Raw genomic sequence first — 49,568 nt, 5'->3', positions numbered from 1 at the left:
TGGGTCGGCGTCACATGGGGACGAAGCGCATTTTAAAGCTTCGTCCCTTGAGGTTTCCCAAGTCACGTCCCGTTTTGTTCTTGGCCTTCAGGTGCTCGAACGCCTGATCGGCCACCCGCCGGTCGATCGCCACGTACGTGATGAACTCGAACACGTTGATCTTGCCCACCTGGCCTTTGTTCAGTCCCCCCTCCCCCGTAAGGGCACCCAGCACATCGCCGGGACGCAGTTTGTCCTTCTTGCCGCCCAGAATGCAGAGCGTGACCATGGGCGCGGCGACGGCCTCGGTGTCGTCCAGGGCGAGTTCGCTGAGCGCATGCCACTGGACAGGTGCACCCTGATAGTCCTCGATCAGGCGCACCCACTTCTTCTCGTTTGGCGCGCAGAGCGTCAGGGCCAGGCCCGATTCACCCGCACGTCCAGTACGGCCCACGCGGTGGATATGCACTTCCGTGTCCCGGGTTACGTCAGCGTTGATGACAGCGTCAAGATGGGCAATATCAAGGCCACGCGCGGCCACGTCGGTCGCTACCAGGACCGAGCAGCTGCGGTTGGCGAACAGCACCAGGATTTCATCGCGTTCACGTTGCTGCAAATCGCCGTGCAGGGCCAGGGCGGAAAAGCCCTGAGCGCGCAGCTCTTCGGTCAGCTCACGGCAATGCACCTTGGTGTTGCAAAAGACCAGGGCAGACACCGGTTTGAACTGCTTGAGCAGGCGACCGACTGCGGCGTCGCGACCGTCGTACTCCACCTCGTAGAAGCGCTGTTCGATCTGGTCGCCCGTGTGCTGCGCCTCTACGGTGACTTCCGCCGGATCGTGCAGGAAGTTCGCCGTGGCCTGACGGATGTCATTGGGATACGTGGCGGAAAACAGCAAAGTCTGACGCTGTGGCGGACAGGCACGGACGATGCCCACGATCTCGTCGTAGAACCCCAGATCAGTCATCCGGTCGGCTTCGTCGAGAACCAGCGTCCGCACGTGGTCCAGCTTGAGGGTGCCCCGGTTCAGGTGGTCGCGGATACGGCCGGGCGTGCCGACGACAATATGGGCACCGTGCTCGAGCGACGCCGCCTGCGGGCGGAGCGGCACGCCGCCCGTTAACGTGAGTACTTTGATGTTGCTTTCTCGGCGTGCCAGGCGACGCAGCTCATGGGCGACCTGATCGGCCAGTTCACGTGTTGGGCACAGCACCAGCCCCTGCACTCCGAATCCCCCCGGATCAAGCGTGTGGAGAAGGCCAATGCCAAAGACCGCCGTCTTGCCGCTGCCGGTCTTGGCCTGCGCAATCAAGTCACGGCCCTTAAGCACATACGGCAGGCTCTTTTCCTGAATGGCTGTCATCTCGAGATAGCCCAACGTGGTGAGATTTGCCAGCATACCCGCCCCCAAGGGCAGGTTGGTAAACGGCAAGGGGCTCACAACGCCCAGGCCTTAGGCCATGCACGGTCAGGGAACCTGGCGAAAATCATGCGTTTAGTATTGGCCGAGTTCGAACAGGATGCTTCACCCGTTTTTAACTGAAGGGGAAAGGCCAGGCTCGGTGGAGTCGAACTGCACACCGACGCTGGTCTCCGCGGCTTCTCCGCTCCTGAGTTTCACGCACCTCCGCCAACGCCAATAGGTGGATGGGCCTCTCGGTTCCGCGTTCGTCGCTGAAGAACTGGCCTGCACCATGACTTGCGGCCACCAGGTCCGCAGGTCACCATGGAAGTGGAGCGTCCTTCAATTCACGTTTCCACAATGCCTGAATGTTCTGAACCACTTCCTCCGGAAGGGTCTTGCGGGATGCGGCCATATTTTCCCTGAGCTGCTGCTCGTCTTTGGCACCAGCAATGACTGTGGAAATGTGCCGTTGCGACAGAATGAACTGCAGGGCAGCGTGAAGGAGCGAGTGGCCTTCTGGCACCAAGGCCGTAAGCTGCTCAACGAGTGCAGCCCGGCGGGCGATCACATCTGGCGTCCACCGCCCCCGAATACCTTCAAAACGGCTGTGTGCTCCGTATTTTCCAGAAAGCCAGCCTGAGTCCAGAGGAACTTTTACGACGAGGCCAACACCTTTTGCCCCGGCTTCTTCGAAGGCGCCCGCTGGCTCCTGGTGAAAGGCATTGAACAGCACTTCCAGCACGGTACTGTTTGTCGTGCGCAGCACCATCTCGATTTCGGCGCGAGAATCGATGGACACGCCATACGCCCGGATTCGCCCTTCGCTTTTGAGCTGCTCGAGTTCCTCGTAGAGCGGCGTCACATTGCCATCAAGGAGGGCTGCCGGAGGGTTGTGAAGAAGGTACACATCCAGGTAATCGGTCTGAAGGCGTTCCAGGCTTTGTTGTAAGGCGCTTTGGAGGGCGCCCACGTCGAAGTTGGTCCGTCCGTCAGCAGTGTGCCCGAACTTGGAGCAGAGGACGACTTCCGAACGTACTGGTTTCAGCACCGCCCCCAGCGTTTCCTCGCTTCGCCCGGCGCTGTAACCCGGCGCTGTGTCAAAGAAGGTGCAGCCTTCTTCCAGCGCCGCCCGAACGATCGCCTGGGCGTCCCTGCCCTCGGGAACGCCCCAACTCGGGTTGGCCAGCTGCCAGGCACCCAGCCCCAGCTCACTCACGTGAAGTCCAGTAGTTCCTAGAGGTCGCTGCTTCATGTCACACTCCTGTCACGGCTCAAGTCTAGCTTTCTTGCAGAGCGACAAGCATGACGGTTTTGAACTGGGATGGACTGACTGCGGGATCGCTTGGTCGGGAGGTGCGGTGGCTTCGGGCGGTCAGAAACAGGTCCGAGAGAGGGCCTCCTCAAGCGAGGTGGTCCCACTTGGCAGTGCCGTGCAGTGCATCGTGGAAAGTACAACTTGCGCTTATCGGCGTACGCAAACAGACTCAGCGTACCGCCGTCTAGACCTCCGGGGCCGGGCCCTCGCGGCCTTTCGCCATCCTGCCAAAGTTAGAGCATTTGTCTGAATGGAGCTGGGAAGGGCACCCCTCTCGGCTCCACTCTCCCCAGTGGGCATTCAAGTTCGCTCGCGCTGCTCGGTCAAAAAGAAGTCTGCACTCTGACAAATGTTCTGGTTCACTTTTGAGACCTTCAGGCTTGACTGGACACTGAGGGCGATTCTGATTAGTGTAGATTATGGTTCAGGTTAAGACTCCAGAAACTCGGGTCCTTAATCTGTATTGGTGGATCGTCTGGGGTGCGCTCCTCCTCCTTCTCCCACTCCGAATCACCAACGGGAGCTCAACAGATCTGCTCCGCGACACGCTGTATGTGGGGCTCACTCTGGGGTGTCAGCGCGTTGAGCGTCGATGGCCCAGAGCTGGCATCTTGCTTCATTTGGTGCTGCTGTTTCCACTGTTGACCTTGCATGCCCTTGATCCACATTCATTTGGCCAGCGCATGGGCGGGAATTTCGTCTGGATGATTTTCGCCACAACCAGTGCGTGGCCCGTCTTTGGACTCACGGCCCTCTGGGGGTGGCGTGGAGCGCTCGGCGGCTTGCTCCTTTCCATAATTGGAAGGGCCTTCGTCGGTGTCGGTGGATCCCTGTGGGGAGTGGCTGTATCTGCTTACCCGTTGATCCTCTCCATCCTGCTGGGGCTGCTCTTTTACTGGCTTATGTCCGAAATTCAGACGCTTTATAAGAAATTGCATGAGACGTCTCTGGTAGACCCTATGACAGGCCTGTTCAACCGGCGTGCTCTGAACGTCGACTTCGGGAACGCCGTCTCCCTGGCGGTTCGGGAACGACAGCCCGTTCTATTTTCCTCTTGGGATGTCAACGGACTGAAGGCCGTGAATGACCTCCAGGGACACGCCGCTGGCGACGCCTTTCTGCTGTCATTTGTGGTGGCGTTGCGTCAGTCCACGGCATCAAGTGACCGCCTCTACCGTGTGGGAGGGGATGAGTTCGTTGGCCTTCACGTGGGTTCAGATGCTGGCTATGAACTCTACGAAAAGGTGAAGGCGGTGTTTCCAGCAGTCGCTGCGGGGTGGGTGTTGCTTGAAGGTCACGGGCTTGAAGACGCGATGGCAGAGGCTGACCAAAGACTCTATGCCTGCAAGGCAGCCGATCGTACGTCGGAGGAGAGGCGCGTCGATCACGCTCCTCAACCTCGGTTCGGATGGAAGTAAAAGTTCATCTGGAAATGGAGGTCACGGCCGGGAACGCTCAACCCAAGGCGCTGGGCGAGTTCTGGCCGGGTGGTTGGCCCACTCCTCCTCGCTTCGCAGATGCGCTCGCGGGCAGATCGGAGTTCGGCAGGGCCAGTCATACGGCTTATCCATAAGCCGTTGCATTCCCTCTTCTGCGCAGCTTGGCAAGTCCGATCCGCTTCGGTGGTTCGGCTTGTTTCCGTCACCGTTTTTCCTGCTCGCTCCACTCGGGTTCATCCATGACTTCATAACTGACTAATCGGAACCGTTATCGAGGAGAATCCAACATTCCCCGGACCATAAGGCAATGGCCAACAGCGCCGGCTCGCCATCGCCTACGCTACTGGCCGTCAGATGCGCCCTTCTGAAAGCGCTGAGGTGTGAGGTGATGGAGTCGTGTGGGGTATCTCACCGCTCTTGGTACCGGTCGACCCCGTCGCCTCTCGCTTGAATGCGCTTTCATGCATCCGTTCAAGGTCGCAGGATTGAAAACATATCGCAGGGGAAAAAGGCTTGCCATACACCTTGACCCGAATGTAGAGAACTACCGCTCCTGTGCTCCTAGAATTGCCCCTCGTCATGTTGCCCGAATTCCTATAGGCCGGAGTTCTTCTTGACTCGGTCCGGACCCGGATAAGGGAAGAGCCCTTGACAATCTGAAATCGCTTTCATAGGCTTTATTTATTCAAGGCCACTTAGCAAAATCATTCAGTTTGCCCTTCTGTCCCCCTTTTCACCTTCTGCCAGGAGAACGTATGCCGCTTAGCCGCCAGCACTTCCCGTCCAACTTCCTTTGGGGTACCGCCACCGCCAGCTTCCAGATTGAGGGTGCTGCCCACGAAGATGGACGCCTCCCCTCCATCTGGGACACCTTCTGTGCTGAGCCTGGGCGCATCTCCGATGGCAGCAACGGTGATGTGGCCTGCGACCACTACCACCGCTGGGAACAGGACCTGGACCTCATCCAGAGCCTTGGTCTGAGCGCCTACCGCTTCAGCATTGCCTGGCCCCGCATCATCCCCACGGGAACAGGGGCCATCAACGAAGCTGGCCTGGATTTCTATGACCGCCTCGTCGACGGCCTGATCGCGCGTGGCATCCAACCGCACGTCACCCTCTACCACTGGGACCTGCCGCAGACCCTGCAAGACCGCGGAGGCTGGGAGAACCGCGACACTGCTTACGCCTTCGCAGATTACGCCGCTGTCGTGGCCGCGCGTCTCGGTGACCGCGTGAAGAGCTACGCCACATTCAATGAGCCTTGGTGCGTTTCCATCCTCTCCAACGAAATCGGGCATCACGCCCCAGGGAAACAGGACCGCAAAGCGGCGCTCGCCGTCGCGCACCATCTGCACCTCGCCCATGGGCTGGCCCTCTCCCGCCTGCGTGCCCTGAACCTCACCAGTCAACTGGGCATCGTCCTGAACTTGACACCCGCCTATCCCGCCACAGACAACGAAGCTGACCGCACCGCAGCCACCCTTGCCGACGGAAAGGGCAACCGCTGGTTCCTTGATCCCATCTTGAAAGGGCAATACCCGCACGACATCTGGGAGCACTACGGCGCAGAGGTGCTTCCCAACGTGTTGCCCGGAGACCTCGAACTGGCCTCCCAACCCATCGACTTCCTGGGCGTGAATTACTACAGCCGGGCGTTTGTCAGCGCCGGGGGCAAAACGCTGCCGGAAGGAACCGAATACACCGACATGGGCTGGGAGGTCTACCCGGAGGGCCTGCGGGACCTCCTCGTGCGCTTGCACCGCGATTACCAGCTCCCCGACCTGTACATCACGGAGAACGGCGCGGCCTACCCTGATGTGGTCAGCGAGGACGGCCAGGTTCATGACGGTGAGCGAACGCAGTACCTGCAACGCCATTTTCAATCGGCCCTGGACGCAGTTCAGGCAGGCGTTCCCCTCAAGGGGTACTTCGTCTGGAGCCTGTTGGACAACTTCGAGTGGGCCTTCGGGTACAGCAAACGTTTCGGCATCGTCCACGTGGACTACGCGACCCAGAAGCGCACCGTCAAGGACAGCGCGCTCTGGCTACGCGACTTCCTGCGCGTTCCTACACCTGCGTGAACGCCGTATACGCCTTACGCCGCTTCGCCCTCTGCTCACTCCGGAGTTATTCATGCCCTTGACGCGAGATCAGTTTCCTCCCCAGTTCCGCTGGGGTTCGGCCACCTCCAGCTACCAAATCGAAGGGGCAGCCCACGAGGACGGCAAAGGACTGTCCATCTGGGACACCTTCACCCGCCAGCCGGGCACCGTTAAAAACGCCGACCACGGTGATGTGGCCTGCGATCACTACCACCGCTGGGAAAGCGATCTGGACCTGATGCAGGACCTGGGCCTGGACAGCTACCGCTTTTCGGTGAGCTGGCCCCGCGTGTTGCCCTGGGGGACCGGAAAAGTCAACGCCAAAGGACTGGCCTTCTATGACCGCCTTGTGGACGGACTTCTGGCTCGGGATATGACGCCGTTCGTGACGCTGTACCACTGGGACCTCCCGCAAGCCCTGCAGGACCGGGGGGGTTGGGTCAACCGCGACACGGCGTTCAGGTTTGCCGAATACGCCGAGGTTCTGGCCCGTCAACTTGGGGACCGGGTGGGGCACTGGATCACCCACAACGAGCCCTTCTGTACCGCCATCATGGGTCATCAAGAGGGCGTCCATGCCCCTGGTATCCGCGACACCCACGCGGCCTTACAGACGCTGCACCACGTGTACCTCTCGCACGGTCTGGCAGTCCCGGTTCTGCGCGAGCAGAGCCGGACGGATACCCAGGTGGGTATTACGCTCAGCCTGCACCCCGTGTATCCCGCGAGCGACGCGCCAGAAGACCTCCAGGCAGCCCACCGTCATGACGGTTTCCGCAACCGCTGGTATCTCGATCCGCTGTTTGGCCAGGGTTATCCGCAAGATACCTGGGAGAGTTACGGCCCTCTCGTTCCGCACGTCCAACCGGAAGATCTGGGCATCATCGCTGCGCCGCTTGATTTCCTTGGGGTGAACTACTACTTCCGGGAAACCGTGAAGCACGCACCTGGCCAAGGCCACTTCGACCTGGAAGAAGTGCATGTCCAAGGCGTGAAGCGCACCCACTTCGACTGGGAGGTCTACCCTGAGGGCCTCACGGACCTCCTGACCCGGGTGTACGAGGACTACCAGCCTGCACGGCTGCTCATCACCGAGAACGGCTCCACCTTCGATGATTCAGCGCTGGACGAGAAGCTGATGGACCATGACCGACAGCAGTTTTTCGAGGCCCACCTACGCGAATGCCTGAAGGTGCTGGAGCGGGGCATTCCGCTGGAGGGGTACTTCGCGTGGAGCCTCCTCGACAACTTCGAGTGGGCCGAGGGGTACGACAAACGTTTCGGTATGGTGCACGTTGACTTCGAGACTCAAGAGCGCCGTCTGAAGTACAGCGGGCGGTGGTTCCGCGACTTCCTGCGCGTTCCCGTACCGTAACGGCAACCCGCCCCGCGCTTTCACCCTGATTTCTCTCCCAGAAGGAACTCGGTGGGGTTCATCGCGGCGCAGTACCGCGGGTCGCGAGCATCAGCAAGCGTAGATGGTCGGTATCTGTGCCTGGAGTGAAGTTCGCGCTGTACCTCACTCCGGGCAGGGCAAGGCGAACCCAACGTCGGGCCAGTACCCAGCAAAGGCAACGTCGTGTCCCTTCAGCACGGTGCGCCAGCCCTCAGGACAGGACCGCCGCCACAGGAGCGTCGATCAGATAATCCAAGTCCAGTTGGGCTCGTCCTCCTCAGCGGACGTTTGACCCGTACACCGTGTGGCAGGTCTCCTCGACAGACGGATGACCCGAAATCCTTACCACAGGCCCATTTAACGTGTTCCCCGAAAACGGCAGTGGCCGTACCAGCAACTTGCCACAACCCCGTACACTGACCCCAATCTCGGTCCAGACACGTGGGCCGGGCGCAGCGGGAAGGAGCGCGCTGCATACGGAGATTCGGGCGGCGCTTCAGGAAGGCGAAAGGGACGGCCCTGCGGCAGAGGCTTGGAATACGGGGAGGGGAACGGCGTGATGGGCGTAGATCAGGGCGGGGTTTTTGCCACTCCAGAACAGCAGTTGCGTGGGGTTGCCCTTCAGCGTCACGGTCTCGCGTTCGGCCTCTGGGGGGAAGCTGACCTGGGGAAGACGTACCGGGTGCAGGCGCTCCTCCGAGAACTGCCCTGCAGGAGCCTGAGCCTTCACGCTGCCGTTCCCCTCCGTGAACTGGCCCTGACCCTGCCCCACCCACGCCGCCTGCCCGTGTGGGCGGGGCGAACCTTCGAGCGGTTGCAGCTCGGTGAGGCGGTGGGTACCAGCAGCGCGGCGGACGCCGAACGCCTGGAGTTGGTGGAGGCCCTGGCCCACCGGGTTGCCCATTCCAGGGGGGTGGGCCTGCTGATCACCAGCCGCCGCCCACCCCCAGACGGCTTTGGGGCCCAGCGACAGTCCGCACTGGACGCTGGAGTACTTCCGCCTGTTGGCCCGCCAGGGACACCTGTGGAATGACGGCTCCCTGTGGCGCTGGCGTGCGCCGCCCGCCGACCTGATGCCCGTCACCGTAGAGGCACTGATTGAGCGGGCGCTGCGGGAGGTCAGTGGAACCGAAGCGCTCCGGGACACCCTGGGAGCCCACGCGCCGCTGCCCCACACCGCCGATCAGACCCTCCTTGCCGCTGTGGTAAACCTGTCCCCGGAGGCGCTGGCCGGGGCGCAGGAGGAACTGGAGCGCCAGGCCGTGCTGCTCCGGGGCCAGCTGACCCATCCTCTGTACAGCGAGGTGGCCCTCAAAGGGCTGGACCCGGAGCGGACGGCTGGGATGGCCCGTCGGGCCATCGCCGCGCTAGAGCACGTTCCGCAGGAAATGGCCGCCCTGATCGACGAGGCGCGGCTGGACCCACCCGCTGCCGCCGCACTGCTGATCCGGGCCGCGAAGGGCGCCGGGAATGCCGCACAACACGCCCGGTTGCTGGGCCGCGCGGCGCAGTATGCCAGTGGTGCCCAGCAGTTGCACCTGATGGTCCAGGCGGTGCAGGGACTTCGTGACGGAGGCGCTGCGCTTGGCCGAGCGGGCTTACCGGCTGGCCCCCCAGCAGGCTGAGGTGGTTGGCCTCTACGCTGAACTGCTGGCCGGTCAGGGACGACTCACCGAGGCCGAGGCCCGTCTGCGCGAGTTGGCGTCTGGGGAACAGGTGGGGACCGCCTGGGCTGCCCAACTGATCCGGCTACGGGGCCTGGCCCGGGACCACCGGGGCGTGCTGGACCTGTGGCAGTCCCATCCCGAGTTGCACAGTCAGGCTGAGCCCCAGGTGGTGTACGCCGTCGCTTTCGCCTCGGCTTGCTCCGGGCAGTCCGAACAGGCCGCCGGATCTGCACGCAGCGCGCTGGACCGTCGAGGTCTGGACGTGCCGACCCGGTGCGACCTGACCAATGTGATGGGGACTGCCCACTACGGCAGGAATGAGTTCAGAGAAGCGGAGCACTTTTACGCGCGCGCGGCCCACCTGCCCCACCTGGAAGCGGTCTACCTGGAAAACCAGGCGATGGCCCTGGGCGAACAGGGGCAGATCCAGGCGCGGCTGACCGATCTCGAACAGAGCCTGCGCCTGCGCCTCGAATGCGGGCAACTGCTTCAGGCCACACGCATTCACGTCGCGCTGGCCGACACCTACCTTGACTTGGCGCAGTACGGACGGGCGGAGGACCTGCTGCTGGAGTCGCGCGATTTTCTGACCCGTCTGGGCCCCTCCGAGCACCTGATCGAATGCGAGTACCGCCTGAGCGTCCTCTACCGGCACTGGGCTCCGCCGCACGGCGGCCTGTTCTTCGCTCAAGCATGCCCGTGCCGCCCTGTCGTATGCCTGTCAGGCGGCTGTCCCGAGCAAGCTGGCGTGGGCCCTGAGCTGCGCCTCCATCGCCGAGTCCGGGGTCGCGACCCCGGACGAGGGCCAGCGGCTGGGTGAGGAAGCCCTGAAGCTGGCGCTGCGGCTGGGTGCCCCTGGAGCCGCCGGAATGGCCCGTTTTGCCCTGGCGTTTGCGCTGGAAGCAGTCGGTCAACCGCAGGGGGTCCTGGAGGCATTTGGGGCCACTGAGGCGGCGCTGCGGGCGCAGGGCATCGAAGACGCCGCGCAGGAGGTCGGTCTGGAAGTCGATCGCCTCTCTGGCAACGTGGAACGTGCCGGCCAGCGCTTGCGGTGGTTCGAGGCGGCGGGGATCACCAATCTGGCCCAGGTGACTCGCCGCTACTTCCCGCAGTTGAGGGAGGTGGCGGCCGCCCCGGACCCTTTGGCGGGCCAGACGCTGCGTCCGCGCCTGGAAGTCCTGGGCGAGCTACGCTTCGGCCTGCCGGGATCCACCGACCTCGTTCGGGGGTGCAAACGCCGCGAACTCCTGACGGCCCTGCTCGGAGGCCGCCTGCGCGGCCGTCCAGAAGTGTCCCGGCTGGACCTGATGGCCACGCTGTACCCGCAGGGCGGTGAAGACCAGGCGGCGGCCCTCAAGGAACTGGTGCATCAGACCCGCGTCGCGCTGGGAACGGGCGTCATCCAGACCACCGCCAGCGGGCACGCGCTGGGAAACGTGGATTCCGATGCCGAAAATTTTCTGCTGACCGGCGAGACGGCCCTGTCGCGCGGCCCCTACCGCATGGACGAGGCGGCGGGCTCCGACGGTCTGATCGCCGAGACGCTCCACACGGCGCTCAGCGCCCAGGCCCATGCCAAGGTTATCCACCAGCCAACGGCGGCGGCCCGGGTCGGGCGGCGGCTGTGCCAGGCCAATCCCTATGACCTCACGGCTCTGGCGTTGACCCTGCAGGCATCAGGCAACCACCGCAGCCTCACCCGTTTCTACCACTCGGCCCGCCGTGAGCTGATGGACGTTGGAGAAGTGCCTCCCGAGGACTGGAAGACCTTCCTGGAACGCCAAGTTGACGCCTGAAGCGCAGAACCTAAAGTACAAAAGCAGAGGCGGGGCGCCCTGGGCAAGCACTGCTTCGTCCGCACGACCATGCTCCCAAACGTTCCGAACTTGTTCTGATGGCCGCTCCCCTTTCCCTGCGCCCCGTCAGCGGCACATCCTCCCCTTTTCCTGACCGCCGCATCACTGGGGGCAGTTCACCCTGTGGGCAGGAGGAGAGCGGCTCCTGCCTGCTTTTCCCGGCAGAGAGCCCCGCACCGCCGCCGGTTCAAGGCCTCCCCACCCCCGCCCAATTCCCGCAGAGAGGACCTGTCCCTGGCCTCTGCCGGTTGTTGCCCCGTAGGGACAGGAGGAAAACCATGTTCGGAAAAGTGATGCTGCACTGCGCTGCGGCCCTGCTGGTCTCCAGTGCTGCGGCCCAGTCCCCGCGCTACTACCGCCTGCAACTCAAATCGGACGGGCAGTTCCTGGACGCGAACCACTGTGCCTCACCCGTCACGCTGAATCCCGGTTCGACGTTCGCGGGAGGCGCCTGCGAGCTCTGGCGGCTGGTGCCTGGCAGCGGCGGCTACTACCGGCTGCAGCTCAAGTACAACAAGCAGTATCTGGACGCCGATCACTGCACTGCGCCCATCGGCCTCAACCCGGGCTCGACCTACGCGGGCGGGGCGTGCCAGCTGTGGAAGTTCATTCCAAATGGAGACGGGTACTACCGGCTGCAACTGAAGTACAACGGGCAGTACCTGGACGCCGACCACTGCACGGCCACCCTGGGCCTGAATCCCGGCTCAACGTACGCGGACGGGGCCTGTCAGCTGTGGCGGCTGGTGCCCGAACCCGTCCGGATCGACTGAGCTAAGCCCGTCCCACCCAGAGCGGGCCACACCCGTTCTCCGCTGGTCTCTGGCCGCCACCCGGTGAAGGGTGAGATGGAAGGAGCCGTGTATGGCACACCTGACTGCGGAGCGTCACCCCACCTCCACGCTGTCACGCCGTGAACTGATGCGCCGGGCCGCCGTCCAGCCTCCCCCTGGGCCGGAGTGCTGGACTGGCCCGGACCGCACCCGCTCCGCCCGTCGCGGGGGCCGCAGCCACGGACTACAACTACAGGTTGCGCCTGGCCGGACTCTCTTCCGTGACCATCCCCAGTGGCGTGAGCGCCCGCAAAGGCAACCAGGCCGCCTGGCCGCTGCTCGCGGGCGTGTCGGTCGCCCAGGTGGAGATTCCCCGGGACTCCTGGCGAGCGCCGCATTTGCATACCAATACCCCCGAACTGGTGGTGATCGTGCAGGGCCGCGCAAGGGCCGGACTGCAAACACCGGAGCGGGAATGGCTGGAACTCGAGCTGGGGCCGGGCGACTGCGTGTATTTCCCGCTCGGGTGGCCGCATTGGCTCCGGAATACCGGAAGTGGAGTGCTGCACGCCTAATTCAACGACGGCCACGCCCAACCCGCCACCGTCGAAGTTCCAGCCTGATGGGGGCGACTGGAGAAGACTGCGGGCAACGCCGGGCACCCCCCAACGAGGGGCACTGGTCAGTATTCCGGGAAAAGCTCAGCCGCCGGCGTTCACGGCCGCACCTCATCCTTCCGAGGAGGCCCCATGAAACTGCTGCTCAACGTCCTTAGCCTGACCCTGCTGGTCTCGGCCGCCTGCTCCAGCGGCTCCGCACCAGGCCCCGGGACTGACCCCAAACCGCCCACCGCCCTGACGTTTACCACGGTGGATACCCTTGCCGGACAGGCGGGGGTACGGGGCAGCGCGGACGGCAAGGGCAGTCAGGCCACCTTCAATTATCCCCTGGGACTGGCCGCAACCCAGGCGGTGGGTGCCAAGAACGGTGAGGTGCTGCTGTACATCGCCGGGCTGACCGAGAACATCCGTTACGCGCAGGTGGGCCACGCCGACAATCCGGTTGGCACGGCCATCGGCAAGGGCGAGAGCGGCAGTGTGGACGGCGGCCCGGGCACGGCCAAGGTGCTCTCGCCCCAGGGCATTGCAGTGGGCTACGACGCCGACGAGGCTTACGCGTACTGGACCGAAGACGCTTCCGGCGTGGTCCGCAGGCCGAGCGCCTACCCAGTGAGTGGGAGCCGCAAGGCCGTCACGGTGGTGGGACAGGCGTACAAGTGTGGCGCGGCGGACGGTCCTGCCACCAGCGCCGGATTCAACCGCCCGGACGGCATCGTCGCCAACCGCCGCACGGGCGAGGGATTTGTGGCGGACACTTCCAACTTCACCCTGTGGCGCGTCTTCGCAAATACGGTGTCCACCATCGCGGGCGTGGCCGGGCAGCAGGGCAGTATGGACGGGAGACTGGGCGCCGCCCGCTTTGCCTCTCCCCGTGGCCTGGCGATGGACCGCGCCGAGAACCTGTACGTGACCGAATGCCGCCACTGTCCGCAAAGTCACGCCCAGGGGCGAGGTCTTGACCCTGGCAGGCAAGGTGGGCGAGGTGGAGAACGTGAATGGCCCGGCCCAGAAGGCCCGATTCGGAAGACTGACGGGAGTTGCCGTGGATGAAAACGGCACCGTCTATGTGGCCGACGTGGGCAACCACGGCATCTATAGCGTTGCCCTGGACGGCATCGTGGGCACGGCGGCAGGACTGTGCGGTGTGGCCGGAGCCACTGATGGCAACGTGAACGCCACGACCTTCGGTAAACCGGTGGGCCTCGCCTATTTCAACAAACAGCTGTTCGTCTGTGACAGCAAGAGCCAGACCATCCGGCGCATTCACTGAGGAGCAGCGAGAGCGCTCCCGAAGAAGACGCCGCCCCCCCTCACCGGAGGTCAACCGTGGACACCAGCAGCGATAACGCCGACGGGCCCGCCGATCACGGGTCTGCTCCCTGCTCTGCGCTGGCCTACCGCCTTTGCCCACGCTGCCTGCGGGCCGTTCCCACCATTTCCGGCGAGCGGTACTGCGTTAACGACGGCACACGGTTGCTGGAGAGCTGCCCGCAGTGCACAGCGCCCATCACCTCGCCCTACGCCCGCTTTTGTACGCGCTGCGGGGCAGCGCTGACGTGGCCCGGCCTTGCTGCCGCCCCGCCGTGAATAGGCCACAGAGGAGCGCCCATGTCCAGACGTCATCCCCTGCTGCTCCTGCTCACCCTCGGCCTGTCCGCCTGCGGCTCGTTCAGTTCTTCTGGAGGCACGCCTCCAGGCGAGGATCCGGCCCAGACGGTTTTTTCGGGCGCCAGCCTGAATTCGGCGCGGCGCTGCCCCGACACCGAGGCCGTCACGCCCGTGCAGTTTATGGAGGCGGTCAGAAACGGCGGCACCGTCGTCACGGCGCAGACCCTTGCCGACCAGAAGGCCCGGCAGGTGCGGCAAAGCGCCCAGGACGACGCGGATGCCCGCACCTGCGTCGCAGCGCACCCGGAGTTCAGCGCGCCGCTCAGTCCTCCTGGGGCAGACGCCATCAACGTGGACGTGGACCGCCGGAAGGGCCCGGATCACCGTGCTGATGGGAAACGTCTTCGGCGGGGCCGTTCTGGCGAATCACGCCCGCACCTGTCCCAGCCAGGCCAAACAGTACGGCATCGACCGCCAGCTGTACGCCGATCTGAAAGTCAACCTGCAAAAGCTGAACATCCCGTTGACGCGATTCGGCCTCCCCACCTGGGAGTCACCATGTCATACCTGAAAATGCACGTCCTGGCCTTTCTCTCCCTCGCCCTCTCTTCCGTGGCCGCCGCGCAGAGGTACGCGCTGGTGGTCAACGGGCAGGTGACGCCGGCCCAGGCCCTCGTGGTGGGTGGCCAGACCTACGTGCCGCTCTCGGCGCTGAAGCAGCTGGGCATTCCGAGCCGCCTGAAGGGCAACACCCTGACGCTGGGCACGGGCGTGGCGCCGGCCACCGCACCTGGGGGAGCCAGTCAACGCACAGCGCTGGAAGGCTGCGTCGGCGACACCCTCTTCAACGGGGTCTGGCGGCTGACAGTCCGGAAGGTTGAGCCGATCGGCGCGGACGCCGGGTACGGCCCCGGCTGGGGCGTCACCGCCGAGCTGCGCAACGGCACCGCGACCAGGACCAGCCTGCAGGACACCGGCCTGGAAGCCATTGAGCTGGTCGGCGCCGACGGCAACACCTTCGTTTTTCAGGAGCGGGCGGCGCAAGAGCCCCTCATTGACAAGGGCGTTGCCCAAGCGGGAGGCGTCACGTACCAGCTCCGGTTCCACACGCAGGACGCGCGCGCCTCCGCCTCCAGCGTTCCCGCCCCCGCGAAGCTGGTGGTCTCGCTCAACCCCCGCAAGATGACGGCGGGTTACCTGAAGGAGGGCCGCGTGGCCTATACCACCCCTGCCCCCAGCTTCCGCGTCCGGCTGGACTGTTCCCGGTGAGACGGCTTCCGGGTCATCCGCGTTATGTCGCCTCTGCTTCGCAGCTTGACAAGTAGGTGCCTGTCCGGCGGCGCTGTCCCAGTCTGCGGCGCAGCTCCGCCGCACAACGCGCGCCTCTTCATGGTGATGATCCCCCTGCTTCCTGGCCAGACCCCCGGCTTTATGAATGTTGGCCACGTTTGCTCGCCGTTGTCAGGCTGAGGGACGAGCAGTTTGTCGAAGCGGGGGGTTGTGGGGGACAGAAACACCAGGGGGAAAGCCTTGACTGGCTTTCCCCCTGCAGGTGTGGCTGAACTTAGCGGCGAGCGCGGCGCTCGATGAGGCCCTTGGCGTCGGTCAGGGCCTGCTGGCAGGTCTTGGAGCCGTCCAGGACGTTGCCCAGTTCGGCGAGGAAGATTTCGTCGGCCACGGGGTCGAGGCGGTTGACGTCGATGGGCTTGATGCGGGTGGCCGCCGTGCGCCACAGCGTCCGGGCCTTCTGGTTTGCCAGGTAGGGCACGCCCTCGTTGAACAGGGGGGCGTTGTTCGCCGCCGTCAGCGCGGGGAACGCGCCGGTGGTCTTGAACGCCAGGACCTGCTGGTCGCGGTTGGTGGTCAGGTACTTGATGAATTCCCAGGCGTCGCCCTTGTTCTTGCTCTGGGTGGGAATGGCGTAGAACGAGCCGCCCCACGACGCAAAGGTGTTGCCCGGCAGCTGCTGCGCGTTCCACTTGCCGGCGAAGTCCTTGGCCAGCCAGTTCTGCATGTGCCCGACGAGCCACGCACCCGAGAACTCGGTGGCCAGGTTGCCCTTCTGGAAGGCCGTGGTCCACTCGGGGCTGAACGCGCCGCCTGCGCGGGCGTCGAGCTTGTTGTCGCGCACGCTCTTGGCCAGCGTGCAGGCGTTCATGAAGCGGGGGTTGGTCGGCGACACCAGCACGTTGTTCTTGGCGTCGAAGTACAGGCCCTGGCCTGCGGGGATGTTGGTGCGGCTGTAGATCTGCGCGACTTCGGAGGCGTCGGGAATCAGGAAGGTGCCGGGGTTGGCGGCCACGACCTTCTTGCCGTTTGCGATGTAGGCGTCCCAGCTGCGGTTGAGGTCAGCGGGTTTGACGCCGGCCTTGGCGAGCAGGTCGGTGCGGTAGACCATGGTGCCCGGGCCGATGTCGGTGGGCATGGCCACCAGGCGGCCGCCGAAGGTGGCCTGGGGGAAGGTGTAGCTGACGAAGCGGCCCTTGAGGCTGCCCGCGTTGTAGGGGGCCTTGTTGAGGTCTTCCAGGCCGCCACCCTCGGCGAAACGGGCGACGTAGCCGAAGTCCACGGCCACGACGTCACCCGCACCGCTGCCGGTGGACAGGGCGGTGGTCAGGGCGTTGTGGTGGTCGGCGTAGGCGAGCGACACGACCTTGATGTCGATGTCAGGGTGGGTCTTCTGGAAGCCCGGGATGGCGGCCTTGACCACCGTATCGAGGTCCGGAAACACGCTGACCGTAATGGTCTTTTTCTGGGCGCTGGCGACACTGGCGATGAGGGCGAGGGTCAGGGCAGTCAGGGTCTTTTTCATGGCGACTCCAAGCGAAGAGGGCAAAACGCTGAGCTTCCTGGTCAAGGTCCACCGAAGTGGATACCAGACAGAAGAATGTTTCAACGTAAAAATATTTTGGCAGGAAACGCTTACCGGGATCTGACAACTCTGCTCGCGCAGGTTAGAGTCCAACCCCGGTATCCATTGCGTTTTGTGTTGGTGCTGGTTCTTTACAGCGGGTAAACCCCAATCAACCGAGAGCCACTCGGGATGAATTAAGCTCATAAAATGCACGACCCATTGGGGAACACCGACCTGCAGCGGGCAGAAGGGGCTGAGGTCGCGACGCCTAAAGATGAAGCAGTGTTCCCGCTTGAACGAGTTGAGGACCAATTTGCAGTCTCGTTGGCAAAGATGCTGGCCGGACAGCCCTATAAGGTGAAGCGCAACGTCCAACTCAGAAATTTCGACGCAGTCACGCCGCGAGGACGGGTGACCCGCACGTTCCGGGTGAAGGTGGATTTCCTGATGATCGCCGAGTATACGTGTGAGCCGTTGCTAGGCATCCGCCTGACGAACGTGACCTACGGCCGGGACCGCCGCCAGGCCCCGAAGCGTGAACCGTACACGAGCCTGATACGCGGCAGCATGCTCATCGTGTTGGACGTTGATCCATATCAGGGTTTAGAGAAAGACACGCTGATTGAGGCGCTCAATCGGCAGTGAGAACGCCCATTCGCGTGTAAAGCGCGGGTGGTGATCAGTCAACCCGCTCAGGTGTGGGGCAGAAGCCCTGTGGCGGCCATCGCCTTCCCTCTCAAGCCCGGATTTTCTCAGAGCTCCAAAACATCTCCACACGCCGTTGAAATGCCCAGAGGATTCGTGATACTGAAACGGCGCTGGGTGGTAGAGCGGACTGGACTGAACCCTTAGGAGCGGACCAAGAGACCAAGCACTTCGTCCCCGTCAGCCCGTAGGCTGACGGCACCGAAGGAGCCCGTATGCCCGGACGTACCCACAGCCGTGAGTTCAAGCTCGACATCGTGAATCAAGTTGACGGGGGTCAAAAGACGACCGCTCAGCTCTGCCGAGAACACGCTCTCTCGCCCAGTCTGATCCGCCGCTGGCGGAAGGAGGTCGAGGTGCGTGGGGAAATGGCCTTCACCGACCAGGCCAAGCCCGACCAGTCGTTGGAACAGCGAATCGCCGAGTTGGAACGGTTTTGCGGGCAGTTGTCGTTGGAGAACACAATCCTAAAAAAGTCGTTGGCGACGTACCGCTCGAAACAAGGCACCAAATGATCGAGGATGCGCGGAGCGCGCCCAAAAGAGGTGTCGGTGCGTCGTCTGTGTGAGCTGCACGGGGTTAATCGCTCGTGGTTCTACGAACAGCAGGGCCGGGAGGAGATGGACGCCGATCAGGCGTTGTCCCAGGACATTGAGGCCGTAGTGGTGGAGTTCGACGGATACGGATATCGGCGTGTCACCCGCGAGTTGGCCCGACGAGGCCGCCCAGTGAACCACAAGCGCGTGTTGAGAGTCATGCGGGAACGCCGGTTGCTCTGCCGCCCGAAGCGCCGCTATCGGGCGACAACCGATTCCAACCACAACGAGAAGCGCTTCCCAAATCTGCTACGCGAAGTCGTCCCAGTACGGCCAGATCAGGTCTGGCAAGCCGATCTGACCTACGTGCGAGTCCGCCAAGGCTTTGTGTACCTGGCCTGCGTGCTGGACGGTTTTACCCGTGAGGTGGTGGGCTGGTCCATGTCAAAGTTTCTGGACGCAGATTTACCGCTGGCAGCGCTCAACAACGCGCTTGCAGCGCGTTGTCCTGCCCCCGGTCTGCTGCACCATTCGGACCAGGGCGTGCAATACGCCAGTCGGGTGTACGTGGACCGCTTGCGGTCCGCAGGAATCACGCCAAGTATGTCCAGGACAGGCAATCCCTATGACAACGCCAAAATGGAGAGCTTCTACAAGACCCTGAAGACTGAGGAGGTCGATCTGCAAGAATACGTCGATCTGGACGACGCTCGACGACACATCGAGTTCTTTATTGCGGACCTGTACAACCGTCGCCGACTGCACTCCAGCCTGGGGTACGTTCCACCCGCCGAGTTCGCCGCCCGCTACACTACCGCCCAGATGTGACTTGCCCTGCGGTCCGCTCGATTGGGTTCACTCCAGACCTTTACGTGGCCATGAAAGTCCAGAAGCATGGTAGGGGACGATGAGCGCGGCTGGAAACAGCGGACTACCTCCTCTACGAGGTGATGATCCGCCGCTTGGCCAAACGTTCCCCTGATCTTTTTAGGAGGCACTTTGACAGGCGGCGGCTTAAGTTGGAGTTGCGAGAAGGCGGACAGCGAGGTGGGTGTGACGTACGCGTTGCCAAGCGAGGGGCAGACCGCTCTTCAGCTCATCGACCTAAGGCTGTGACAGGGCCGCACGAAGGAGCCGGGCGAGTTGCTGAACACCTCGCCGCAACTGCGCTTCGCTGACCCCCGCGTAGCCCAGGAGGAGCCCCGGAGTGCCGGCCCCACTCAAGCTCCAGGTCGAGAGCGGCCAGACCTCAAGTCCCTCGGCTTGCGCCGCTTGCGCAATTTCCAGGTCGTTCAGATGCCCGGGCAACCGCAGCACCCAGTATGTTCCAGCTTGAGGAGGCTCCAGGCTCAGGACATCCCCGAGTTCCTGCGTCAATGCGTCTTCCAAAACGCTGCGGCGCCTCGCATACAGCGCGCGGCACCGTTTCATGTGCCGTGCGAAGTGCCCCTCTCCAATAAAGTCTGCCAGGGCAGCCTGTTCAAGGAGGGATGCCGGCGCACTGACGATGCGGCGCATCCACAAGAAATCGCTGATTCGTTCCTGTGGAACCACCAGGTACCCGAGGCGCAACGCTGGAAAGAGCGTCTTGTTGAAGCTTCCGCTATACAGCACCCGGTGGTCCGTGTCCAATCCCTGCAGGGCTGTAATTGGCGGTCCGGCATACCGGAACTCACAGTCGAAATCATCTTCTAAGATCCATGCCTGCGCTTCCCGTGCCCATCCCAGCAGCGCCTGTCGCCGCGCCGCACTCATCGTGACGCCGGAAGGAAACTGATACGACGGCGTGACGTAGGCCATGCGCGCATGGGGTGCCCTAATGCGCCCAGCCGCCACGTCTATCCCTTCCGCATCCACTGGGATGGGAATCGGCCGTGCGTCAGCCGCGAGCAGGGCCTCCCGGGCGGCGAAATACCCTGGGTCCTCGAACCAGACCTCATCCCCTGGATCCAACAGGACGCGGGCTGCCAGGTGAAACGACAAGTGGGAGTCGGCAATGATGATTTGCTCCGGGGTGCAGCGCACTCCCCGGTACACGGCGAGGTAGGAGGCCAGGACTTCACGCAGGGCCAGAAGGCCACCATCCTCCTGGGAAAGAAACAAATCCGTGGACAGGCGAGCGGTGTGTTTGGCCAGACACCGTTTCCAGGTCGCCAGTGGAAAGGCCTCACTGGCAGGCACCGCGAGTCGAAAAGCGGGCGTGTTTCCAGCAGCTGCCGGAACGTACGGAAACCAGAAGGAACCGACCTGGGCGCGTAGGGCCTCTGTCCGTAGGGCAGGCCGCTGTGAGGCAGAGGCATTGGGGGGATGCAGAGGCGCGTCGAGCTCCGCCACGTACGTTCCCGCCCCCCCTACTGACCGCAGGTAGCCCTCACTGATCAACTGATCAAACGCCAGGGCGACCGTGTTCCGCGAGACCCCGAGTTCGCGGGCTAGCACCCGAGTCGATGGGAGGCGCGTACCCAGACTCAATTGCCCACTCAAGATGCGTTCACGCAGGCCTCCGAACAGTCGACGGTGAAGTGGGAGCTGATTCGCACCTTCTAAAGCAAAGCCCAGAAGCGCCGATGGGAGGCCGTCCCTTCCCTGTTGTGCCGAATTGGCTCCTTCCGACTCACCGGAATTGGCCCTCGTAGGCTGTCCACCACTCCCCTTATTGTGGGTTTCATTCAGCGCGTGGGATTCGCGGGTCATCGGAATGCCAACCTAGCACTGTCTCAGTCGCCGCAATGCGGCTGGAGGATCAGGTCAGTTCGTTGTCCGGTCTTCCCAAATTCAGTCGAATTCCACCGGGAGCCTCCATGTCTGTTCTACCCAAGCTGGTGCTCTTCAAGTCCGTCGGCCTTGCCCTTGCCCTGACAGGATGGCCTGCCTTGACCCTGACATCCAGCGGTTTTCGCAGTGACGCCCTTCATTCCGGAACATTTGATGGCCCAGGTGTACCAGCCTTGCACGGCGTGAAGTGGAAGTTCAAGACGTCCGGTCCAATTCGCTCGACACCCGTCCCTTACGGCAACCTCGTCATTTTCGGGAGTGGCGACGGTTTTGTGTACGCTCTCCGCTCGGATAATGGCGCGCTGGTCTGGAAGGTCCAAACAGGGGGAGACGTCGCTTCATCACCCCTGGTGGTGGACGGCACCGTGTACTTCACCAGCCGTGACGGTTTTCTGTACGCCGTGCAGGCGCAGAGCGGTGCCACCCAGTGGAAAGCCCGCTACGACCGTGACAGCAAGGCCAAAGATGCCTGGGACTACTACTTGTCCTCTCCCGTTGCGGACAGCCAGGCCGTGTATGTGGGCTCCTCTACGGGGATCACCCCCATGCAAGACGGTGGCCTTCTCGCGTTCACACGGAATTCAGGGCGCCTGTTGTGGTCGCAGGAACTCTTTCAGGGGGTTCGCTCCAGCCCAGCCTTGCGCGGCGACGTACTCTACGTCGGTGCCTGGAAATTCGATTTTGTAGCGTTGAACGCTCAGACTGGCAAGCTGCTGTGGTCGGCAGACATCAGCGGGGGTGTTCCGTCTTCTCCCGTTCTGGGGAAGAACATGGTGTACTTCGGAAGCCGAGACAGCAATTTCTACGCGTTGGACAGTAAGAGTGGCAAGATTCGCTGGGGTCATGGCAATGGGGGAAGCTGGGTCGTGCCTTCCGCTGCATTTGCGAATAACACGCTGTACTACGGCAACTCAGACCAGAAAATGATGTTTGCGATGGACGCAGCAACGGGAAAGGTAAAGTGGCAGCGGCCACTTGCCGGTAACATATTCGCCTCTCCGGCGCTGGCGGCAAACACCGTATACACCGCGTCGTTCAACGCGTACGCCACCAAAGAGCCTGGAACCCTTTACGCTTTAGACGTAGCGACGGGGAAAGAGCGCTGGCACTTCCAGGCGGGCGCTGCGATTCTGTCTTCACCTGTCATTGTCCGCGACACCGTATTTTTCGGATCGGACGATGGCATTCTCTACGCCCTTCACTAAAGTGAAACGGCATCGGTGCTGGCCCTTGGCCCTCCTCCTTCTTGGATTCGCACACGCATCCTCTCCCTCCCAGGTGCAGGACTTGATGCTGTACAGCGCTGCGCTGAAGCAGGACCTGTCCCTCCGCGTCTATCTGCCTCCCGGTTACAGCGCGGGGCACCGCTACCCAGTGGTGTACTTGATGCATCCCTATGGCGGGGATGAAACCTTCTGGCTGGGCATACTGCCTACCCAATCTCTACTCGATGAGCTTTTGCGGGAGAGGCGAATTCATCCCCTGATCGTGGTCTCCCCCGACTACCGCTTCTCCTTCGGGGTGAATAGCAGCCCAGCCCGGGCCATCAGCGGCGTCACACCCGGCCGCTGGGAAGACTACCTGATTCGGGAACTCATCCCTTATATTGACGCATACTTCTCTACAGTGCCCAACCGTACAGGGCGGAGCGTAGGTGGGATCTCGATGGGCGGTTACGCCGCCCTGTTCCTGGGGTTGCGGCACCCGGCACTGTTTGGCCGGATCGGGGCACACAGCGCGGCTCTATGGGATGGGCATGACGATCAGTACACGGGGCAGCGTGACTGGCTCTATCCGTCCCCAGCCCTTCGGGGCGCACGTGATCCGTTCTCGCTGCTCCAGCGGACACCCCTGAAGACTTATGCGCTGTTCGTGGATGTGGGGAAGTCCGACGCTCTTCAGGGCGTGAATGAGCACTTTGTCCAGAAGTTAAAGCGGGAATGTGGGAATACCATCTTCATGCAAAAGACAGGCGGGCATGACCTGACGTACTGGCGGTCACAGCTGCGCCAATACCTCATGTTCTACGGCAAATAAAAATGATTTCATCGGGACCCGCGGAAGACCTGCCGTACGCCACGAGGCGACTGCAGGCCTTTGCTGACCTGAGACGAAACGGGGGGAATTCGCATGTTAATGAAGACGATCAACCAGACGGGTTTCGGGGAACGATACCCGGGTTGGGCACTTACGCTCACGACCCTGACACTCCTGGTCACTTTGGGAGCCGCCGGAACGTTGCTTTCCCTTCTGAGTGAAAATAGGAGTCACCACGCGCTACCCCAACTTCAGCCCGTTCTCCTGGTCTTTCCCTCTGGCTGAGCTTCTTGTTTTTTGGGAAGCGCCAGTGGCGCGTTGCGTCACCGAAGCCGTTTGGCCAGCTCTCCTGGCGAGACGCACGCTTCTTCCTCATTCCCGGACTTGTCGTGTTGATTCAGGCCTTTGGGACACATCCTGCGTGGCCCCACAGTGGGGGAGAACTCTTATACTTCGTTGGTTTTGCTGTACGATTGGCTTTGTGGAGGAGGGCTTGTACCGGGGCCTTTTCATCAAATGGCTCCTGCCAAAAGGATTTTGGACAGCCGTATTGATTTCAACAGTGCTATTTTCCGTAACGCACGGCCTAAATATGCTGGGCGGTCAGATCGCTGCTCAAACCCTCCTCCAGGTTGGGTTTGCCTTTCTGTTTGGTGTGGTTGCGGCCCTTTTACGCTTCCAAGTGGGCTCGCTGGTGCCCTTGATGCTGTGGCATTCTGTGTATGACACTGTTTGCTTCCTCGGTGGTCAAGAGCACCTTACTGCTGTCGCCGTCAGCTGCCTGATTCTGCTTCTTTACGCATCATGGCTTTCTGCTAGAGTGCGTCAAGGACTAAAGTGGGTCTGAAGAAGATCAGGCTGGGCCTTTGGTCGGAGCGAATCATTACCTCGTAGACAAGGTGTGCTGCTGTCTTCGGCAGAGCTCCGTCATACGGGGACAGAGAAGTTTTTCTCCAAAACTCCCCACAAAGACCACTTATGGAGACGACCAACAAGAGATTCAGGAGGGGCCGGCGGCTGGAGGACGTTCCGCTCATTATCTGTGAGGTCGTCAGGGGAGGTAGCGTCCGCGTCATGTGCTCACCACCTCCGCCCCATCATTCCCCCATCCCTTAGTCATACACCCCCCCCGCCAGCAGGGATTTCAGACCCCCTTTAAAAGTAGACCTTGGAGATACGTTTGAGCCGTGGCTCGCAGGAATGCGCTGCAGGGTATCCATTCGCTGGCTTGCACCCCCTCCGTGAGTCGACGGAGTACCAATAGGGGGACGCTGCAGCGCAGGCCACCCTCCTACACCAAAACGTGCCACCTCGGAGAGGTGGCACGTTTGCTGAATGGGTGAGCGAAGGGAGGGTTACCGAAGGACGCGCAGGCCCTTGAGGATGGCGATCAGGACAACGCTGCCGACAACGCCCCAAACGATGCTCATGAGGTTAAAGCCGTCTCCCGCGGCATTGCCGCCAAGGTGGAGGAGGTTGCCGAAGAGGAACTGCGCGAGGAGGCTGCCGACGACGCCGATGAGGATATTGGCGACGGCGCCCTGCTGGCCGTCGGTCTTCATGACGAGGGAAGCGAGCCAGCCGCAGAGGGCGCCAACGAGAAGGGTGATGATCCAGGACATGCATGTATCCTTGCCCTCCGTGCCGCTGGACAGGCCCTGTTGGCCCACCTTCTCAAGGTCTGCGCAGGGCTTTCTAAACGATCTGGGCCTGTTGCGTCAGGTACCTGAGGGGTGCACGGACCTTTGGCTCGCGTACCGCCGCTCTCAGCGCCGGATGCAGAAGCCCGGCACTGAGTTCCTGTGCCGGTGCGGAGTACGTGTCTGTTTATCTGGCAGCTACCGGTTGACCTCCACGCTCCAGGCTGAGCCAGCAGTCGTGCGAGCACCTCGTCCTCGGGAAGCGGCCAATTCCATCCTCGCGCTGCACCTGCACCTTGCCGCAGAGCAGTTGGCTGGATTTGAGGCAGGACGGAAAGAAGCGCTGCTCGGTCTGGCTGGGTCAGGTGGGTTTCTTCAGGGTTCCTGAAGAGACACCAGGGGGCTTGCTCTCGTTTCGACCATCCGAGACGAGACAGGCAGACGCATCTTCCGTTCTCCCCAGTGTGTTTAGAGAGTGTTATTCTGTATAGAAAGGACCAATTATGGAATTTTGCTCCATATGCGCAACTGTTCTGGAAGCGGAACAGGTCCTCTTTCCCCTTCAGGCTGTCAACAGCAGTCTGGCAGGGATCATTCGCACCAACCGTCTTGAACGGCAGTAGGAGTCCAGCCGCCAATAGATCAGGCCTTGGGGAGCAGCTTGCTCGCAGTGGTTGAACTGAAGTGAGGGAGACGGGGAGGCGCTATTCGTCTTGAGCGGAGTGGAAATGCACTCCACGTTGATATTCCAAACCCGAAGTGTCGGACGTATATTCCTGGTGTTTCTCAATCCACCCATAACGCGGACCGGTTCTCTGGTCTGAGGAAGGACGCACATCCTGTATGTCCGGTGACACTTCCCATCTGCCGCCGATCCTGCGCCGCCTGCATTTGCTGAGGGGTGAGGTCGGGGTGGCCAGTGGGCGAGTCATTGAATACATCCTCCACGACCCTGAGGGCTTTCTCGGGCTGACCATAGCCGAACTCAGTGAGCGCACCGGGACGGGCGACGCCACTGTGGTGCGGGTGGTGCAGAGCCTGGGCTTTGGGGGCTTTCAGGAGTTTAAACTGCAGCTCTCCCGTTCGCTGGCCGTCACCCGGCAGACGAACATTGGGGTGGACGCAGGAGACGCGGCCGTGACGGTCTTAAGTAAGGTGTTCGACGGCGCGGGCATGGCCCTGCGTGACACGCTGGGCCATTTGGACCTGGAGGCTTTCAGTTCAGCGGTGCAGGCCGTCTCCCTCTCCCGGCACATCGCGTTGATCGGCCTGGGCTGGAGTGGCCTCATCGCCCTCGATGGGCAGCAGCGGGGTCTGCGCCTCGGCTTATCCTGCGCTGCACATACCGATCCCAGTGCCTTCTTGCAGGTATCCTCCCTTCTGGAACCCACCGATGTACTGATCGCGGTGTCCTTTAGTGGCGCCAGCCAGGATGTGGTACGGGCTGCCCGCCTGGCGCGGGGAGCTGGCGCGTCCGTGGTGGCGATCACTGGCCTTGGCCGTTCTCCCCTCACTCGCGCGGCACACCACACCTTGACCAGTTCCGCACCAGGCGACCGTTACCGCCCCGAGGGCCTGAACGTCCGGTTTGCGCAGCTGTGCCTGCTCGACGCCCTGTTTACCAGCCTCCACGCCTCGCAAGAACCCTATATGTCCGAACGCATTGCTCGGGCACGCGACGCTCGCCGTGAGTTGAACGCCGACCCCACCTGATTCACGTTTTCGCCGGCCCCCGTGGCCACCAGGAGGTCCAGTATGCGCAAAGTTACCTTGTTCGCCCTGACGGCCGTTCTCTCGCTGGGCGCTGCGCAGGCCCAGAGTTTCAAGTGGGACTCTGCCAAAGGCACCACGCTGCGCGTCTTGCTTAACCAGCACCCCTGGACGACAGCCATCCAGCCGTACCTGCCGGAGTTCGAGAAACTCACGGGGATCCGGTTGGTCACGGAAACCTACCCGGAAGCGCAGTTCCGCCAGAAAGTCCTGGTGGAGCTTTCCACTGGCGGGCAGAACCTCGATGCGTTCATGATGTCCCCCGGCCAGGAAGGGCAGCTGTACGCGAAGAGCGGCTGGGTGGAGGACCTGGACAGCTACGTGAACAACAGGGCCGTCACCGCCGGCAACTGGGGCTTCAGCGACTTCTTTCCCTCGGTCGTGAATTCCACCCGGTATGCGGGCGTGATGACGGGCATACCCATCCAGACCGAGACCACCATGCTGTTCTACCGCAAGGACCTCTTTCAGAAGTACGGCGTCGCCGTGCCCAAAACCCTCAAGCAGCTGGAAACAGCGGCAAAGACACTTCACGGCAAGGACGGCGTGGTCGGCATTGCGCTGCGCGGTAAGGGTGCGGCGGCCACCAGCCAGTTCGCGCCGTACATGTACGCCTACGGGAGCCAGTGGTTGAAGGACGGTGACGCCAACTTCAGCGACCCCAAATTCGTACAGGCGATGACGTTCTACACCGGCCTGCTGCGCAATTACGGTCCGCAAGCCGCCGTGACCATGAGCTGGCCTGAGGTAACGAACCTCTTCGCGCAGGGCAAGGCCGCCATGTTCACGGACGCCTCGCTGTTCCGCTCCATTGTGGACGACCCCAAGAGCAGTTCAGTCGCCGGAAAGGTCGGCTTCGCGGCCATGCCGGGCAACAAGCCGACCGTGACCTCGTGGGCCTTATCCATCAGCAAGGGCAGCCGGAACAAGCAGGCCGCCTGGCTCTTTACCCAGTGGGCCACCAACCGCCAGAACCAGCTGCGCGTCCTACTCAAGGACGTTCCCGCTGTGCGCCGCAGTGTCTGGAACGAATCTGCCTTCAAGAGCCAGGACAAAAACCCGGAGTGGACCAGGGCGCACCTGGGTCAACTCACCCGGGCCACACCCCTGTGGAATCCTCCTGTCAGCCAGGTGGGTGAGGTGCGCGACGCGCTCGGACAGGCCATTGTGGGCATCTTGCAGGGCGGCAATGTGAGGGAGCTGCTGGAGCGGGCCCAGCAGGCCACCAACACCATTATCAGCAAGGAAAAGTAGGCGAACTCTCCTGACGGACCGGCCTCTGCACCCAGTGGGGCCGGTTCCCTCCGCCTGTGCCCCTCGCCGAGGTGACCCATGAGCCTGGCTCCCAGTTCAAAGTCGACGTCCCAGCCCCTTCCCGGTCGGAGGTTTTCCACCTGGCTGGACCGCAACATCCGCTGGGTTTTTCCACTTCCGGCCGTCCTCGCCCTCTTTGCGCTGACCATCTTGCCCCTGATGTTCAACCTGGTGCTCAGCACGCAGGAGCGCTCGGTAAGCGCGGCGCTGCCAAGCAGCTTCGTGGGTCTGGGCAATTACACCGCGGCGTTGCAGGACCCGCGTTTCTGGAATTCCGTACGGTTGATGTTCCTGTTCACGCTGATTGCCGTACCCGCGCAAATGCTGCTGGGTCTGGGGCTCTCCCTGCTGCTCAGCCGTAAAATGCGCGCTTCCGGGCTGGTGCGGGCCGTCGTGCTGCTGCCCATGATCTCCACGCCGGTGGCCGTGGCCCTGATCTGGGCGTTGATGATGGACCCCAACCTGGGCGTCTTGAATTACTTCCTGCAATCGCTGGGGCTGAACCGCAGCCTGTGGTTGGCGGACGCGCGGCTGGTGGTTCCCGCATTGGCCCTGGTCGACATCTGGCAGTGGACGCCCCTGGTGTCGCTGATCTTGCTCGCGGGGCTCCAGACCATGCCCGAGGAGCCGTTCGAAGCCGCGCGAATCGACGGCGCGTCACCCTGGCAAGTCTTTCGCTTCATCACTTGGCCCATGCTTCAGCCCGCGGTGTTCGCCGCGCTGACCTTGAGGCTGATTGATGCCCTGAAGACCTTCGACATTATCGAAGTGATGACCCAGGGGGGGCCTGGCAGTGCCAGCGAGACCCTGAACGTGTATGCCTATCACACCGGCTTCGAGTTCCTGCGGGTCGGGTACACGGCGGCACTGCTCACCCTGCTCCTCGTTACGGTTGCCGTGGTCGCCATCGGCGTGAATCTGCTGAGGCGCCGAGGATGAGTGGCGGTCGCGAATCTTCCCTCAGGGACCTGGTGCTGAACGTCTTGCTGGGGTTGATCATCCTGGCGATGCTGTTTCCGTTCGTCTGGATGATCCTGATGAGCCTTAAGACCCAGGTGCAGAACACCGCGCCCACACCAGTCTGGCTGTTTACGCCCGTACTGGACAACTACCGCAACGTAATTGAGCGCAATGACTTCCTGGTGTTCACCAAAAATAGCCTCATCGTCGCGGTAGCGGCCACGTTCATCGGCATGGTGTTGGGCCTGCCGGCGGCGTATGCCATTGCGCGCTTCAAGCAGCGGGGCCTGAGCTTGTGGATTTTGATCAGCCGCATCATCCCCTACATCACGTTCCTGCTGCCGTTATTTCTGGCCTTTACACGGCTGAACTTGATCGGTTCGTTTACCGCCCTGATCACCAGCCACCTGATCATTACCCTGCCGCTGATCGTGTGGATCACCATCGCTTTTTTCGAGGACATTCCCACCGACCTCGAGGAAGCGGCGCTGGTGGACGGTTCAAGCCGGGCGGGGGCCTTCGTGCGGATTATCCTGCCGCTCGTCGCGCCAGGCATGGTGACTGCAGGAATTCTCGCAATGATCTTTTCCTGGAACCAGTTTCTGTTCAGCCTGATTCTGGGCGGACCGGCGACCAAGACCGTGCCCGTGGCGGTGTTCAACTTTCTGAGTTACGGCAGTCAGGACTACGGAGCGATCGCGGCGGCAGCCGTGCTGATTACCCTCCCGATCATCGTGCTGTCCCTGACCGTTCAGCGTTACATCGTGAAGGGCCTGACTGCCGGGGGCGTCAAGGGATGAGGGCAGTCCACGCTCCGCCTCCCGTCGTCCTGGCCCTGGACCTGGGCAGCAGCGGCGTGAAGGGCGCGGCATTCGACACGTGGGGGCGCAGCCTCGCGGGCCTGGAGGTGCAGGAAAGCGTCGCGCTGCGGTACGCCTCGGGTGGCGTCGCTGAGGTGCCTCTGAACGACGTCATGACAGCGGCCGAAAGGGTGCTCGACCGGCTGCACAGCCGCCTGGGGAACCGCGCCGTGCTGGCGGTCGCGCTAACGTCCATCGCGAGCACCCTCGTCGCGCTGAACAAACGGGGCGAAGCGGTTGGCCCGGTCCTGTCGTATGCAGACACCCGCTCTGCTGGCGAGGTGGAGGCCCTGAGGGGACTGACGTCACCCGATGAAACGGGCTGTCCTGCCTTCAGCGCGTACTGGCCAGCGCAGGTACGCTGGTGGCGCTTGACGCACCCTGAATTGTCCGTCGCCCGGTTCTGCTCGGTGCCGGATTTTCTCCTGGAGCGCTGGACGGGTGAGTGCGTTACGAGCTACTCGCTCGCCTCCTGGACGGGACTGCTGGACCGCCGAACGCTGGGTTGGAATGCGCGGGCGCTCGCAGCGGCGGGACTGCACGCTTCGCAGTTGCCGGTCCTCGGAGACCACGACACGCCCCTGTTCCTCCAGCGCAGATGGGCTGACCGCTGGCCCAAGCTGGCGCTTGCGCCCTTTCATCCGGCGGTGGCGGACGGCGCCACCGCCAACGTCGGCAGTGGCGCCCTCACCCTCAGCCGCCCGGCGGTGACCGTTGGCAGCACCAGCGCGGTGCGCTTCGCCGTGAGGGGCGACCCGCCTCCCATCCCGCCGGGCTTGTGGTCGTACCGCATTGACCGGGAGACGCACCTGCTGGGCGGCGCGCTGACCGAGGGGGGGAACCTCTACTCGTGGCTGCAGACCACCTTACGCCTGGGTCGGGAATTGGATCAGGAGCTCCTGACGTTGTCCCCGGACGCGCACGGCCTGACCTTTCTGCCCGCGCTGGGTGGCACCCGCAGCCCCGATTACGATCCGCACGCGCGCGGCACCATTCACGGCCTGGGGTACGCCACAACGCCTGTTGAAATCGCCCGGGCCGCAATGGAGGGCGTCGCTTGCCGATTGGCGAACGTCGCGTGGCGGCTCCCCGTCTCCGGTGACGCGTTGTTTGTCGCCAGCGGTCAGGCGCTGCTGGCCTCACGGGCGTGGCAGCAGATCCTTGCGGACGCGCTGGGACGCCCACTGCTGTTGGAGGACATCCGCGCAGGAGCGAGCGCTCGCGGCGCAGCGCTGATGGCCCTGCAGAATCAAGGCCATCAGGTGTCGACCGAACCGGTCGCCCAGCGCCTCGTGAAGCCTGACCCTGCGCACCATGACGCTTACCGGGCACTGCACGTCCGCATGGACTGCCTGACCGATCAGCTGCGGGAATTGCGGACGCTGCGGGAGCGGGTCGGGTGAGCGGCCTGTTGGACGTTTTGACGCGGGACCGGGTACTGCCCCTCTTCACGCCGGAGGACCTACGCGCGTCCCGCACCCGGTTGGAGGCCCTGCAGGACCTGGGCGTAAGAGCCGTGGAATTGACTGCCCGCTCCCCGAAGGCCGCCACGAACTTCGGCACACTTCGGCGTGAGTTCCCCAACCTGCTCCTTGGCGCGGGCACCATTCTGGACCCCGACACGGCCCGGGCGTACCTTGCGCAGGGAGCGGCCTTTCTCGTGGGCCCTTGCCTGATCCCGGAGGTGGCGAGGGTCTGCCGCGAGGTGGGCGCGCCGTATCTCCCCGGTGCGGGGACGGTGCGGGAGGTGGTTGAGGCGCAGGGCGCTGGGGCCGAGATCGTGAAGTTGTTTCCCGCTGAGGTTCTGGGTCCAGCCTTTGTCCGCGCGCTGCGCGGGCCTTTGCCCGGTGCGCGGCTGCTGGTGACGGGCGGCGTGACGCCCACCGAGGAAAGCGTGAGGACGTGGCTCGAAGCTGGCGCTCTGGCAGTCGGGCTGGGCGGCGCACTGTTCAAGCTGCCGGCTGAGCAGCAGCTTCGCCGCCTGAAGGCCCTGCTGGCCACCGCGCGGCAGCTGACCCCCAGTGAGGCGCGTCCATGAGTGGTGCGGCTCCTGGAGGCGTCCTGACCTTCGGGGAGGGGCTGATGAAACTGGCCCTCCCGCCAGCGCAGCGCCTGGAAGAACTCGGGAACCTGCGCGCGGAATGCGCGGGGTCTGAGCTCAACGTTGCGGCGGCGCTACGGACGCTGGGCCGTCCGGCAGCGTGGGTGAGCGGTCTCCCCGGGGGTCCGCTGGGGGACTGGGTGCGCGCCCATGTTCGCGCGCTTGACGTTCAGGACCTCAGCCTGGAACGCCCAGGCCGGTTGGGCACGTTCTACCTCGAAGATCACCATCCACCCCGCCCCAGCCGCGCCGTATACGACCGTGAGGGCACAGCGTTTCAGGCCCTGACCGCCGCGGACCTGAACGGGTCCTGGCTCGGGGGCCGCTCAGCGCTGCACGTCAGCGGCATCAGCCTCGCGCTGGGACCGGGGCCGAGGGCGCTTGCGCTGGCTCTGGTGGGAGCGGCACGTGAACGCGGCGCCGTGGTGTCTTTCGACGTGAATCACCGCCGCTTGCTGCTCCCGGACCATGCCGCGGCAGACACCTATGGCCCAGCGGCGCAGCGTGCAGATCTCACCTTCGTTGCGGAACGTGACGCCGAGCTCTTCGGAGGAGCTGAGGGTCTGCGCGCCCTGAATCCCCAGGCCCAGATTATCGTCACCAGAGGCGCGCGGGGCAGCGAAACGCACCTGCCGGGCGGCGAGGTAATCACTCAGGACGCGTTTCCAACCGCGGGGCCCGGCCGGGTGGGTCGTGGGGACGCTTTCGCAGGCGGGTACCTCCACGCCTACCTGGACGGCGGGTCTCCCCGCGAGGCACTCCGCTTCGCCGCTGCGTGCGCCGCCCTGAAAACCACCCTTCCTGGTGACCAGCTGCGCGCCAGCGAAGCGGAGTTGCGGGCCGTCCAGGCAGGCAGCGAAACGGATGAACCGCGCCGCTGACGTTGCGCGCCGACGTGCTGGGTACGGAGTAAAGGAAGGTTCCTATGCAGATGACCATGCGCTGGTTTGGCTCCGCCGATCCCGTTCCCCTCTGGAAGCTCCGCCAGGTGCCCAACCTGACGGGTATTGTGAGCGCCCTGCACGACGTTCCTCCCGGTGAACCGTGGACCCGGGAGGGCGTGGCGGCTCTGCGCGCGCAAGTTGAAGCGGTTGGCCTCACACTCCGCGTGATCGAGAGCGTCCCGGTGCATGAGGACATCAAGCTGGGCAATGCCCGCCGAGATGAACGGATCTCCGCCTTCGTGGCCAGCCTGGAGGCCGTCGCCGCGGAGGGTGTACCTGTGGTTTGCTACAACTTCATGCCGGTGTTCGATTGGACCCGCACCGACCTCGCCACACGCTTGCCTGACGGCAGCACCACCTTGACGTTCCGCCAAGCGCATGTGGACGGCACCCCCGGTGAGGAGCCCCTCCCGCTCCCAGGCTGGGCGGAAGCGTACACTCCGCAGGCCCTGAGCGCGCTCCGCATGGCGTATGCGGCCGTGGGCGAGGAGCAACTGCGCGCCAACCTGGCCTTCTTCCTGCGCGCCGTGGTCCCGCACGCCGCGCGTTTGGGGGTCAAGCTTGCCATTCATCCGGACGATCCACCCTGGCCTGTGCTGGGACTGCCGCGCGTGGTCAGTACCGCCGAGGACCTGGACTTCCTGCTGAACGCTGCCCCCGACGAACACAATGGCCTGACCTTCTGCACGGGCTCCCTGGGGGCACGTGCAGACCACGACCTGCCCGCCCTCGCTCGGCGCTTTGCGCACCGCATCCATTTCGTGCACGCCCGCAATGTGCGTCGGCATGGACAGCGTGATTTTGATGAGGTGGCCCACATCAGCGCCCACGGCAACATTGACCTCGCGCAGACGGTCACGCGGCTTGCGCAGTTGCGTCCCGAGGTGCCCATCCGTCCGGATCACGGCAGGATGATCTGGGGGGAGACCGGCCGGCCGGGGTACGGCCTGAACGACCGTGCCCTGGGCGCCACGTACCTGCAGGGCCTGATTGACGGAGCGAGGCTGCGTTCCCATGCCTGAGTTGCTCCCGCTGTTGCGTAAGCACCGACTGCTCGCCATCCTGCGCGGCGTGCCAAGCACGCGTGCACCGCGCCTGGTGGCGGAATTGCGGGGCGCAGGCATCCAACTGTTCGAAGTGGCCCTCAGTGACGGGCACGGTTTGGGTGCGCTGCAGGCTGTCCGTGCCGCCTTCGGCCCTGACCTGTTTTTGGGAGCCGGCACGGTGGTGACGCCCGAACTCGTGAGGGCCGCGCAGGCCGCCGGAGCAACCTTCGTTGTGACGCCGCACGTGGCTCCCGAAGTGGCCCGGGCCTCCCAGGAACAGGGCCTGGGCCTGCTGATGGGGGCGCTCACCCCGACTGAAATTGCTGAGGCTCTCGCCATGGGAAGTGCGGCCGTGAAGGTGTTTCCGGCGGGCCCGCTCGGGCCGGATTACTTTCGGCACCTGCGCGGACCCTACCCGGACGCTCCACTCCTCGCCGTTGGAGGCCTCAGCGCTCAAAACGTCGGGGAGTACCTGAACGCCGGGGCACTCGGGGCCGGGGTGGGCGGTGCCCTCACCCGGACAAACTGGGCCTCTCCCGACTGGGCTGCGCTGAGGACGGCCGCGCAACACCTGGTCGCCGCTGTGGGGAGCACCGCATGAAAATCACCCGGCTTGAGACTTTTCTGGTGCCGCCCCGGTGGTTGTTTCTCAAGGTGGAGACCGACGAAGGCATCTGCGGTTGGGGCGAACCGATTGTCGAGGGGCGCGCCCATACCGTTCAGGCGGCGGTGGATGAGCTCGCTGACGTGCTGGTCGGGCAGAATCCGGGGCACATTGAGGACTTGTGGCAGGTGATGCACCGGGGGGGCTTCTACCGGGGTGGCGCCGTGTTCATGAGCGCGATCGCGGGGATTGATCAGGCGTTGTGGGACATCAAAGGTAAGGTGCTGGGCGCGCCGGTGCACAGCCTGTTGGGCGGGCCGTGCCGTGACCGCATGCGGGTGTACTCCTGGATTGGAGGAGACCGGCCCGCTGAAGTGGCTGCCGCTGCAAGCGCGGCACAGCAGGCGGGCTTTACGGCAATCAAGATGAATGCCACTGAGGAAATGACCTACCTGGACGTGCACTCCAAGATTGACGCGGTCCTGGCGAGGGTTCAGGCCGTACGGGACGCCACGACGCCTGACTTTGGGATTGCGGTGGACTTCCACGGGCGTGTTCACCTGCCTATGGCGCGGGTGCTGGCCCGGGAACTTGATGCGCTGCGGTTACTGTTTATTGAGGAGCCGGTGCTCAGTGAGAATCTGGAGGCGTTGCGTGAGGTGCGCCGGGTGACAAGCACGCCGATCGCGCTGGGTGAGCGAATGTACTCCCGCTGGGAATTCAAGGCGGTGCTGCACGAAGGGCTGGCAGACATCCTGCAGCCTGACTTGTCGCACGCCGGAGGCATTACCGAATGCCGGAAGATCGCCGCGATGGCGGAGGCATACGACGTTGCGATTGCGCCGCACTGCCCCCTGGGTCCGATCGCGCTGGCCGCATGCCTCCAGGTGGACGCTGTGGCGCACAACGCGGCCATTCAGGAACAAAGTCTGGGGATCCACTACAACCAGGGCAGCGACCTGCTCGATTACCTGACGGACCCAGCGGTCTTCGGGTACTCCAACGGATACGTGGCCATTCCCACAAGCCCTGGGCTGGGCATTGAAGTGAATGAGGCGTTCGTTCGTGAGCAGGCGCGCACTGGGCACCGCTGGCGCAACCCAGTATGGCGACATGCAGACGGGAGTGTGGCCGAGTGGTAGGAGGGGCAGGTACACCGAAAGGGACGCGGAGTTGCTGTTTTCGGGGAGCGAACGGTCTGGCACTCTTTCGGCCGAGTGGTGAATACCAAGGGGTGCCGGTGACTCTCCGGGCGTAGGGAGAGCGCAAAGGAAAAGAGAGCCGTTTCAGGCTCTCTTTTTCATCGGTGCTTACTTACCACCGGTCGTCGCGGCGCTGGAGACGGTCGATGAGTGCACCTCCCGTGGAGTCGCCGGGACCGGACACGTCGACCTGACGGCAACACGGCCCTGTTTCAAGTCGCTTTCTGAGCTGGACGCCCCTCTGTGCTCAGCTGCCTCAGCCGCTTCAATACCTCCAGGTCACCGAAGCCCCGGTCCAGCACAAAAGTGATGCGCAGGATACCGACCTCCCGCAGCGAACGCGTGATCTCACCCAGCGCTTCGGGGACGACCGTGTTCTCACTCAGAACACCAGGACTCCGCGTGCTGTACGTGCGGCGCTACCGCACGCGTTTAGAGCATTTGACATCATAAGAGGATGAAGAAGCGGGTCGGGGCACGCAGATACAGCGTTGATCTTCGAGAACGGATTGTCGCAGCGGCGCTGAAGGAGAAGGACCATCAGCGGGTGGCTGAAACGTTCGACGTCGATGTGCGAACGATCGCGTTGTATCTGAAGAAACACGAGGTAGGCACCTTGACGCACGTGAAGCGCCCGACTGGGCGTCGCCCACGGGTGCACAGCGAGCATGAGCAAGTCCTCCAGCAACTGGAGGAGGACTTGGACGCCACCCTCGAAGAACATGCCCGCAAGTTGGAAGCTGTGACAGGACTGAAGATCAGTTATCGAACGGTGGACCGAGTCTTCCGTCGGCATGGCGTCACCTACAAAAAAAACGCGGGTCGCGTGCGCACAGAAGGAGGAACTGCGTCAGCAGTTCCTGAACGACCTGAAGCCGTACCTGCAGACCCCTGCCCGTCTGGTCTTTCTTGACGAGAGCGGCTTCCACACGGCCATGACCCGAGGCTATGGTCGCGCGCACCACACACAGCGTGCGGTCGCTTCCGTCCCCCGCAACTGGGGACGGAACCAAACTTCGTATGCGCGCTGCAGGCGAGTGGTCCCTTTGCGCCCCTGATCCTGGACGGTGCTGTCAACGGCGTGAGTTTCGAGTGGTACGTCCGAGAAATCCTGTGCCCAGCTTTGACCCCAGGACAGGTCGTGGTGCAGGGCAATCTCTCGGCACATCACCGTGCACCCATTCGGACGCACATCGAAGCCCGGAATTGTATGGTCCTGTTTCTGCCTCCCTACAGCCCCGACTTCAACCCGACCCAGGGCATGTTCTCTAAAGTCAAAGCCCTCGTCCGTGCCCGTGAGTGGCGAGACCGGACTGCTCTGCTTCAGGGCATTTGGGACGCTTTGAACGCCGTTTCGCTACGAGACGTTTTTGGCTGGTTCACGCACGCCTTCCCCGACATCTTCTGATGTCAAATGCTCTAGAGCGTTTGTCCGAAGGGGGGGAGCCGCGGGTGAAAGGGCACCCCTCACGGCTCCCCATTCTCCCCGATGCGCATTCAAGTTCGGTCAAAAAGAAGTCCCCTTCTTGACAAATGCGCTAAGAGCTACAGAGCCCCTTCCACTGCGGCCAACACCTGCACCGCTGCCTGCAGGTCTGTTTCCCTCAGGCTGTGCGCCACACGGTTGGCCCAGGCCGCTTGCGCTTGCTCAATGGCTGTCAGCACGCGCTGTCCTTCAGGCGTCAGGCGCAGCAGCTTGGCGCGCTTGTGGTCAGGGTTCGGCCCGTAGGCGGCCAGACCGTCGGCCACCAGGAGATCAGCCGTGCGCTGCACACTCTGGCGAGTCAGGCCCATGGTGCGGGCCACCGCCGCCACTGTTTGCGGCATGTGGTCGATGCAGCCCATGACCTGCCAGCGGCTGCTCGTCTGCCCGCTGGGTGCAGTCAACCGGTCGCCAGCGTCCAGCAGCAGGCCGTTCAGGCGAAAGATCCGCAACACGAGATCAGAAAAAGCAGCGGCAATAGGCGTCAGGGACATGCGTTGACAGCCTACTGTCAACTTGGGTACACTGCCTTACTTGACAGCAGACTGTCAAAAGGAGGTCAGAATGACTGTCTTCTCGTCCGTTCCGGGGGGCGAGATTGAGGTCCTGGGCGGGTGGCTTGACAGTCATGTGGCGGCGCAATGGCAACATGTCCTCATCACACATGCCGTAAAGCTGGCCAACGCCTACGCCAGAGCGGATGAAGCGACCCGCGGCACACGTCTGAACCTGCCGCGGGCAGCCAGGCGCGAGTGCTGCCGCATGGCCTCCGTGCAGGGCCGCCACTGCCCGGAGACGGGTTGGGGTGAGGCCGACGAGACCATTGCGCACGACCACACCCGTTTCCACCTCCCTCGGCGAGTCGGCGTGTCTGGGGTATCCACTGCCAATCTCACTGCTGCGGAGGCAACACCCTCCGAGAAGCCCTCCCACTTTGCCGCCGCCCTCCCCTTTCATGCCTGGGACGAGGCGTCTCCCAAAAGCCAAATGTTAAGCCCATCTCAAGGTCAGATGCCGGGAGTCTTCACATCTGGCTCAAAGAGGCTGAAGGCAGGAGGAACAACCATGGCCGACAGGACCTTCATTGAAGTGCGCGGCGCACGTGAGCACAACCTCAAGAGCATCTCGGTAGACATCCCAAAGCGCCGCATCACGGTGTTTACGGGCGTGTCGGGTTCGGGCAAGTCCTCCCTGGTATTCGACACGGTGGCCGCTGAGGCGTAGCGGCAGCTGAACGAGACGTTCACGGCCTTCGTGCAGGGTTTCCTGCCGCATTACGGGCAGCCGGACGTGGACAGCGTGAAGCACCTGAATGCCCCCGTCGTCATCAGTCAGCAGCGGGTGGGCGGTGGGTCGCGCTCCACGGTAGGCACCTACACCGATATCGCTGCGCCGCTGCGGCTGCTGTACTCACGCCTCGGACAGCCCTTTGCAGGGCCAGCCTTCGCTTTTTCCTTCAACACGCCGCAGGGAATGTGCCCCGAGTGCGAGGGCATCGGCAAGACGGTGCGGCTGAACCTGGACCGCCTGCTGGACCGCACGCGGTCGCTGAACGGTGGCGCTGTCCTGCACCCGGACTTCAAGCCAGGCAAGTGGCTCTGGAAGACGTACGCCCTGAGTGGCCTTTTTGACAATGACAAGCCGGTGCAGGACTACAACCGGGAAGAACTCCACCTGCTGCTCTACGGCCGCGACCTCAAGGTTCCGCTGGGTGAAATCCACATGACCTACGAGGGGTTGGCCCTGCGCTTCGAGCGTATGTACCTGAAAAAGGACGCCGCCTCCATGTCTGACCGTAGCCGCGCGGTATTCGAGCAGTTTGTAACCGGCCAGACCTGCCCGGTATGTCACGGCGCGCGCCTGAGCGCGGCGGCACTGGCCTGCCGAATTGAGGGCCGCAACATTGCTGAGCTCGCCAACCTGGAAGCCACCGACCTGTTGGCCTTCTTACGGGGGCTGGGTGACCCTACCGCTGCCCGCGTGGTTTCTCACCTGGCCGAGCGCGTGGCACACCTTATCGAGATTGGCCTGGGCTACTTGAGCCTGAGCCGCGAAACCACCACCCTGTCCGGCGGGGAGAGTCAGCGTCTGAAGCTGGTCCGTCACCTGGGCAACAGCCTGACCGACATGCTGTACGCGCTGGATGAGCCCAGCGTGGGCCTGCACCCACGCGATGTGGCCCGCCTGAATGGCCTGTTGGGCGCGCTGCGCGATAAGGGAAACACCGTGCTGGTGGTGGAACACGACCCGGACGTGATTCGGGTGGCCGACCACGTGGTGGATATGGGCCCAGGACCAGGCATACGTGGCGGCGAGGTGGTCTTTGAAGGCAGTTACGAGGCCCTGAAGGCCGCTCCCACCCTAACAGGACGGTACCTCACCCAGCAGTTGCCGCTGAAGGCCCAGCTTCGGTCACCACGCGGCTGGCTGAGCGTGAAGGGCGCGCGCCTTCACAATCTCAACGACGTGTCGGTGGACATTCCGACGGGCGTGCTGACGGTGGTGACGGGCGTGGCAGGCTCGGGCAAAAGCACCCTGATCCACGACGTTTTTCTGCCCCATTACCCGAACGCTGTGGTCATTGACCAGTCGCGCGTGACCGTAAACAGCCGCTCGGCACCCGCGACATACACGGGCATCATGGACCCCATTCGCAAGGGGTTTGCCAAGGCCAGCGGCCAGAGCCCAGCGCTGTTCAGCTTCAACTCGGAGGGGAGTTGCCCGACTTGCGCGGGACTGGGCGTGGTGTATACCGACCTGGCCTTTATGGAGGGCGTCTCGGCCGTGTGCGAGGTCTGTGGGGGCAAGCGCTTCAAGCCCGAGGTGCTGGGGCATACGCTGCGCGGCCAGACGATCAGCGACGTGCTGAACATGACGGCCGAAACGGCGCTCGCCTTCTTCACCGAGAAGCCCATTCGCGCGGTGTTGCAGGCCATGAACGATGTGGGCCTGGGCTACCTGACGCTGGGGCAGCCGCTGAGCACCGTCTCGGGCGGCGAGGCACAGCGGCTCAAGCTGGCGACCGAACTGCACAAGAAGGGCAGCGTCTACGTCATGGACGAGCCCACCACGGGCCTGCACCTCAGTGACATCGGCCTCCTTATGGGCATCATCGACCGGCTGGTGGACGGCGGCAACAGCGTCATCCTGATTGAACACCTGTTGGACGTGATTCGGCAGGCCGACTGGCTGATCGACCTGGGGCCCGAAGGGGGTCGGGCTGGCGGCGAGGTGCTGTACAGCGGCCCGCCGAGAGGGCTGCTGGCGTGCGAGCGGTCGGTCACGGCAAGGTATTTGTAAGAGGCGTTGTGGCGAGTTGTTAAGGGAGGGTGACGTGGTCCCCAGCGCCCAGAAGCCTGCCAGTGACCGATTTCCCGAACCCATCCCTCGACAGGCGGGTTCATTGGGCCAGCGCGGACTGGCCCCGATCAAAACTGCAAGCCGTTGAACGTCTTTGGTCATTGACGAATGCCGCGCGCAAAAATCAACGTTTCAAAACCCTTCAAGCCCTCACCGCGGTACGCCGTGAGCAGTGCCGTTACTTGAAGCAGCAGCGGGAACGGCTCTGCGTCCTCACCCTCGTTCACACGTGGCCTCGTGTAACGAATTAGAGCATTTGTCTGAATTGCGCCGCGCGTGAGGAAGGGTACCCCTCACAGATCCATTCTCCCAACTGCACATTCAAGCTCGTTCTGTTCGGTCAAAAAAATGACCTCTTTTTGACAAATGCTTAATCCGAATCCGTGTCAATCATGCATCACATCCGTGCCGTCAGAGGTAAACGTCTCTTCAGCTGAGAAGAGCTGCAGAAATGTGTGGACGACGCGTTCGTCCAACAAAGCCCCCGCCTCTTTCCGAAGTTGGTCAGCAGCCTCTATATGCGTCCAGGCCTTCTTGTAAGGGCGCTCGTTTGTGAGCGCGTCATACACATCTACGACGGCAAATATCCGGGCTGCCAGTGGAATTTCCGTTCCAGCAAGGCCCCTGGGGTATCCACTCCCGTTCCAACGTTCCTGGTGATGCAGGACGACTTCTAACGTGGTGGGGGGTAGGGAAGGAATGTGGTGCAGCATCTCATACCCGATGCTGGGGTGGCGCTTGATGACGTCCCACTCCTCCGGGGTGAGTTTGTCCGGTTTCAGCAGAATGGAATCTGGAATGGCGACTTTCCCCGTATCGTGCAGGAAAGCCCCCCACCGTAGGGCGTCGAGATCATCACCGGAAAATCCCATTGCTTGACCCAACCGTTCCGTGAAGTGAACCACACGGTCGGTATGACCCTTGGTTTCGTAATCCCGGTACTCCAGTGCCAGGCCCAGTGCGCGGAGCGTCTCTTCCCGGGACGTGTTGAGTTGCTCGATGTGGTGCGAGCGTTCGAGCGCGTGGCTCAAGCGGGCTGTGACATTCGAAAGGAGTTGGCGGGTCTCCTCGCTGGTCGTGACGCTTTGATCGGTTCCGAACACCAAGACGACGCTGAGATCTCCTTCCTGCGCCACAGGCAGGACACACAAAGACCGCCAATGTGGGCGGGGAAGCAGCTCGGGCGGACTGAGAATCGCTTTGTCCTCTGAAATGAAGTGCGGTTCCCGGCGTGTCAGAGCGCTTAGAACAGAGTCCGTGAAAGGCAGCTGCGCCAGCTCCTGGGGACGGGTAGCGAGAGGAGGGGGGGTTTCACCCGCTGCGACGAGAACAGAGATGGTTCCAGCGTTGAAGCTAAAGGCGTACCCGTAGTCGTATTCCGTCAAGGACAAGCACTTGTAGAGGGCCTCCTCGACCAATTCCAAGGGCGTGACCCGTTGCTCGAGGGAAACGGTAAACTCAAGGAGTTTCCGGTACCGGTTCAGCTGTGCTTTCACCTCGAACTCGGCCTGTTTGCGCTGTTCTATGTCGCGGGTGGTGCCGTTGAAGGCCACCACCTCACCCGTCGCGGGATCACGAACTGTCTTGAACGTGGTTTCAACCCAGACCAGCGAACCGTCTTTTCGCTTGAGCCGGTACTCGAACTTCTCCTGCTCGAACTCGGGAGTAAAGCGGCGTTGAAAGGCCTGCTGTAATGCACAACGGTCCTCCTCGAAGACGATGTGGAGGGGGTCGGGACTGAGCACCTCTTCACTGGTGTACCCCAGGAGGTCGCGGACATTGGGGGAGGAATATTCCACGCGTCCGTCCGGCGCGTATTGACGAACAAGGTCGCTGGCGTTATCGGCCAACCGGCGGAAGTTGCGCTCACTTTCTGCCAGGGCCCGAATGGACTCCTCACGGGCTTGTTCTGCCACAATTCGGGCCGTCACATCTCTTGAGTTGACCAGAATTCCCCGAATGTGCTCTTGGTTCCGGAGGTCTCGCCCGACGCACTCCAGCCAGACCCAGTGGCCTTGCTGGTGGCGGAAACGCACCACGACGATCATGGGGTCGCCCGTTGGGACCAGCCTGGAGATGGCCAGTTGGCTCCGCCGATGCTCTTCAGGATGAACAAGTTCAAAGACGCTTTGACCGATGAGGGCATCAGCGTGATAGCCCAAAATGTTCTCTACACTGCCGCTGACGTACCGAATGACGGCCTCTGCGTCAATGATCGTCACGATGTCTGAACTGTTTTGATTGACGATCTTGTCCCAGGACTGCTGACGTTCTTTTTCCCGGTACAGCAGTGCACGGTCTAATGCCGGGGCACAGAGGTCGGCCACCATCAGGAGAAACTCACGCTCATCCTCCTCAAAGTGCCGGTCACGATCAAACGATAGGGAGATGGCTCCAATGAGCCGGTCACCGATCAGAAGGGGAAGTACAGCGGTACTGCCAAAAGCACTGGAATGGTGCGCGTGAATGTATGGGTAAGCCTTTTGAAAATCAGTGCCACTCAGGAAGACGGGCTCCTTCTTGCGAGCTGCTTCGGAAACAGGTGTACCGAACCCCACCAAGAATCTGGCCCATCTGTCGGCGGCTTCTGTGGAATATCCCGCGTGTCCAATCAGTTCGAGAAATTGACGATCAGGACTCAGGAGGTATATTCCACCCGCGTCCGCTTGGGTGACTCGCAGACCTGCATTCAGCACGGCAGCGACGACATCGGCCACTTCTGCCGTGCTGGCAAGCGTACGGGTGATCTCCTTGAGCGCGTCACGGTAGGCGTCTCGTCGCCTCTGGTAGGGGCGAAGCTGGACCAGGAGGGCGTGAACACCCGGCTCGTCCAAGAGGTGCGTCACCCGGCCGATAAGCCACACCCACTCTCCGTTGGCATGCCGAGCACGAAAGCGTGGCAGGTCGAGGGTGTGTTTTGGCAGGAGCTCTTGAAGCTTCTGCGCAATGATGGGCCGGTCCTGGGGATGGACAGAGGCGTGCACATCTCGCCCTTCGGAAGCGCCGATGGGGTAACCGAGAATGCGGATAAGGGCAGGGCTGGCGTACACGATACGGTGATGGCGATTGAGGAGGAGGCTGAGCTCTGCTCCATGCTCGGCGATCCTCTTGAGGAGATCAGCCCCCGTGCTCCTGGCGTGAGCGCCCTCACCCGGATTTGGCGACGTCATGGTAAGACTTCTGTTGTTCTGCAGCATGTCTTCATGCAATCGCCCCCAGCTTCTCCGTCATCTTAAATCCGCTCTTCAGTTTGCGGGTGTAGGAACATCGGGGATCTTACTGTGCGCTGCCGTAGACTGACAGTGCCGCCCCTGGGCAGGGCGTCCCGGGCCCGCCAAATGGCGTATCCGGCGTGCGGCAGGTCTGCCCACACTTGCACGCCATGACGTACGGCATAACGCCGCCCGAACGGCAAATTGACCTGCACCTTCTGAATGGACGGGTGTCCGCGTGGTCCGAAAGGTGCCTGGGCGTCCAGTGAGGTTCTGTACTGGCGCGGCGATAAGCGGTGCGCTCGGCTTCGGCGCGGGTTGAGTATAGCGTTCATTTCATCCGAAGAGCTTCGTGGTGGCGCGCGAGGGTACGCCGGGCGGCCCGCGTGGAGAACTGCCAATTCCGCGTGACGCTCGCCTCTGAGCGCACTGCCGCGGCGGTGGGGTTGCAGAACCGTGACTGCTGTTTTGAAGGGTGACTTGAAGATTGTCTTCGCCTTTCGCTTGCTGACAGGGCAGGGGTCTCCTCTCGACACGGGGGATCAGAGCGGACGTCCGTACGTTCCAGTGTGTACGGACTTCAGACTGAGACGCTGCTCGTGTGGCGGCATTGCCGGGAAACGGAGTGAAGAAAAGAAAGTGCCAGTCCAATCAAGCCGCGTCTACTCATCTGCTCAGGAAACCCAAAGACCATCCGACCGAGCTGATCGGCTGCCCCCAGGGCCTGCTGAGCAACCCTCACTCCGGATGCCCCGTGCGGCAGACGGATGTGCCCGCCTGCCGGGGCCAGGCGTTGAGGTGGTGCTCGCTGGCAGAGTGCTGCGGCCAGTGAGTGGAGCTTCCCCAACTCCAACTGAAAACTGTGACCCAGTTAATGGGGTCACAGTCATGAACAGCGGTATTGACGCTGAACGTCATTGTGGGTCGGGGTGCACGAAATCAGTGTAGCGGCGTGGGCACCCCTGCCCCCTCGTCCGTGTTCCGGCCCTGCGGTGCTCGACTGCGCAGCGGCACGACCGGCAGGAACAGCGTGATGACCAGGCCGAGCAGCACAATCCAGATACTTGTTCCAAACATCTTCACGACGCTCGCGGTAAAGCCTTCCTTCATGCCGATCGTGACCTGCCGCGTGAGCTTGTCGGCTTGAACATCCAGCCCAGCCTTGATCTTTGCCAGAGCCCTGGCGGTCGCCCCCTTCACGGCGGCGTCTTCCTGGGCCAAGACGCCTTGGCCAAAGCGCTGAGCAGTGATCTGTGCCGCCTGGGGAGTGGACAGAGCCTGAACAGGCAGGGCCTGAAGTTGTGCCTTCAGGGGGGCCGGGATGGCGGCATTCTTCAGCAGCGCCTGACGTCCGGCTTCTCCCTGACGCAAAGCGGCACTGAGCTGCTCTGCTTCCTGCGTCAACCTCTGGTGAACGGCAACCTGGATTCCACCACCCTGTAGGGTGGCCTTGAGGTCGGCGGGCAGTTGCGGGTTTTGGAGCAGGGTCCGGGTGGCCGCCGCGTCCCCACTGAACGCCCGCTCAATCTGTGCGTACTGCTTTGCAAAGGCCGCCCTGATCTCCTTGCCCGTGTCGCTGTTGCCGCTCTGGGCACGCATCTCTCCCAGATTAATGTGCTGCGCCGCGTTGGCCATGCCGGGCACCTGGGGCAGGTGTCTGGGCAGCTCGGTCTGGAGATTGTTGATCAGCAGGGTGCCGAATAGCGCCGCGCCGATGGTGCTGCCGATCTGGCGGTAGAACTGTGCGCCAGAGGTAGCGATGCCCATCTGGTGCATCGGCACGGCGTTCTGAATAGCGATGTTGAACAAGCTCATGGCCGGGCCGAGGCCCAGACCCACGATAAACATGCGCCAGGCAAGGTCAGCGCGGGTGGTGTCAATTCCGATGCGGGTCAGGAAGAACACACCGATCAGCAACACGACCGGGCTGCCCACGATGAAGGGCTTGTACTTGCCGGTCCGCGCGACCAGGTTGCCAGAGACGATGCTGGAGAAGATCAGGCCTGCCATCAGCGGCAACATGGAGAGGCCGGAATTGGTGGCGCTGATGCCCTGTACGGTTTGCATAAACAGCGGCAGGAACATCACGATGCCCATAAAGGCCATGTTGATGACAAAGCTGGCAAGGTTGGCAACGGTGAAAGTGCGGTTCTTGAACAGCCCCAGCGGAATGATGGCGTCGGGGTTGCCCCGCTCGGCCAGCAGCAGCAACGCCAGACTCACGGCGCTGATGGCAAATAGCGTGATGATGCGGGCGCTGTCCCAGGCGTATGTCGTGCCGCCCCAAGTCAGGGCCAGCAGCAGTGGAATGGTCGTAGCGATGACCAACCCAGCCCCCAGCAAGTCGATCTTGCCGTTGGCCTTGTGGCTCAGGCGGGGCATCTTGCTGATGATCATGAACAGCGCCAACATACCGATAGGCAGATTCACATAGAACACCCAGCGCCAGCCCTCGATAAAGTAGCCCAGGAGCGTGACGCTGCCGTGGTCAGTCAGGAAGCCGCCGATCAGAGGGCCGACAACGCTGGACAGACCGAATACAGCTCCAAACAGGCCGCCAAACTTGGCCCGTTCCGCTGGTGGAAACATGTCTCCCAGAATGGCGAAAGCGCTGGTAAAGAGCGCCGCGCCGCCCAGACCCTGCAAAGCCCGGAACACGATGAGTTGCAGCATTCCACCGCCAAACAGGCCGTGCATAAAGGGCTCACCGCTCATGCCGCACAGCATGGAACCCAACAGGAACAGCAAGATGCCTGTGATCAGGATCGGTTTACGGCCATACAGGTCGCCGAGCTTACCGTAGATGGGGACCATGACCGTGCTGGCAAGCAGGTAGGCGGTGGTGACCCATGAGTAGTATTCCAGGCCCTGAAGCTGCTCGATGATGCGCGGCATGGCGGTGCTGACAATGGTCTGGTCGAGCGCTGAAAGCAGAAATACAACCATCAGGCCGACCAGGGTGATGCTCTTTTCCTGCTGAGTGAAGTTGAAACGGGCGTCTTCGGGTGTAGGAGCAGGGTTGGAGGCGGTCATACAGCGGTGGGTCCTTCCTCGGAGAGGGCGTCAAGGGCGTTGATTACGGTCTGCAGCACACCTGAAGGCAGGCGGCCCAGGCGTGCTGCAGCGAGTTCGTAGACCGTTTCCTGCGCTTCTTGCAACAACTGTTGGCCTGTTCCGGTGAGTGAGAGGCGGGTGCGGCGTGAGTCCTGCTCGTCGATGTGCCGCTCAATCAGCCCCCGCTTGACCAGACCGTCAAGGTAACGGCTGATCAAGGTGGGCGGAATCTTAAGGTGTCCGGCCAGCATTTTGGGGTACTGATCGCCGTCCCCTATGCGTTTCATGACGAAAAACGAGCGGGCTTCCAGACCGTGTCTGGCTTCGAGCAGGGGTTCGAGTTGTTGACCAAAGGCGCGGTTGAAGCGCCACATGCTGCCGAGAAACCGGCTCACTTCTTCATGCTGGTCAGGAGGAGGAGGAGCCATTGGCATAAGGGTATTCTGCGTGAATACTTGACTTAAGTCAAGTATTCACGCAGGTAGATATTCAGGCTTACTCCCCGCCTGGCTTGGTCTCAAAGCGCGTGGGAAGCGCCATCAATTGCCGCCACCCGTCCTCCCCGACCTCCAGGCCAGACGTGCGCTCAATCTCCTACGCGTTTCGCCACGACCAGGCTGCCGCCCACTTGCCGTAGCGCAAGCGGGCCTTGCGGGGCCCCGTGAGCTTGTCGAGGCGGGCCAGGTAGGAGACGCCAAACGCAGTCAGTTCGCCCTTGCTCGTGAAGAGCCTGGGATTGTCTTCATGCCGAGAGAGGATGCGCACGGTGAGCCCCGCATCCATGCGTTTCTTCAGCCAGTGCGTAGGCGACCCAGGGTTGCAATCCCCGAACAGTTGCTGGTACGGGATGACGCCATTGCGGAGGCGCGTGCTCAGGAACTCCGTATCGTTGAGAGTCAGTTCAGTCGCTTCCTGCACGTAAATGGCGTCGAACTCGGCGGACATGAGCTTGACCGGGTTATCGATTCCCGCCACCACAATCTCGCTGCCGTTCGGGTACTTGATAGGACTGCCGAACATGCCGCTACTGGTTGGTGATGTCGCACCGCGGCTTGACGTGCTGCTCGAAGGTCACCAGGGCCGTCTCGGTTAGGGCGGCCTTAAACTTCCGCACGATGGCGAGGCGGCAACCGGGGTACTTCTCGGCGAGAGCATTCAGCTTCTCAAGGCAAACGCGGCTTTTGCCCGTTCCTGCCGGGCCATCCAGCACAAACTCGTCGCCCTTGCACCGCAGCACGTTGAGCGCGCTGCCACGCGGGAAGTACACCCGGGCACCCGGCGGAAGCTGGGCAGCCGTCACAGGTCATCCTCAGACAGGCCAACGATGTACTTCACGCCCAGGTCCAGGCTGCCGCTGTGTTCGGTGCGCTCCGTGAACAGCTTGTGGTGCTTGCCGATCAGTTCCAGGGCCTTCACGGGGTCTGCCCACTTGAACTTCAGCCCGTTGGGGCCGTACTCAGTGCCCTCCACAAACTGCAGCACGCCGTTGCGCTCGGCCGCTTTCAAGCTCGGCACGATGCGAGTCTCTGTTCTGGTGCCCACCTGCTTCTGGTAGGTGGCCTCCGGATCCATGGCCAGCTGGACTTCCCAGTCGGCGATCCTGCGCTGCTCACTCTCAATGGCCGACTTCAGCAACTCGGGATCAATCGCGTTCATACGCCCGACTTTGGCCTCGGCATTGTCGATCAGCTCCTGTATGGAGCGGGACTCGAACACTGGCACTTCGTAGGACTCCTGCTCAAAGAAGTCACTACCGTCGATGCTTGCGCGCAGGCTCAAGCGGGCCAAGACTTCCTCCGCGCTCATGACCTCCTCGCTGAGCCGGGCCTTGATGTAGGCCTGGACGTCTGGACGCCGGAAGCGGAACAGGTACTTCTTGCTGTTCTCGCTGTACTTCGCCGCAATGCCCGCCTTGCGCTTATTGAAGGTCGCGAGGTAGGCATCGGCCAGCACCCGGTCCTTGTCGGCGAGGGCCGCGCCCAGTTCCTCGGCCGTGGGTTGTTTCGGTGCGTCGGTCATGGGTACGGTTCATCTCCTAAACTGGCGGTAATGAAAATTGCAGCACTTACCGAGCTACTCCGGGAACAGGAGCGCCTAACCAGAGAATTTGAGAATTTGATGGAGCAACTAGAGCAGCATCCGATTATCAAATTGGTTGACCCCACAGCTTCGGATGCTTTCCAATCTCTTCAGCACAGTCGCGCCATCAGCCAAGAAGCAATTGAGAAGCGTGACGAGATGGTGGTGTTCCTGCAAGACTTCAACGTACGCTTGCAAGCAAATGTGAACTACCTTCAACGGGTATTAAAGGAGTTTGACGAACAGGACGAGGAAGTCTGAATCACCGGCCCAGGCTCATACCTGGGCTCGAAGCTCATGCCTCGAAGCACCACCGGCGCTAGCCCCAGCTCCTGCAGGTAGAACGGCTCCCTCACCGCCTGGTGCGCCTGCTCCTCGAGCGTTCTCGGCGTGGTCTTGACCCGGCCACGCTGCTCCTGTGCCATGAAGTACGCCCGGCGCACATCTGGGATCTGCTCTTGGAGGGCACAGCGACGAGCTCGCTTGCTGGCCTTCTTGGACAGAGCAATTCACCTCCAACCCCTGTACTGTTTTTCAAGGACAGCGGCGCAGGTGTGGACTAAAATGGACCTATGCCCCAGCCCTTGGTTGTCCTCAATCAGAAGGTGGGTAAACACCAGCTGCAAATTTCAAAGACCACCAGCCAGCGCAAGGATTGCCCCGCTGGCAGCAAAGAACACTTCTGGCATGTGCACCTCGATGGTGAAGACATCACCTCGGAGCTTTGCCTCAGGGTGAATGCATTTCAGGAAGAAGTGGTGCACGCTGCCCTCCTCGCCTTCAGTCGCTTGAAACGACAGCGCTGAACCTTCTTTTGGCCCGCTTCGGCAACGAAAAACTCCGCCGAAGCAGGGAATTATTAATATAGGAAG

At 62.7% G+C, this 49,568-nt stretch carries 47 protein-coding genes; 35 read left to right on the top strand and 12 right to left on the bottom strand.

Going from position 1 to position 49,568, the window contains the following annotated elements; translation table 11 throughout:
• Positions 1-10: 10 nt before the first annotated feature.
• Both dbpA and B9A95_RS10425 read right to left on the bottom strand, forming a co-directional pair.
• The gene (dbpA, locus tag B9A95_RS10430) at positions 11-1,420 is read right to left on the bottom strand and encodes an ATP-dependent RNA helicase DbpA (protein WP_084047101.1); all 1,410 of its coding nucleotides are present in this window, start codon (positions 1,418-1,420) and stop codon (positions 11-13) included.
• A 280-nt stretch (positions 1,421-1,700) separates the two neighbouring features.
• Entirely contained in the window at positions 1,701-2,636 is a 936-nt protein-coding gene (locus tag B9A95_RS10425; RefSeq protein WP_084047099.1) for an aldo/keto reductase, read from the bottom strand.
• 710 nt (positions 2,637-3,346) lie between these two features.
• On the opposite strand from B9A95_RS10425, the gene B9A95_RS10420 reads away from it, so the two are divergent.
• The 13 genes from B9A95_RS10420 (at position 3,347) to B9A95_RS35325 (ending at position 15,429) form a co-directional block, all read left to right on the top strand.
• Positions 3,347-4,117, top strand: a complete 771-nt coding sequence (locus B9A95_RS10420) for a GGDEF domain-containing protein (RefSeq protein ID WP_170928569.1) — start codon at positions 3,347-3,349, stop codon at positions 4,115-4,117.
• 776 nt (positions 4,118-4,893) lie between these two features.
• On the top strand, positions 4,894-6,219 hold the full coding sequence (locus B9A95_RS10415; RefSeq protein ID WP_084047095.1) for a GH1 family beta-glucosidase: 1,326 nt from the start codon (positions 4,894-4,896) through the stop codon (positions 6,217-6,219).
• A 52-nt stretch (positions 6,220-6,271) separates the two neighbouring features.
• Positions 6,272-7,615, top strand: coding sequence for a GH1 family beta-glucosidase (locus B9A95_RS10410; protein ID WP_170928568.1), 1,344 nt, complete (start codon positions 6,272-6,274; stop codon positions 7,613-7,615).
• Between the two features lie 577 nt (positions 7,616-8,192).
• The gene (locus B9A95_RS32030; protein ID WP_139806662.1) at positions 8,193-8,669 is read left to right on the top strand and encodes a hypothetical protein; all 477 of its coding nucleotides are present in this window, start codon (positions 8,193-8,195) and stop codon (positions 8,667-8,669) included.
• Positions 8,641-9,261 carry a hypothetical protein gene (locus B9A95_RS10400; protein ID WP_139806661.1) on the top strand — a complete coding sequence of 207 codons (621 nt, stop codon included), beginning with the start codon at positions 8,641-8,643 and terminating at the stop codon, positions 9,259-9,261. The genes B9A95_RS32030 and B9A95_RS10400 overlap by 29 nt, the downstream gene beginning before the upstream one ends.
• A complete protein-coding gene (locus tag B9A95_RS10395; RefSeq protein ID WP_084047089.1) occupies positions 9,203-10,123 on the top strand; it encodes a tetratricopeptide repeat protein in 921 nt (306 codons plus the stop codon). The genes B9A95_RS10400 and B9A95_RS10395 overlap by 59 nt, the downstream gene beginning before the upstream one ends.
• 49 nt (positions 10,124-10,172) lie before the next feature.
• On the top strand, positions 10,173-11,099 hold the full coding sequence (locus tag B9A95_RS10390) for a hypothetical protein (RefSeq protein ID WP_084047087.1): 927 nt from the start codon (positions 10,173-10,175) through the stop codon (positions 11,097-11,099).
• Positions 11,100-11,437: 338 nt separating this feature from the next.
• A complete protein-coding gene (locus B9A95_RS10385) occupies positions 11,438-11,932 on the top strand; it encodes an RICIN domain-containing protein (RefSeq protein WP_084047085.1) in 495 nt (164 codons plus the stop codon).
• 281 nt (positions 11,933-12,213) lie between these two features.
• Positions 12,214-12,507 (top strand): cupin domain-containing protein, encoded by a 294-nt coding sequence (locus B9A95_RS10380; protein WP_170928567.1) that lies wholly within the window; start codon positions 12,214-12,216, stop codon positions 12,505-12,507.
• A gap of 174 nt (positions 12,508-12,681) precedes the next feature.
• Positions 12,682-13,602, top strand: coding sequence for an NHL repeat-containing protein (locus tag B9A95_RS10375; protein WP_084047082.1), 921 nt, complete (start codon positions 12,682-12,684; stop codon positions 13,600-13,602).
• Positions 13,595-13,822, top strand: a complete 228-nt coding sequence (locus B9A95_RS10370) for an NHL repeat-containing protein (RefSeq protein WP_170928566.1) — start codon at positions 13,595-13,597, stop codon at positions 13,820-13,822. The genes B9A95_RS10375 and B9A95_RS10370 overlap by 8 nt, the downstream gene beginning before the upstream one ends.
• Before the next feature lie 56 nt (positions 13,823-13,878).
• Positions 13,879-14,139: a zinc ribbon domain-containing protein gene (locus B9A95_RS10365; RefSeq protein ID WP_170928565.1), complete on the top strand. Its 261-nt coding sequence runs from the start codon at positions 13,879-13,881 to the stop codon at positions 14,137-14,139.
• 21 nt (positions 14,140-14,160) lie between these two features.
• Positions 14,161-15,429, top strand: a complete 1,269-nt coding sequence (locus B9A95_RS35325; protein WP_245808245.1) for a hypothetical protein — start codon at positions 14,161-14,163, stop codon at positions 15,427-15,429.
• 295 nt (positions 15,430-15,724) lie between these two features.
• On the opposite strand, the gene B9A95_RS10355 is transcribed toward B9A95_RS35325, so the two are convergent.
• Positions 15,725-16,972, bottom strand: a complete 1,248-nt coding sequence (locus B9A95_RS10355; protein WP_084045693.1) for an ABC transporter substrate-binding protein — start codon at positions 16,970-16,972, stop codon at positions 15,725-15,727.
• 249 nt (positions 16,973-17,221) lie between these two features.
• On the opposite strand from B9A95_RS10355, the gene B9A95_RS10350 reads away from it, so the two are divergent.
• The 3 genes from B9A95_RS10350 (at position 17,222) to B9A95_RS10340 (ending at position 19,083) form a co-directional block, all read left to right on the top strand.
• Positions 17,222-17,659 carry a hypothetical protein gene (locus tag B9A95_RS10350; protein ID WP_084047077.1) on the top strand — a complete coding sequence of 146 codons (438 nt, stop codon included), beginning with the start codon at positions 17,222-17,224 and terminating at the stop codon, positions 17,657-17,659.
• 275 nt (positions 17,660-17,934) lie between these two features.
• Positions 17,935-18,234, top strand: a complete 300-nt coding sequence (locus B9A95_RS10345) for a transposase (protein ID WP_084047075.1) — start codon at positions 17,935-17,937, stop codon at positions 18,232-18,234.
• 6 nt (positions 18,235-18,240) lie between these two features.
• Positions 18,241-19,083 carry an IS3 family transposase gene (locus tag B9A95_RS10340; protein ID WP_084044985.1) on the top strand — a complete coding sequence of 281 codons (843 nt, stop codon included), beginning with the start codon at positions 18,241-18,243 and terminating at the stop codon, positions 19,081-19,083.
• A gap of 276 nt (positions 19,084-19,359) precedes the next feature.
• Here B9A95_RS10340 and pdxR read toward each other — a convergent pair whose 3' ends face one another.
• Positions 19,360-20,949: a MocR-like pyridoxine biosynthesis transcription factor PdxR gene (gene pdxR, locus B9A95_RS10335; RefSeq protein WP_084047073.1), complete on the bottom strand. Its 1,590-nt coding sequence runs from the start codon at positions 20,947-20,949 to the stop codon at positions 19,360-19,362.
• A gap of 35 nt (positions 20,950-20,984) precedes the next feature.
• On the opposite strand from pdxR, the gene B9A95_RS10330 reads away from it, so the two are divergent.
• The 3 genes from B9A95_RS10330 to B9A95_RS33540 all read left to right on the top strand — a co-directional run bounded on the left by B9A95_RS10330 (position 20,985) and on the right by B9A95_RS33540 (position 23,914).
• Positions 20,985-22,235: an outer membrane protein assembly factor BamB family protein gene (locus tag B9A95_RS10330; protein WP_084047071.1), complete on the top strand. Its 1,251-nt coding sequence runs from the start codon at positions 20,985-20,987 to the stop codon at positions 22,233-22,235.
• Positions 22,236-22,320: 85 nt separating this feature from the next.
• Positions 22,321-23,067, top strand: a complete 747-nt coding sequence (locus B9A95_RS10325) for an alpha/beta hydrolase (RefSeq protein ID WP_170928563.1) — start codon at positions 22,321-22,323, stop codon at positions 23,065-23,067.
• Positions 23,068-23,284: 217 nt separating this feature from the next.
• A complete protein-coding gene (locus tag B9A95_RS33540) occupies positions 23,285-23,914 on the top strand; it encodes a CPBP family glutamic-type intramembrane protease (RefSeq protein ID WP_084047067.1) in 630 nt (209 codons plus the stop codon).
• 508 nt (positions 23,915-24,422) lie between these two features.
• Here B9A95_RS33540 and B9A95_RS10315 read toward each other — a convergent pair.
• Entirely contained in the window at positions 24,423-24,689 is a 267-nt protein-coding gene (locus B9A95_RS10315) for a GlsB/YeaQ/YmgE family stress response membrane protein (protein ID WP_084047164.1), read from the bottom strand.
• 861 nt (positions 24,690-25,550) lie between these two features.
• Between B9A95_RS10315 and B9A95_RS10310 the strand changes: the two genes are divergently transcribed.
• From B9A95_RS10310 to B9A95_RS36195, 12 genes are all read left to right on the top strand, one after another.
• Complete coding sequence (locus B9A95_RS10310) at positions 25,551-26,420, top strand: MurR/RpiR family transcriptional regulator (protein WP_084047065.1); 870 nt, start codon at positions 25,551-25,553, stop codon at positions 26,418-26,420.
• Between the two features lie 42 nt (positions 26,421-26,462).
• Positions 26,463-27,731 (top strand): ABC transporter substrate-binding protein, encoded by a 1,269-nt coding sequence (locus B9A95_RS10305; RefSeq protein WP_084047063.1) that lies wholly within the window; start codon positions 26,463-26,465, stop codon positions 27,729-27,731.
• Positions 27,732-27,809: 78 nt separating this feature from the next.
• Positions 27,810-28,730, top strand: a complete 921-nt coding sequence (locus B9A95_RS10300) for a carbohydrate ABC transporter permease (RefSeq protein ID WP_084047060.1) — start codon at positions 27,810-27,812, stop codon at positions 28,728-28,730.
• Positions 28,727-29,551 (top strand): carbohydrate ABC transporter permease, encoded by an 825-nt coding sequence (locus tag B9A95_RS10295; RefSeq protein ID WP_084047058.1) that lies wholly within the window; start codon positions 28,727-28,729, stop codon positions 29,549-29,551. The genes B9A95_RS10300 and B9A95_RS10295 overlap by 4 nt, the downstream gene beginning before the upstream one ends.
• A complete protein-coding gene (locus B9A95_RS10290; RefSeq protein ID WP_084047055.1) occupies positions 29,548-31,014 on the top strand; it encodes a gluconokinase in 1,467 nt (488 codons plus the stop codon). Before B9A95_RS10295 ends, B9A95_RS10290 begins: the two co-directional genes overlap by 4 nt.
• Positions 31,011-31,649, top strand: a complete 639-nt coding sequence (locus tag B9A95_RS10285) for a bifunctional 4-hydroxy-2-oxoglutarate aldolase/2-dehydro-3-deoxy-phosphogluconate aldolase (RefSeq protein WP_084047052.1) — start codon at positions 31,011-31,013, stop codon at positions 31,647-31,649. Before B9A95_RS10290 ends, B9A95_RS10285 begins: the two co-directional genes overlap by 4 nt.
• Entirely contained in the window at positions 31,646-32,593 is a 948-nt protein-coding gene (locus B9A95_RS10280; protein WP_084047049.1) for a sugar kinase, read from the top strand. Before B9A95_RS10285 ends, B9A95_RS10280 begins: the two co-directional genes overlap by 4 nt.
• A gap of 44 nt (positions 32,594-32,637) precedes the next feature.
• Positions 32,638-33,678 (top strand): mannonate dehydratase, encoded by a 1,041-nt coding sequence (locus B9A95_RS10275; RefSeq protein WP_084047046.1) that lies wholly within the window; start codon positions 32,638-32,640, stop codon positions 33,676-33,678.
• Entirely contained in the window at positions 33,671-34,303 is a 633-nt protein-coding gene (locus tag B9A95_RS10270) for a bifunctional 4-hydroxy-2-oxoglutarate aldolase/2-dehydro-3-deoxy-phosphogluconate aldolase (protein WP_084047044.1), read from the top strand. The genes B9A95_RS10275 and B9A95_RS10270 overlap by 8 nt, the downstream gene beginning before the upstream one ends.
• Entirely contained in the window at positions 34,300-35,448 is a 1,149-nt protein-coding gene (gene dgoD / locus B9A95_RS10265) for a galactonate dehydratase (protein ID WP_084047041.1), read from the top strand. The genes B9A95_RS10270 and dgoD overlap by 4 nt, the downstream gene beginning before the upstream one ends.
• A gap of 517 nt (positions 35,449-35,965) precedes the next feature.
• The gene (locus tag B9A95_RS36200; RefSeq protein ID WP_281255842.1) at positions 35,966-36,421 is read left to right on the top strand and encodes an IS630 transposase-related protein; all 456 of its coding nucleotides are present in this window, start codon (positions 35,966-35,968) and stop codon (positions 36,419-36,421) included.
• A gap of 84 nt (positions 36,422-36,505) precedes the next feature.
• Positions 36,506-36,916 (top strand): transposase, encoded by a 411-nt coding sequence (locus tag B9A95_RS36195; RefSeq protein WP_281255845.1) that lies wholly within the window; start codon positions 36,506-36,508, stop codon positions 36,914-36,916.
• A 137-nt stretch (positions 36,917-37,053) separates the two neighbouring features.
• On the opposite strand, the gene B9A95_RS10255 is transcribed toward B9A95_RS36195, so the two are convergent.
• Positions 37,054-37,485 carry a MarR family winged helix-turn-helix transcriptional regulator gene (locus B9A95_RS10255; RefSeq protein WP_084047038.1) on the bottom strand — a complete coding sequence of 144 codons (432 nt, stop codon included), beginning with the start codon at positions 37,483-37,485 and terminating at the stop codon, positions 37,054-37,056.
• A gap of 571 nt (positions 37,486-38,056) precedes the next feature.
• On the opposite strand from B9A95_RS10255, the gene B9A95_RS35320 reads away from it, so the two are divergent.
• Together B9A95_RS35320 and B9A95_RS10250 are read left to right on the top strand one after the other, a co-directional pair.
• The gene (locus B9A95_RS35320; protein WP_245808243.1) at positions 38,057-38,215 is read left to right on the top strand and encodes a hypothetical protein; all 159 of its coding nucleotides are present in this window, start codon (positions 38,057-38,059) and stop codon (positions 38,213-38,215) included.
• A 30-nt stretch (positions 38,216-38,245) separates the two neighbouring features.
• Positions 38,246-40,291, top strand: a complete 2,046-nt coding sequence (locus B9A95_RS10250) for an ATP-binding cassette domain-containing protein (RefSeq protein WP_245808242.1) — start codon at positions 38,246-38,248, stop codon at positions 40,289-40,291.
• 446 nt (positions 40,292-40,737) lie between these two features.
• Here the strand turns inward: B9A95_RS10250 and B9A95_RS10245 are convergent, their stop codons facing one another.
• The 6 genes from B9A95_RS10245 to B9A95_RS10225 form a co-directional block, all read right to left on the bottom strand.
• The gene (locus B9A95_RS10245) at positions 40,738-43,521 is read right to left on the bottom strand and encodes a PAS domain S-box protein (protein WP_084047162.1); all 2,784 of its coding nucleotides are present in this window, start codon (positions 43,519-43,521) and stop codon (positions 40,738-40,740) included.
• A gap of 981 nt (positions 43,522-44,502) precedes the next feature.
• Positions 44,503-46,596: an MDR family MFS transporter gene (locus B9A95_RS10240; protein ID WP_084047036.1), complete on the bottom strand. Its 2,094-nt coding sequence runs from the start codon at positions 46,594-46,596 to the stop codon at positions 44,503-44,505.
• Positions 46,593-47,045 carry a MarR family winged helix-turn-helix transcriptional regulator gene (locus tag B9A95_RS10235; RefSeq protein WP_245808241.1) on the bottom strand — a complete coding sequence of 151 codons (453 nt, stop codon included), beginning with the start codon at positions 47,043-47,045 and terminating at the stop codon, positions 46,593-46,595. Before B9A95_RS10235 ends, B9A95_RS10240 begins: the two co-directional genes overlap by 4 nt.
• 166 nt (positions 47,046-47,211) lie before the next feature.
• A complete protein-coding gene (locus tag B9A95_RS35315) occupies positions 47,212-47,637 on the bottom strand; it encodes a phage terminase large subunit (protein WP_245808240.1) in 426 nt (141 codons plus the stop codon).
• A 4-nt stretch (positions 47,638-47,641) separates the two neighbouring features.
• On the bottom strand, positions 47,642-47,917 hold the full coding sequence (locus B9A95_RS35310; protein ID WP_245808239.1) for a (d)CMP kinase: 276 nt from the start codon (positions 47,915-47,917) through the stop codon (positions 47,642-47,644).
• Positions 47,914-48,636, bottom strand: a complete 723-nt coding sequence (locus tag B9A95_RS10225; protein ID WP_084047033.1) for a terminase small subunit — start codon at positions 48,634-48,636, stop codon at positions 47,914-47,916. Before B9A95_RS10225 ends, B9A95_RS35310 begins: the two co-directional genes overlap by 4 nt.
• 30 nt (positions 48,637-48,666) lie before the next feature.
• Here B9A95_RS10225 and B9A95_RS32025 point away from each other — a divergent pair, with 30 nt between their 5' ends.
• Positions 48,667-48,957 (top strand): hypothetical protein, encoded by a 291-nt coding sequence (locus tag B9A95_RS32025; protein WP_139806660.1) that lies wholly within the window; start codon positions 48,667-48,669, stop codon positions 48,955-48,957.
• A 311-nt stretch (positions 48,958-49,268) separates the two neighbouring features.
• Positions 49,269-49,502, top strand: a complete 234-nt coding sequence (locus B9A95_RS10215; RefSeq protein ID WP_084047028.1) for a hypothetical protein — start codon at positions 49,269-49,271, stop codon at positions 49,500-49,502.
• Positions 49,503-49,568 lie beyond the last annotated feature (66 nt).

Origin of the sequence: Deinococcus hopiensis KR-140, assembly GCF_900176165.1 — a bacterium.
Taxonomy (GTDB): Bacteria; Deinococcota; Deinococci; order Deinococcales; family Deinococcaceae; genus Deinococcus; species Deinococcus hopiensis.
The sequence above is the reverse complement of the archived record's forward strand: the minus strand, read 5'-3'. Positions and strand labels throughout refer to the sequence as shown.

What these genes read in the sequence shown, in the direction of transcription:
- B9A95_RS10425 (WP_084047099.1), bottom strand. Translation starts at nt 2,636, where the DNA reads ATGAAGCAGCGACCTCTAGGAACTACTGGACTTCACGTGAGTGAGCTG.
- B9A95_RS10415 (WP_084047095.1), top strand. Translation starts at nt 4,894, where the DNA reads ATGCCGCTTAGCCGCCAGCACTTCCCGTCCAACTTCCTTTGGGGTACC.
- B9A95_RS10410 (WP_170928568.1), top strand. Translation starts at nt 6,272, where the DNA reads ATGCCCTTGACGCGAGATCAGTTTCCTCCCCAGTTCCGCTGGGGTTCG.
- B9A95_RS10390 (WP_084047087.1), top strand. Translation starts at nt 10,173, where the DNA reads ATGGCCCGTTTTGCCCTGGCGTTTGCGCTGGAAGCAGTCGGTCAACCG.
- B9A95_RS10385 (WP_084047085.1), top strand. Translation starts at nt 11,438, where the DNA reads ATGTTCGGAAAAGTGATGCTGCACTGCGCTGCGGCCCTGCTGGTCTCC.
- B9A95_RS10375 (WP_084047082.1), top strand. Translation starts at nt 12,682, where the DNA reads ATGAAACTGCTGCTCAACGTCCTTAGCCTGACCCTGCTGGTCTCGGCC.
- B9A95_RS35325 (WP_245808245.1), top strand. Translation starts at nt 14,161, where the DNA reads ATGTCCAGACGTCATCCCCTGCTGCTCCTGCTCACCCTCGGCCTGTCC.
- B9A95_RS10355 (WP_084045693.1), bottom strand. Translation starts at nt 16,972, where the DNA reads ATGAAAAAGACCCTGACTGCCCTGACCCTCGCCCTCATCGCCAGTGTC.
- B9A95_RS10350 (WP_084047077.1), top strand. Translation starts at nt 17,222, where the DNA reads ATGCACGACCCATTGGGGAACACCGACCTGCAGCGGGCAGAAGGGGCT.
- B9A95_RS10345 (WP_084047075.1), top strand. Translation starts at nt 17,935, where the DNA reads ATGCCCGGACGTACCCACAGCCGTGAGTTCAAGCTCGACATCGTGAAT.
- B9A95_RS10340 (WP_084044985.1), top strand. Translation starts at nt 18,241, where the DNA reads ATGCGCGGAGCGCGCCCAAAAGAGGTGTCGGTGCGTCGTCTGTGTGAG.
- pdxR (WP_084047073.1), bottom strand. Translation starts at nt 20,949, where the DNA reads ATGACCCGCGAATCCCACGCGCTGAATGAAACCCACAATAAGGGGAGT.
- B9A95_RS10330 (WP_084047071.1), top strand. Translation starts at nt 20,985, where the DNA reads ATGCGGCTGGAGGATCAGGTCAGTTCGTTGTCCGGTCTTCCCAAATTC.
- B9A95_RS10325 (WP_170928563.1), top strand. Translation starts at nt 22,321, where the DNA reads ATGCTGTACAGCGCTGCGCTGAAGCAGGACCTGTCCCTCCGCGTCTAT.
- B9A95_RS10315 (WP_084047164.1), bottom strand. Translation starts at nt 24,689, where the DNA reads ATGTCCTGGATCATCACCCTTCTCGTTGGCGCCCTCTGCGGCTGGCTC.
- B9A95_RS10310 (WP_084047065.1), top strand. Translation starts at nt 25,551, where the DNA reads ATGTCCGGTGACACTTCCCATCTGCCGCCGATCCTGCGCCGCCTGCAT.
- B9A95_RS10305 (WP_084047063.1), top strand. Translation starts at nt 26,463, where the DNA reads ATGCGCAAAGTTACCTTGTTCGCCCTGACGGCCGTTCTCTCGCTGGGC.
- B9A95_RS10300 (WP_084047060.1), top strand. Translation starts at nt 27,810, where the DNA reads ATGAGCCTGGCTCCCAGTTCAAAGTCGACGTCCCAGCCCCTTCCCGGT.
- B9A95_RS10295 (WP_084047058.1), top strand. Translation starts at nt 28,727, where the DNA reads ATGAGTGGCGGTCGCGAATCTTCCCTCAGGGACCTGGTGCTGAACGTC.
- B9A95_RS10290 (WP_084047055.1), top strand. Translation starts at nt 29,548, where the DNA reads ATGAGGGCAGTCCACGCTCCGCCTCCCGTCGTCCTGGCCCTGGACCTG.
- B9A95_RS10280 (WP_084047049.1), top strand. Translation starts at nt 31,646, where the DNA reads ATGAGTGGTGCGGCTCCTGGAGGCGTCCTGACCTTCGGGGAGGGGCTG.
- B9A95_RS10275 (WP_084047046.1), top strand. Translation starts at nt 32,638, where the DNA reads ATGCAGATGACCATGCGCTGGTTTGGCTCCGCCGATCCCGTTCCCCTC.
- B9A95_RS10270 (WP_084047044.1), top strand. Translation starts at nt 33,671, where the DNA reads ATGCCTGAGTTGCTCCCGCTGTTGCGTAAGCACCGACTGCTCGCCATC.
- dgoD (WP_084047041.1), top strand. Translation starts at nt 34,300, where the DNA reads ATGAAAATCACCCGGCTTGAGACTTTTCTGGTGCCGCCCCGGTGGTTG.
- B9A95_RS36200 (WP_281255842.1), top strand. Translation starts at nt 35,966, where the DNA reads ATGAAGAAGCGGGTCGGGGCACGCAGATACAGCGTTGATCTTCGAGAA.
- B9A95_RS10255 (WP_084047038.1), bottom strand. Translation starts at nt 37,485, where the DNA reads ATGTCCCTGACGCCTATTGCCGCTGCTTTTTCTGATCTCGTGTTGCGG.
- B9A95_RS35320 (WP_245808243.1), top strand. Translation starts at nt 38,057, where the DNA reads ATGGCCGACAGGACCTTCATTGAAGTGCGCGGCGCACGTGAGCACAAC.
- B9A95_RS10245 (WP_084047162.1), bottom strand. Translation starts at nt 43,521, where the DNA reads ATGACGTCGCCAAATCCGGGTGAGGGCGCTCACGCCAGGAGCACGGGG.
- B9A95_RS10240 (WP_084047036.1), bottom strand. Translation starts at nt 46,596, where the DNA reads ATGACCGCCTCCAACCCTGCTCCTACACCCGAAGACGCCCGTTTCAAC.
- B9A95_RS10235 (WP_245808241.1), bottom strand. Translation starts at nt 47,045, where the DNA reads ATGGCTCCTCCTCCTCCTGACCAGCATGAAGAAGTGAGCCGGTTTCTC.
- B9A95_RS35315 (WP_245808240.1), bottom strand. Translation starts at nt 47,637, where the DNA reads ATGTTCGGCAGTCCTATCAAGTACCCGAACGGCAGCGAGATTGTGGTG.
- B9A95_RS10225 (WP_084047033.1), bottom strand. Translation starts at nt 48,636, where the DNA reads ATGACCGACGCACCGAAACAACCCACGGCCGAGGAACTGGGCGCGGCC.
- B9A95_RS32025 (WP_139806660.1), top strand. Translation starts at nt 48,667, where the DNA reads ATGAAAATTGCAGCACTTACCGAGCTACTCCGGGAACAGGAGCGCCTA.
- B9A95_RS10215 (WP_084047028.1), top strand. Translation starts at nt 49,269, where the DNA reads ATGCCCCAGCCCTTGGTTGTCCTCAATCAGAAGGTGGGTAAACACCAG.